General features: G+C 41.4%; 47 protein-coding genes, 1 tRNA gene and 3 pseudogenes (2 of these 51 running past the window's edge). 17 read left to right on the top strand and 34 right to left on the bottom strand.

The window, feature by feature from the left end:
• The 4 genes from V7L12_RS03490 to V7L12_RS03505 all read right to left on the bottom strand — a co-directional run.
• Positions 1–471: the beginning of an aspartate carbamoyltransferase catalytic subunit gene (locus V7L12_RS03490; protein ID WP_335082166.1), read on the bottom strand. It extends 588 nt beyond the left edge of the window; 471 of the gene's 1059 nt are visible here — the first part of the coding sequence; the start codon lies at positions 469–471; its stop codon lies beyond the left edge, outside the window.
• 172 nt (positions 472–643) lie between these two features.
• Entirely contained in the window at positions 644–1996 is a 1353-nt protein-coding gene (gene mgtE / locus V7L12_RS03495) for a magnesium transporter (RefSeq protein WP_334815452.1), read from the bottom strand.
• A gap of 436 nt (positions 1997–2432) precedes the next feature.
• The gene (locus tag V7L12_RS03500; RefSeq protein WP_335082167.1) at positions 2433–3554 is read right to left on the bottom strand and encodes a glycosyltransferase; all 1122 of its coding nucleotides are present in this window, start codon (positions 3552–3554) and stop codon (positions 2433–2435) included.
• Between the two features lie 1193 nt (positions 3555–4747).
• Positions 4748–6910 carry a helicase-related protein gene (locus V7L12_RS03505; protein WP_335082303.1) on the bottom strand — a complete coding sequence of 721 codons (2163 nt, stop codon included), beginning with the start codon at positions 6908–6910 and terminating at the stop codon, positions 4748–4750.
• 629 nt (positions 6911–7539) lie between these two features.
• Between V7L12_RS03505 and V7L12_RS03510 the strand changes: the two genes are divergently transcribed.
• On the top strand, positions 7540–10746 hold the full coding sequence (locus V7L12_RS03510; RefSeq protein ID WP_335082169.1) for a glycoside hydrolase family 15 protein: 3207 nt from the start codon (positions 7540–7542) through the stop codon (positions 10744–10746).
• 41 nt (positions 10747–10787) lie between these two features.
• Complete coding sequence (locus V7L12_RS03515) at positions 10788–11165, top strand: GxxExxY protein (RefSeq protein WP_334815440.1); 378 nt, start codon at positions 10788–10790, stop codon at positions 11163–11165.
• Positions 11166–11275: 110 nt separating this feature from the next.
• Here V7L12_RS03515 and V7L12_RS03520 read toward each other — a convergent pair whose 3' ends face one another.
• The 3 genes from V7L12_RS03520 to V7L12_RS03530 all read right to left on the bottom strand — a co-directional run bounded on the left by V7L12_RS03520 (position 11276) and on the right by V7L12_RS03530 (position 14726).
• On the bottom strand, positions 11276–11590 hold the full coding sequence (locus tag V7L12_RS03520) for a YkvA family protein (protein WP_335082171.1): 315 nt from the start codon (positions 11588–11590) through the stop codon (positions 11276–11278).
• Positions 11591–11921: 331 nt separating this feature from the next.
• Positions 11922–13643, bottom strand: a complete 1722-nt coding sequence (locus tag V7L12_RS03525; protein WP_335082173.1) for a serine/threonine-protein kinase — start codon at positions 13641–13643, stop codon at positions 11922–11924.
• 234 nt (positions 13644–13877) lie between these two features.
• On the bottom strand, positions 13878–14726 hold the full coding sequence (locus tag V7L12_RS03530; protein WP_335082305.1) for an alpha/beta fold hydrolase: 849 nt from the start codon (positions 14724–14726) through the stop codon (positions 13878–13880).
• A gap of 238 nt (positions 14727–14964) precedes the next feature.
• Between V7L12_RS03530 and V7L12_RS03535 the strand changes: the two genes are divergently transcribed.
• Positions 14965–16497, top strand: a complete 1533-nt coding sequence (locus tag V7L12_RS03535) for a SagB/ThcOx family dehydrogenase (protein WP_335082307.1) — start codon at positions 14965–14967, stop codon at positions 16495–16497.
• A gap of 87 nt (positions 16498–16584) precedes the next feature.
• Here V7L12_RS03535 and V7L12_RS03540 read toward each other — a convergent pair.
• The 3 genes and pseudogenes from V7L12_RS03540 to V7L12_RS03550 all read right to left on the bottom strand — a co-directional run.
• Positions 16585–16809, bottom strand: a pseudogene (locus V7L12_RS03540) (IS4 family transposase); the annotation flags it as partial.
• Positions 16810–17151: 342 nt separating this feature from the next.
• Positions 17152–17880, bottom strand: a complete 729-nt coding sequence (locus V7L12_RS03545; protein WP_335082175.1) for an ABC transporter ATP-binding protein — start codon at positions 17878–17880, stop codon at positions 17152–17154.
• Between the two features lie 77 nt (positions 17881–17957).
• Positions 17958–18182 (bottom strand): indolepyruvate ferredoxin oxidoreductase subunit alpha, encoded by a 225-nt coding sequence (locus V7L12_RS03550; protein ID WP_094353237.1) that lies wholly within the window; start codon positions 18180–18182, stop codon positions 17958–17960.
• Positions 18183–18466: 284 nt separating this feature from the next.
• Here V7L12_RS03550 and V7L12_RS03555 point away from each other — a divergent pair, with 284 nt between their 5' ends.
• The 4 genes from V7L12_RS03555 to V7L12_RS03570 all read left to right on the top strand — a co-directional run bounded on the left by V7L12_RS03555 (position 18467) and on the right by V7L12_RS03570 (position 20189).
• Positions 18467–18787: a toll/interleukin-1 receptor domain-containing protein gene (locus V7L12_RS03555; protein WP_335082177.1), complete on the top strand. Its 321-nt coding sequence runs from the start codon at positions 18467–18469 to the stop codon at positions 18785–18787.
• A gap of 30 nt (positions 18788–18817) precedes the next feature.
• Positions 18818–19306, top strand: coding sequence for a hypothetical protein (locus V7L12_RS03560; RefSeq protein WP_335082179.1), 489 nt, complete (start codon positions 18818–18820; stop codon positions 19304–19306).
• 218 nt (positions 19307–19524) lie between these two features.
• Complete coding sequence (locus V7L12_RS03565; protein ID WP_335082181.1) at positions 19525–19773, top strand: hypothetical protein; 249 nt, start codon at positions 19525–19527, stop codon at positions 19771–19773.
• Between the two features lie 2 nt (positions 19774–19775).
• Positions 19776–20189, top strand: a complete 414-nt coding sequence (locus V7L12_RS03570; RefSeq protein ID WP_335082309.1) for a type II toxin-antitoxin system VapC family toxin — start codon at positions 19776–19778, stop codon at positions 20187–20189.
• Positions 20190–20245: 56 nt separating this feature from the next.
• Here the strand turns inward: V7L12_RS03570 and V7L12_RS03575 are convergent, their stop codons facing one another.
• The 6 genes from V7L12_RS03575 to V7L12_RS03600 form a co-directional block, all read right to left on the bottom strand.
• Positions 20246–20416, bottom strand: a complete 171-nt coding sequence (locus V7L12_RS03575; protein ID WP_335082183.1) for a putative toxin-antitoxin system toxin component, PIN family — start codon at positions 20414–20416, stop codon at positions 20246–20248.
• 25 nt (positions 20417–20441) lie between these two features.
• Positions 20442–21656 carry an ATP phosphoribosyltransferase regulatory subunit gene (locus V7L12_RS03580; RefSeq protein ID WP_335082185.1) on the bottom strand — a complete coding sequence of 405 codons (1215 nt, stop codon included), beginning with the start codon at positions 21654–21656 and terminating at the stop codon, positions 20442–20444.
• Positions 21656–22612 (bottom strand): J domain-containing protein, encoded by a 957-nt coding sequence (locus V7L12_RS03585; protein ID WP_335082187.1) that lies wholly within the window; start codon positions 22610–22612, stop codon positions 21656–21658. The genes V7L12_RS03580 and V7L12_RS03585 overlap by 1 nt, the downstream gene beginning before the upstream one ends.
• Positions 22613–22686: 74 nt before the next feature.
• Complete coding sequence (locus V7L12_RS03590) at positions 22687–23499, bottom strand: inositol monophosphatase family protein (RefSeq protein ID WP_335082189.1); 813 nt, start codon at positions 23497–23499, stop codon at positions 22687–22689.
• Positions 23500–23670: 171 nt separating this feature from the next.
• The gene (locus V7L12_RS03595; protein WP_442947865.1) at positions 23671–24216 is read right to left on the bottom strand and encodes a thermonuclease family protein; all 546 of its coding nucleotides are present in this window, start codon (positions 24214–24216) and stop codon (positions 23671–23673) included.
• A gap of 25 nt (positions 24217–24241) precedes the next feature.
• Positions 24242–24610, bottom strand: a complete 369-nt coding sequence (locus tag V7L12_RS03600) for a 2Fe-2S iron-sulfur cluster-binding protein (protein ID WP_335082193.1) — start codon at positions 24608–24610, stop codon at positions 24242–24244.
• A gap of 106 nt (positions 24611–24716) precedes the next feature.
• On the opposite strand from V7L12_RS03600, the gene V7L12_RS03605 reads away from it, so the two are divergent.
• A tRNA-Ser gene (locus V7L12_RS03605) sits at positions 24717–24801 on the top strand.
• 463 nt (positions 24802–25264) lie between these two features.
• Here V7L12_RS03605 and V7L12_RS03610 read toward each other — a convergent pair.
• From V7L12_RS03610 to V7L12_RS03635, 6 genes are all read right to left on the bottom strand, one after another.
• Positions 25265–26743 (bottom strand): alpha-amylase, encoded by a 1479-nt coding sequence (locus tag V7L12_RS03610; RefSeq protein ID WP_335082195.1) that lies wholly within the window; start codon positions 26741–26743, stop codon positions 25265–25267.
• Positions 26744–26856: 113 nt separating this feature from the next.
• Positions 26857–27483 (bottom strand): DUF1003 domain-containing protein, encoded by a 627-nt coding sequence (locus tag V7L12_RS03615; protein WP_335082197.1) that lies wholly within the window; start codon positions 27481–27483, stop codon positions 26857–26859.
• A 546-nt stretch (positions 27484–28029) separates the two neighbouring features.
• Positions 28030–30264 (bottom strand): glycoside hydrolase, encoded by a 2235-nt coding sequence (locus V7L12_RS03620; RefSeq protein ID WP_335082199.1) that lies wholly within the window; start codon positions 30262–30264, stop codon positions 28030–28032.
• A 78-nt stretch (positions 30265–30342) separates the two neighbouring features.
• Positions 30343–30573: a NifU family protein gene (locus V7L12_RS03625; RefSeq protein WP_012408256.1), complete on the bottom strand. Its 231-nt coding sequence runs from the start codon at positions 30571–30573 to the stop codon at positions 30343–30345.
• 587 nt (positions 30574–31160) lie between these two features.
• Positions 31161–32924: a sensor histidine kinase gene (locus V7L12_RS03630; RefSeq protein ID WP_335082201.1), complete on the bottom strand. Its 1764-nt coding sequence runs from the start codon at positions 32922–32924 to the stop codon at positions 31161–31163.
• 176 nt (positions 32925–33100) lie between these two features.
• Positions 33101–33337, bottom strand: coding sequence for a hypothetical protein (locus V7L12_RS03635; protein WP_335082203.1), 237 nt, complete (start codon positions 33335–33337; stop codon positions 33101–33103).
• Between the two features lie 544 nt (positions 33338–33881).
• On the opposite strand from V7L12_RS03635, the gene lepA reads away from it, so the two are divergent.
• The 4 genes and pseudogenes from lepA to V7L12_RS03655 all read left to right on the top strand — a co-directional run bounded on the left by lepA (position 33882) and on the right by V7L12_RS03655 (position 39244).
• Positions 33882–35693: a translation elongation factor 4 gene (lepA, locus tag V7L12_RS03640; RefSeq protein ID WP_335082205.1), complete on the top strand. Its 1812-nt coding sequence runs from the start codon at positions 33882–33884 to the stop codon at positions 35691–35693.
• A 261-nt stretch (positions 35694–35954) separates the two neighbouring features.
• Positions 35955–36473, top strand: a pseudogene (locus tag V7L12_RS03645) (diguanylate cyclase); the annotation flags it as partial.
• Positions 36474–36682: 209 nt separating this feature from the next.
• Positions 36683–37870 carry a glycosyltransferase family 4 protein gene (locus tag V7L12_RS03650; RefSeq protein ID WP_335082207.1) on the top strand — a complete coding sequence of 396 codons (1188 nt, stop codon included), beginning with the start codon at positions 36683–36685 and terminating at the stop codon, positions 37868–37870.
• A 324-nt stretch (positions 37871–38194) separates the two neighbouring features.
• On the top strand, positions 38195–39244 hold the full coding sequence (locus V7L12_RS03655) for a cyanophycinase (RefSeq protein ID WP_335082209.1): 1050 nt from the start codon (positions 38195–38197) through the stop codon (positions 39242–39244).
• A 247-nt stretch (positions 39245–39491) separates the two neighbouring features.
• On the opposite strand, the gene V7L12_RS03660 is transcribed toward V7L12_RS03655, so the two are convergent.
• Positions 39492–41621, bottom strand: a complete 2130-nt coding sequence (locus V7L12_RS03660; protein ID WP_335082211.1) for a tetratricopeptide repeat protein — start codon at positions 41619–41621, stop codon at positions 39492–39494.
• Positions 41622–41802: 181 nt separating this feature from the next.
• Between V7L12_RS03660 and V7L12_RS03665 the strand changes: the two genes are divergently transcribed.
• Positions 41803–42501 carry a rhomboid family intramembrane serine protease gene (locus V7L12_RS03665; RefSeq protein WP_335082213.1) on the top strand — a complete coding sequence of 233 codons (699 nt, stop codon included), beginning with the start codon at positions 41803–41805 and terminating at the stop codon, positions 42499–42501.
• A 295-nt stretch (positions 42502–42796) separates the two neighbouring features.
• Positions 42797–45421 (top strand): PAS domain-containing hybrid sensor histidine kinase/response regulator, encoded by a 2625-nt coding sequence (locus V7L12_RS03670; protein ID WP_335082215.1) that lies wholly within the window; start codon positions 42797–42799, stop codon positions 45419–45421.
• A 33-nt stretch (positions 45422–45454) separates the two neighbouring features.
• Here V7L12_RS03670 and V7L12_RS03675 read toward each other — a convergent pair whose 3' ends face one another.
• Positions 45455–45589, bottom strand: a complete 135-nt coding sequence (locus V7L12_RS03675) for a hypothetical protein (protein ID WP_335082217.1) — start codon at positions 45587–45589, stop codon at positions 45455–45457.
• Between the two features lie 78 nt (positions 45590–45667).
• Here V7L12_RS03675 and V7L12_RS03680 point away from each other — a divergent pair.
• The 3 genes and pseudogenes from V7L12_RS03680 to V7L12_RS03690 form a co-directional block, all read left to right on the top strand.
• Positions 45668–46063 (top strand): annotated as a pseudogene (locus V7L12_RS03680) (transposase family protein); the annotation flags it as partial.
• A 223-nt stretch (positions 46064–46286) separates the two neighbouring features.
• Complete coding sequence (locus V7L12_RS03685; RefSeq protein WP_335082219.1) at positions 46287–46454, top strand: transposase; 168 nt, start codon at positions 46287–46289, stop codon at positions 46452–46454.
• A 69-nt stretch (positions 46455–46523) separates the two neighbouring features.
• The gene (locus tag V7L12_RS03690) at positions 46524–46748 is read left to right on the top strand and encodes a hypothetical protein (protein WP_335082221.1); all 225 of its coding nucleotides are present in this window, start codon (positions 46524–46526) and stop codon (positions 46746–46748) included.
• Between the two features lie 87 nt (positions 46749–46835).
• Here V7L12_RS03690 and V7L12_RS03700 read toward each other — a convergent pair whose 3' ends face one another.
• The 10 genes from V7L12_RS03700 to V7L12_RS03740 form a co-directional block, all read right to left on the bottom strand.
• The gene (locus V7L12_RS03700) at positions 46836–47891 is read right to left on the bottom strand and encodes a methyltransferase (RefSeq protein WP_335082223.1); all 1056 of its coding nucleotides are present in this window, start codon (positions 47889–47891) and stop codon (positions 46836–46838) included.
• A 102-nt stretch (positions 47892–47993) separates the two neighbouring features.
• The gene (locus V7L12_RS03705; RefSeq protein WP_335082225.1) at positions 47994–48875 is read right to left on the bottom strand and encodes an SDR family oxidoreductase; all 882 of its coding nucleotides are present in this window, start codon (positions 48873–48875) and stop codon (positions 47994–47996) included.
• Positions 48876–48948: 73 nt separating this feature from the next.
• Positions 48949–50334: an MATE family efflux transporter gene (locus tag V7L12_RS03710; protein WP_335082227.1), complete on the bottom strand. Its 1386-nt coding sequence runs from the start codon at positions 50332–50334 to the stop codon at positions 48949–48951.
• Between the two features lie 10 nt (positions 50335–50344).
• Positions 50345–51391 (bottom strand): sucrase ferredoxin, encoded by a 1047-nt coding sequence (locus tag V7L12_RS03715; RefSeq protein ID WP_335082229.1) that lies wholly within the window; start codon positions 51389–51391, stop codon positions 50345–50347.
• Between the two features lie 31 nt (positions 51392–51422).
• The gene (locus V7L12_RS03720) at positions 51423–51545 is read right to left on the bottom strand and encodes a hypothetical protein (RefSeq protein ID WP_335082231.1); all 123 of its coding nucleotides are present in this window, start codon (positions 51543–51545) and stop codon (positions 51423–51425) included.
• A gap of 61 nt (positions 51546–51606) precedes the next feature.
• On the bottom strand, positions 51607–51804 hold the full coding sequence (locus V7L12_RS33095; RefSeq protein ID WP_442947866.1) for a TauD/TfdA family dioxygenase: 198 nt from the start codon (positions 51802–51804) through the stop codon (positions 51607–51609).
• Complete coding sequence (locus V7L12_RS03725) at positions 51805–52476, bottom strand: TauD/TfdA family dioxygenase (RefSeq protein WP_335082233.1); 672 nt, start codon at positions 52474–52476, stop codon at positions 51805–51807.
• Positions 52477–52542: 66 nt separating this feature from the next.
• Positions 52543–53925, bottom strand: coding sequence for a cytochrome P450 (locus tag V7L12_RS03730; protein WP_335082235.1), 1383 nt, complete (start codon positions 53923–53925; stop codon positions 52543–52545).
• 37 nt (positions 53926–53962) lie between these two features.
• The gene (locus V7L12_RS03735) at positions 53963–55339 is read right to left on the bottom strand and encodes a cytochrome P450 (protein WP_335082237.1); all 1377 of its coding nucleotides are present in this window, start codon (positions 55337–55339) and stop codon (positions 53963–53965) included.
• A gap of 18 nt (positions 55340–55357) precedes the next feature.
• Positions 55358–57671 carry the 3' portion of a non-ribosomal peptide synthetase gene (locus V7L12_RS03740; RefSeq protein ID WP_335082239.1) on the bottom strand. It continues 1784 nt past the right edge of the window, so 2314 of the gene's 4098 nt are visible here — the last part of the coding sequence; its start codon lies beyond the right edge, outside the window; its stop codon occupies positions 55358–55360.

Consider the following 57671-nt stretch of genomic DNA (forward strand, 5'->3'; position numbering starts at 1 on the left):
AGTAGTTATGGTAAATAAATCTAGCAGTGCTTGAGAAGGATGCTCATGTTGACCATCACCAGCATTGAGGACGCTAACTCGTACACCTAGACGATCCATTTCAGCCGCGATCGCATTTGGTACTCCTGCCTCTCGATGGCGGACTACCATAATATCAGTTCCCATAGCCAAATAAGTTTTCGCCGTGTCGAGAATTGTTTCTCCCTTAGTCATAGAAGATGTGGCGGCGGCGAAGTTCAGCGTATCCGCACTTAAGCGTTTGGCTGCGAGTTCAAAACTGCTGCGAGTCCGGGTAGACGATTCAAAAAATAAATTCGCCACCACCTGTCCCTGCAAAGTTGGCACTTTCTTTGTCCGTCGTGATAGCACCTCTTGAAAAGAGGCAGCAGTTTGCAAAACTGTATCGTATTCAGTAGTAGTAAAGTCAGCTAGGGAGACAATGTGATGACGATTCCACGTGGTAGTAGGCATAAATAGCAATCAGTTTCCTGCATAGAGATACGAGCGATCGCCTCTCTACAGCTTTTTAATTTACAGATGCAGAGGAAATGATATCACCTGTCTTATATCAAATTACCTACTTGTTCTTTCTAGCATCAAGGATTTATATAGCGCTTGTCAATTGGATAAGGTATTACAGACATTAAGTTGGTAAATGGAAAACGTTTAAAGCTAGAGAAATTAGGCTGAGGAACGTTAAAAACCCAATTGTATCTAGCATTGTAGTCACTAACGGACCACTAACCAAAGCAGGGTCAAGCTTCAGCCGTGTCAAACCCATTGGCAGTAAAGTACCGAGTGTAACAGCCACAATTGTATTAGTTGCCATTACCATTCCGGCAATTAAAGCCACCCATCGCTCTTGGGGTCGCGCCCAAATTAAGGAAAGCAGGATCATGGTCGTGGCTAAAGCTAAGGCTGTACCTAAACCAGCTAAAAGTTCCTTGCGAAGAATTTTTAAGGTATCTTTGGGTGTTACCTCTCCCACTCCCAAGCCGCGGATTGTCACCGTTAATGATTGAATACCGACAGTACCACCAGTGTTAGAAAAAATCGGCATGATTACTGCTAGAACTGGCACTGCGGCAATTATAGATTGAAATGGCGCGATCGCACTGGCTGCACCAATATACATTGCCATGATACCCAACAGCCAAGGCAAGCGGTTACGGATCGTGAGTAAGGGAGAGGATAAAGCAGCTTCATCACCACTCACACCCGCCAGTTTTTGAATATCTTCTGTGGCTTCCTCTTCCAAAATATCCATGACATCATCAATGGTGACAATGCCAACCAATCGGTCTTCTCGATCGACAACGGGGATCGCGATTAAGTCGTAACGCTGCATAATTCGCGCCACTTCTTCTTGAGGAGTTTCAGTTCTCACCTTAATGACGCGATCGCTAGCAATATCTTTGATGAAAACATCGGGAAAGGTAAACAGCAACTGGCGCAGTGAAACTACTCTTACCAGCGTCCGGTTGTCATCTGTGACGTATGCATAGTAAATCGACTCTTTGTCTTCGTCCTGACGGCGGATTTTGCTCAAGGCTTCGCCTACAGTCAATCCTTGCCGCAACCGAACATATTCGGTTGTCATTACCCGCCCAGCAGTACCTTCTGGATAGCCGAGAATCGTTGCTGTTGCTTGCCTTTGTTCTGGACTCAGTTCTTGTAATAGCCGTTTTATTACTCCAGCAGGTAGTTCATCAAACAATTCTGCCCGTTCGTCAGGACTCATCTCTTCTACAAGGTGCACCACCTGGACATCATGCAGAGAATTAATTAGTTCTTCCTGTACCTCTGTCGGCAGATATTCAAATACGTCAATTGCCTGACCTTTGTTGAGTAAACGGAATGCGATCGCCCGTTGTTGTTCAGGTAATTGTGTAATGTATTCTCCCACATCCACAGGTTGCAAGCGATTTAAATCCCATTTCAACTGGTTTAAATCGGTAGTATCACTCAACAAATCACGAATATCTTCTGTGAGCATGATATATATCTCCTAAGTCTCCCCCGCGCTGGGAGACTTCCTCACCACAGCTCAGAGGAGGTTGATACTGCCATCTTGTGGACTATGGTCCATAAAATTTCAACAATTCAATATCGATAGCTAAATCAAAGCATTGCTAGTCATCATCCTAACCCGGAATAGCACTCTCCGCTAGATACTGAGAAGTTTTTAAGTTTTTAGTAGCTTTATGTACATTTTTTAGCTTACTACCCGGATTTTTTGGGGAATTATTCTGCGATCATAGTAAGTTTTTCCACTGATATAATCTGTGATAACTGGCGATCGCGAATAAATAACCATACGGATGGCTAAAAAAAGGAGAGTTGTCTCCAAAGCAGGGATTAGAAAACTTCTGCGTCTTAACAAATGCTTGAGGTTCAGTAATCTAAATTGAGATATTCTTATTTGAGTGTCGTTAACTGATTACTAAATCATAAATAGCTTCTAGCTTGGCAGTTTGCTTGCGAATATCAAAATTTTCGCAAATAAACTCTCGTCCTTTTTTACCCATACTTTTAGCTAAAGCCCGGTCAGACAAGAGAATATCTAATTTTTCTGCGAGAGCTTGATCGTCTTTTTCATCAACTAAAAAACCAGTTTCTCCATCTAAAATAGCATCAGGGATAGCGCTATGCCAGGTAGAAGCTATTGGTAAACCAGAAGCGGCGGCTTCCAATATTGAAAGCGGTAAACCTTCGCTATCACCGTTCTTTGCTGTTTGACTGGGTAGAGAAAATATTTCTGCATTTCTCATGGTTTTTTGAATCACTTCATAAGGTTTTGCCCCCATAAAATTGACTCTATTACTAATACCAAGCTCATCTGCTAGAGCTTTAAATTTTTCAGTCATTATGCCATTTCCAATTTGGATAAGTGACACATCTGGATGCTTACTGGCAATCCTGGCAAAGGCTTTTAATAGGGTATCAATTCCTTTTTTTTCAGTATGTCTGCCTACACATAAAATATATCTTTCACCTTTGGATTCACTCGCCGGCGCAAACTTTTCTAAATCTATACCACTATTTAGTTTAATAATTTTGTCTTCAGGATAACCATATTCAATCATTTTTTTATACAAGAAACTAGAAAAAGCAATAAATTTAGATGCTTTTTGTTTTAATTCTTCTTCATGCAAAAGAAATTGATAAAATGCCGGATTACCTGACAGCCACATAGATAAACGTGAAACTGTAATATCAAAACCGTAAAATGTAACGATGAAAGGAATATTTAACTTTTCTGCCAATCGCATTGCGTAAATACCATCTGGGCCAAAATGTCCGTGAATTAATTTTAGACTTTTTAGTTCAGCCTCTTTTCCAAACATATTTGGTGAAGCAGTAATTATATGAAATAATTGCTTAATTTTCCATTGGTCATTATTACTAATAGCAATATTGTCAAAAGGGATTTCTTCTAATAGTTTACAAGTCAAAAATAACGGTTTGTATGTTTGTAAATTATGGGCTTGCTCTCCAATAAAAGTTTCTGATACTCTCGGATAAGCTCGACGATACATCCCAACTGTTTTCATTGTGTTACTCCTATTTAAGATTAATATTTATCTTTCCAAAAAATGAACGATATATTGGGTAAAAAACTTTTAAGTTCGTGATACATTTACGCCCTTGGTTCTATCTGCTGCTATGTTGTATAAAATGGTTACTACCTGATTTATTCAGAACAGCAATAACAATACCAATTTTTAGTTGTTTCAAGCCAATACTAGTCTAAATCAAGGCTTTAATTCTTTAATTACTTATGTTAGTAAGTGAAATAATAATTTTTACTGAAACTATTATTTAGTAAATATCTTAGGGTGTAATAAAGCAAACTAGGATATTTATTATGTAAACAAACCGATTAATTTTTTATGACTTACCCATTGACAGAGAAGCCAAAATAGCAATTATGCTTTTCAAGGCTTCTAGCTAGATTTTTGCTAGCCTAGACAACTGACAAAATATGGTTTGTAAAAGGCTGAACCAAGATATTTATGTGAATGCACAAGATGATTTATTTGTACAGTGCATAAGCCCTATTTTTATCAAACTTGATTGGGTTGAGGATAGCCTCCCTTTGTTTACTGCAATTATTTGCTGAATGTTTAACACAAACACATCAATTTTAAAACATATCTACATTAAAATTATATTTATTTAATAAATATTTTTCTAAAAAAAATGATTTAGTTTATACCAGCGTAAGCATAACCTCGGAGTAGTGATTTAGTTTAGACTAGCATAAGCTCATCCTTGGGAGTTAGGCACTCTTGATTTTTTGACATCATTACGCTACGGATATTATGTCCAGCTAATTAGTTATAATTCCCGAATCTATGTAGAAAGCCCAAAAATACCTCACCTCTGCGATCCTAATGATAAGTCTTTAACCGGACACAAGATGATTTAGTACACCGAATCAATAGTGGATTCCCAAGAGCACTCTTGAGAGTTCCTCTTTCAAAGACTCAACTTACTTGGAGGGATTTTTCCACCCACGCAGAGATCGATATTTCTAGAGGGGATTAACGTTTCCGTATACCCTACGGTACGGAATCCCATCTCAATGTCCCATTCCCCATAGCCCAAGTGCAAGAAACCCACTCCTTTAAGGGGTTGAATTCTGCAAGTAGTTCTTAGCGAAATTATGAAAACATCTACCAAATTACTAGCTAGCCTGGAGTATTACTACATCTATACAAGTAGTATTTGGTATCAAGCAACTTCATGCGTAGTCACCTGGACGACGAAGAATCAGAAATGGGTTAGCAGATTTCACCTCATAGTCGTGGTAATGTGTTTGAGCTTTGGCGTAGGCGTAGCCCGCCGTAGGCATCGCTTCCGATGCGATCCACTCAGGATGGTTATCTTGCCATAGAGGATGGCGTAAAATCAGGATTGTCTGACGTTTATGATTTTGGTGTACGTAGCCAGTGAGAGTTCCGAACTGAGTAGGTAAGCCGTAACCAAGGCGTTGAAGGGTAGCGGTAATTGGTGCATTCATCCCTTGATATAGTTCACTCCAAGGATTTGGAATACTGCCGTTGGGGGAATTGAGATCGATTGTAGATGAAGCTGATAACACTAATTGCGCCATATCCAAAGCCAGTCGCCAGTCTAATAAGCCGTGATAAGCAAGGTTCTGGTAATCTCGCAAACATAAGTTGCATGATGTATCACAAGCGTTTCCATGTGGCTGATTTATCCATTTGCTGGCAATGCTATTAAGAATATTGGGATTCGCCAAATCCATCAATTTTTTAAATTCTTTTGGCTTTTCCAGAAACCGACAGTATCCTGCCCCATTTTCCAGATGATCGCATAAAAAAGCCTGCCCGATCACAGTTCCATTTTGCTCTAGCGATCGGAACCCAGCCTGCAACTCCATTGCATCTACATCTAATTGGGTGGCAGCTGCTACCCGCAACCAAAATGCAAAGGAATACCAAGCTGCACGTCCGATAACTGTAGTTGGATCGGCAAAAACACCAGTAGGCCATTCCTCAATATTTACCAACAAAATATCTGTCTTCCGGCGAGATAACAATGCCACTCGATAGGCAGAACCATAAGTAGTTACTGAGTTATTCTTATCTGAAGAAACGGCATAAGCTCCGGGTTTGGGCTTACCATAAATTAAGGCATTTTGAAAGTCAAATCCACCATTGCCACCGTTGTCATTCACAGAAATTATGTGGTCATTAAATGCAGACACGGAAGCATTAAGGATACGCTGGATATTGCCTACATCAGCATTCACACTTAAAGATGGTCTGGTTGCGTTTGGTTGCCACTCAAATTGTCCATCAAAGTCTTCTGGTTGCAAGTTAGTAAAAAATCCCTTGGGTTCTCTAGTATCTAGACAACGCAAAGCATCCACCCCGCAGACTGGACAGGTATCTTTTGGCGGTTCCTGACCTCCTGGATGTGGTTTTTTTAACAATTTGTATGGGTAGATAACCGCTTGACAGTTAGCACAAAGTCCTAAAGATTTATTCTCTTGGGTGAGGGCTGGTACAAGTCCTGGTTTAGATTCTATATTCTTACCTTGGGCATATAACTCGACTACACCACAGGCTGTATGCACAGCTTTATCTTTCACAGTTTGGGAACGAGGGGCAAATTGGCTGAGGGCAATATCTAGATTGCGATCGACTACTCCCTCTGTTGGCGGCCATTGGTTGGCGCGTGCTGGAAAACGGGTATAAAGCGATCGCACCCGCGTCGGAAAGCCAAACATCGGCAATAACCCAGCATTTGCTAGACGTTCACTCAATTTATCTTGGGTATAAGTATCGTCTTCCACAACTGTTTGAATTTCTGAGATTAAATCATCGCGCAGGAAATTCAACATCTGGGCATTGCTGGCGTTGGGTAAGGCTGTCTGCACTCGCAAGCTATCTAATATAGTGATTATGGCTGGCTCATTCTTGGGGTCGTGTAACCAATCTTGGATATCTGGTTTGTAATTCTTCCAATCAATTACACTACCAAATTCGCCGTGTACATTGTCACCTCCATTAACAGCACTCATACCTAAATCGCTAAAGGCTTGGCGTAAAACTTCCTTGATCAGAACCCGTTCAAAAATGGGAACGCTTGTCATATCAACATAGGGCGGCGGTGGCGGATCGCCTGTAATACTTTCCGGGCGTTGGAAGTAAAAATCATCGTGGCTTCTACCGCGACAGAAGGTAACAGCTAAGGCAACTCCAGCAGAACGTCTACCCGCGCGACCGACTCGCTGTTGATAGTTGAAGCGACGGGGTGGCATATTTGCCATCATCACTGCTAACAGCGCACCGATATCAACCCCAGCCTCCATTGTAGTTGTGACGCTTAAAAGATCAATACCTTGGACACGGGCAATTTCATCATTGATAAAAATGTCTTGAAACTAGCGTTGGCGCTTAGTCCGTTCATCTCGGTCAGTTTGTCCAGTTAACTCGGCGGCGTTCATGCGGAAGGGCTGACCTTCTAAGGAAAGATAGGTATAGTAATCGAAGTCGCCAAGCGCTTGTTAAATCACCATGATTGGTGATAATTTTTATAATGTAAGTAGACACTTAAAAATTTAATTGGAAATGATGTTTTATAACACAGGCAATCATTGATGAGGGCTTGCTGTTTGGTTCGCCACTCAATCAAATATTTTATTTCCAACTTAAAAAGTATTATAAAGCTATAATAGTTACCAATGCATACGTAATTTGACTGAAACTACTAGTCGTCTATGTAAGTTAAATTATCAACAAAAAGAATTCGTTATGCCTTAAAAAGCTGAAAGTAAAAGTATAAAACTTTACTCATATTCATGAAGATTTGAACAAATATCATATTTTCGTTTGCGATCGCAAAAATTCAGTACCCAGAGGCGTATTAACACGAGATAATAATAAGCTCACACCACCCTTACCTGTTCTCCCATCAACCATTACAGAGCTTATTCTGGCTTGGTTTAGATAATTCACTTCACAGTCACAGGGTTGAATTCTGCAAGTAGTTCTGAACCAAACCATGAAAACATCTACCAAATTGCGAGCTAGCCTAGACTATTACTACCAGCAAATTAAAACGATCATCCTGACTCGACAGAATCCAATTACTGGTTTACTACCTGCGAGTACAGCGATTACAGCCCACGGCGATTATACAGATGCCTGGGTGCGAGACAATGTTTACAGCATTTTGGCAGTTTGGGGTTTAGGACTTGCATACCGCAAGATTGACGACGACAAAGGACGCACCTATGAACTAGAACACAGTGTCATTAAACTAATGCGCGGGTTACTCTTTGCAATGATGCGACAGGCTCATAAAGTAGAGACATTTAAACATACTCAGTCGCTACTAGATGGACTGCACGCCAAATATAATACCGCGACTGGCGACATTGTTGTTGGTGATAATGAATGGGGACATTTGCAACTTGATGCCACATCTATATTTTTGTTGATATTGGCGCAAATGACAGCAGCAGGATTACAAATAATTTATACGATTGATGAAGTGAATTTCGTCCAAAATTTAGTTTACTATATTGGACGAGCTTACCGCACACCAGATTACGGCATTTGGGAACGTGGTAATAAAATTAATCGTGGTAGTGCTGAGTTAAATGCCAGTTCTGTAGGCATGGCAAAAGCTGCTTTAGAAGCTATCAATGGACTGGATTTGTTTGGTGTGCGTGGTAGTCAAGCATCGGTAATTCATGTGCTACCAGATGAAATCGCCCGTGCCCGGATTACTTTAGAATCACTATTACCGAGAGAATCTGGTTCTAAAGAAATTGATGCGGCGCTGTTAAGTATTATTAGTTATCCTGCCTTTGCGGTAGAAGATTTGGAGTTACGCGATCGCACTTTAAACGATATTATCAATAAACTTGCTGGTAAATACGGCTGCAAACGTTTTCTGCGCGATGGACACCAAACCGTTTTAGAAGATCATCAGCGCTTGCACTATGAACCGTGGGAACTCAAGCAATTTGAGCATATTGAATGCGAATGGCCGTTATTTTTCACTTATTTAGTTCTAGATGGATTATTTCGTGGCGAACAAGAACAAGTTAAAAAATACCAAGAGCTTTTAGAATCATTACTCATAGAACAAGATGGTTTGCGTTTATTGCCAGAACTTTATTATGTTCTGGCAGAAAACATCGAAGCAGAAAAGTTATCACCCCAAACGCAACCACGTTTGCCCAATGAAAATATTCCCTTAGTATGGGCGCAGAGTTTATATTTTCTCAGTGAAATGTTGAGTGAAGGTTTAATAGCGGTTGGTGATATTGACCCTTTGGGAAGACATTTGTGTGTGGGCAAACAGCGCGAAGCATTGGTACAAATTGCCTTGTTAGCAGAAGATGAAGATTTACAAACGAAACTAGAAGTTCATGGAATTGAAGCACAAACACCCGTCCAAGTAGAGCCGATTCAAGTGAGAAAAGCTGGAGAGTTTTCTGCTATTTATACCCAAATCGGACGTAACAATAAACTTGGTTTAACTGGGCGGCCAGTACGGCGGCTGCGGAGTTTGACAACATCTAGAATCTTTCGGATTAGCGGTGAAACAATTGTATTTTTGCCTTCATTTTCTGACTCTCAACAGTTTTATTTAACCCTTGATTACCATTTTTTGCTGGATCAAATTAGAGGCGAACTAGCTTACATTCAAAAATATTGGAGCGATTTAGGACGTCCTACTCTGACTTTAATGTTAACGCACACCATGTTAGAAGCAGGTTCAAAAGCATTACTAGAACTGATGCAAGAACTGAAAGATGGTGTTTGTAACGGTGTGCGGGTGAAATTAGGGCGGCTAAATCAGCTAATGCTAACAGCAGGAATCCAAAGAATTGATTTTTTGCCAAATGCAGAATTCTCGCGATCGCCAGTCAGAAATGCTAGCCCACGTTGCTATTATTTAGCATATCATCCTGATAAAAACTGGCGCTTAGGACATACCCAAGAATTTCAAATGGAGTACGAAACTAACTTGGGATTATTACTTTCTTATTTGCGTTCATCAGAGAATATCTACGAACAAATTGAGTTATTGCAAACTTTAACTCGCTTGCAGGGAATGAAATTTGATACGGGATATGGCGGCCCAGGATATCCTGTTACTGTAGGCGATTTACTGGACGAAGTTTACACCAAAGCCGGAGATTTAGGCATTTGGGCAGTAGTGCGTCGGGCTGCGGGGTTACGGCAAATGGTTGATATCAGCCTATCAGATGCAGTCACGAGTATTTTGGTGCGAGGTAAGCAAATTGCTGTGGGTAAAGCTTACAGTGAAGCGTCCTTGATTACCGTACCCATGTCTCACGATGAAATTGCCGATAAAATTAATCATTTTTGTCGTGAGGATATACGCGATCGCGTCCTTACTCAAGAGATTTTAATCTATATTGGAATTTTAATTCGCTCAGAACCCAAACTATTCCAAGGACTATTAACGCTGAGAGTCGGCTATCTCATCTTATTGATCGCCAGCGAACTAGCGCGGGAATTGCACCTCACTCAAGATGAAGCTTATGATCGCTTAATGCAACTTTCACCCTTTGAAGTTAAAGTGCGCTTGCGTCAGGTATTAACTGGATATACTGGCATGAGTAACCTGTTACGCCAGCAAGAATCACTCCATGTCAAACAAAAAGAAAGTGATATAGCTTGGGTGGTGCTACCAGGAATCGCCGAAGGGATAGAAGTTCCGCCGGGTGGTTGGCGGCGGTTTCGCCAAGCCGAGGGTGCGACGGGGCGCGTACCAAAAGAATTTTTTAAGCAAGTTTGGCTATTAATGCAACATTGCAAAGGTCTAGTGATTGGCGATAAATTAGAGCGCCGCAATCGTTTAGATAGTGAGATAATGCTGTCGGAAATGACAGCAGGGGAAAGAAATTTTGCTCTGTTAGTTGAGCATTTGCTAAATAAAATCGAAGCTCCAGAATATCGCCAAGTTAATATTGAAGCATTAATCGAATTAGGAGCGATCGCTGCCAATAATCCAAAGTTGCAAATTGAAGAATATATCGTGTTGGATGTGTTAATTGGCCATGCAGTGCGATTGGCATGGTTAGAGAATCATAGTCAACGCAGCGATCGCTATGATGAGGATAAAGCGAGTGCGTGGCGATCGTTTTACAATACTTCTCCTAGAGATTGTGCTAGTTATATTTTGAAGGCATTCAGGTTCTTGACGGAATTTGTGAAAGATTTTTAAACGCAGAGGGGCGCAGAGGGAAACGCAGAGGAGCGCAGAGGATGAGAGAGAATGAGTTGAGTGGGGTGATTATTGGTTGTGCTATGAGGGTGCATAGTGCTTTGGGACCTGGTTTGTTGGAATCGGCTTATGAGGAGTGCTTGGATTATGAGTTGAAGAAAGCTGGATTGAATGTTGGTAAGCAAATTCCATTGCCTTTGGTTTATCAAGATGTGCAATTGGAATGTGTTTATCGATTAGATTTGATTGTCGAAAACCAAGTAATTGTAGAGATTAAATCTGTAGAATCCTTCCACCCAATTCATTCCGTTCAACTCCTAACCTATCTCAAACTAGCAAACTGCAAATTAGGTCTTCTCCTCAACTTTAACGTCCTCCACCTCAAAGAAGGCATTAAACGCGTAGCCAACAACCTCTAACTCTCACTCTAACTCGCCCTCTGCGAACCTCTGCGCTTCCCTCCGCGTTCCTTTGCGTTGAAAAAAAATATCCCCCACCTCAGATTCCAAAAGCAGGGGTTTTATTAAAACTACTTAACAGAAACAGCATCAACATCAACAGTGCTTCCAGTGGAGGTAGAACCCTCTGGAGTATTAGGTACTTCAGTACCCACCTCACCCTTACGAGTTTTCCAGCCTTCAATTACTAGCCCAGATACCTCACTAACTAGCAGAGTCAAGAGGAAAACATCATCAATCTGTCCCACAACGGGTATAAAATCTGGGAGAACATCAAATGGGCTAACCAAATAAACCAACGTTCCTAAAATTACCCACCAACGGTATTTGGGGTTACGAAGTACATTGCGATACCAGGTGTAAAGTGATTGGATTGAAAATTTCATATTTTGAACCTCCAGTTATCTTTTATTTTGACAAACTATTCTAAAAACTCACGGTGCGAATAACCGTCCTAGTTAGTCTGGAAGACGCTACTAGTAATTTGTCAACAAAGATAAATAAGTAGGTAGCGGGTTCATCCTAAACAGATATGAGTCCAATATAGACCGAATAAGAACAACCCCTTTCCTACTAGCGTTGGCAAGTAACATTCTAAGCCTTTCTCCTTTTTTACCCAATTTTCGGGTGCAAGGCTGATTAATCGCTTGCTGCTGATATCTGCTGCTCTAGCCATAAGAGATATGCCTATATACTGATTTTACTTTGCTAGAGATTTTATAAATTACTCGGTATAGTCTTGAACTTCTGTGCAGATCCCAAAGAATAATCTTCTAATTTAAAATCAGCAAAAGGCTTCTTTTCTAACCTATTCCGTAGCGCCTCGTCAAGAATGACACCTGATGATTCTCTTTTAACACCAATAATTATTACACTTGTCTGATATGTAGTTAAATCCTGATTTGCCTGACAATCACTCCGTTGGAATTGACCCAAATTCAATAAGTGATAACTTTTGACACTTGGTGTATTAATAAATAATTTTTTAACCAAAAGTTGTATTTGTTTAGAACGTTCTAAAGCTAGACGTTCTTGAACTGATCTATCACCTTTACAAGAAGCTGTGCCGACAGAGATAATCTCATTGGGAGCTTCCATTATCTTCTCTATACCTTCTTGTTCTAAGTTCAACTTCAAAAGGTCAACACTAATAATTTCATCATTGGATTTAATTTGAAAGTTGCTACCTAAAAGCCATTTATATTTTAGTGATAAAACCGCTATATTAAACTCAGCTATCCTTCCCTGGCTATCCCTACCTTCTTGATCAGAAAAGTAATCGATGTTACCTTTTTTTTCTGGATATTGTCTGTAATAAGATGTTTCAGAAAAATCTGATTTTCGCGTTGCTAAAGCCACGATACTAAGTAATCCTAATACTACTAATAGAACTGCAAAAAATGCCAATAGCGGCACTTTTTCCGGCTGCTTATTTGGAGGTAATGAATTGTGATTAATATCTACAGGTAAATGTTCCAGGTTAGAAAATTCTAATATATTACTATTTGTCGGAGTAGTGTCTGTTAATTGAGTTTCGATTTCTTCTAGGGAATGCAAAATTTCTTGAGTACTGGCAGGACGTTTTTCTATATCTGACGCTGTTAGCCAATCAATTAAATTCAATAGTAAGGGTGAAATCTGGGTAGCATGATTTTGCCAGTGCAACAAATTTTGCTGGACATCATACATCTCCAAAGGATGATATCCTGTCAGCAAAAATACAAAAGTGCGTCCCAAAGCAAACAAATCTGACTGCGGTACTGCTTGACCATTCATTTGTTCTGGGGCGCTGTAGCCAGATGACATAAGTGCTGTCATCTTGTCGCCGTTGCTTAATTGGTCTTGGTAGGTTTTATTAATTTCACTGGCGGTGCCATAATCAATCAGTACTAGATTCCCCCAATCCTTCTCAAAGGGGGATCTAATCATGATGTTAAATGGCTTAATATCTCGATGTAGGTACTGTTTGCTATGTACTACATCTAAAATTTCTATCAACTGTCTTAACCAGTCTATGGCTTGTTCTTGGGATATGGGGCTATTTTGCTGCTGTAGCCACTGTTCTAAGTTGTAGCCATCGATTTTTTCCATTGCAATGCAATGCAACACTAAACCATTTCGGGTTTGATACTGGAAGTAACTATCTTCTTTGGGAATTCCGGGATGCTTGAATTGTCCCAACACGGTTACTTCTTGCTGAAATAGTTCTACTGCTTTGGCGTCGCCTGATAAATCCTCTTTGAGTATCTTGAGAATTTTGGGGGTATCTTGCTCGTATGCCTCATAAACTTTACTAAAACCTGTTTTGTCACTCATCAGGCACGTCACCCGATAACGCCCTAGTAATTCTAGATGGGAACCACAACTTTGACAAAAGCGGTTTTGATGATTATTCGGGTGATTTGGTTTAGGGCAAACAGGGTTGATACAAAGGCTCATGACAGGAGAGTAGGGAGTAGGGAGTGGGGGAGATGAGGGAGTGGAAAAGCAGGGGAGTAGGGGAGCAGGGGAGCAGAGGAGAAGTTGCAGTAAGTTTTTCCCCTCTGCCCCTCTGCACCTTTGCACCTCTGCCTCTTATGCCCAATGCCCAATCCCCCATGCCCAATGCCCAATCCCCCTAGACATCGCTCCTATTAATTCTTCTGTTGCTGTATGACTAATCCCGTCCAATAATCATGAGATTTTTGATCTGTGTTCTGCCAAGAAAGCTGCCACAGTTTGGTTAAATGCCTCTGGTTGTGTCAAAAACGCCCAGTGATTACCGGCAACTTGACAGATACGTAAGTTTTGAAGATAGGTTTTATAGGGTTGAATTTGCCAATTTTGGCGGTTCAGTCCTTGTTTTGGCTGGACGAATAGGGCTGGGGTATCAAGGGGAATTGTAAAACCAGGCACTTGCATGACTGCCTCAAAAATTCCGTCGCGGGCGGCTATGGTAAATTTGCTGCCCCAACTCCCATCAGGTTTTTGTTCTATTCCTGTTCGGAAAACTTGCTCTTGTAAGGAAGTCCATCCTTGATATTGCTTTAATTGCCGTGCTTGTTGTTCGGCTTCTTCCTGACTGGCAAAGGGCCCCATGCTTTTAAGAAAAGGCAAGAAGCGATATAACATTGGGAAAGTTACCCTGAGAAGACTGGGCATTTTCCAGATAAAAATCGGATCGACGAGAATTATACTCCGTAAACGCTTTGGGTTTTGTCTTGCCCAGATGGCGGCTAATTTGCCTGTCCACGAGTGACTTACAATATGGGCAAAAGTCCATCCAAGACTATCCATGAGTGCTTCAAGGTCTGCGATCGCACTTTCAAAGCTATAATCTATCTCTGGTTTACTACTTTGGCCATGTCCGCGCATATCTGGCGCAACTATGTGGTAATCTGCCGCCAAGTAATCTCCTAAACTAGACCACACCAGAGCATGATCGCCTAAGCCATGTAACAGCAGTAAAGGTTCTTGACCTTGATTCCATTCTAAATAAGAAAGTTGGATATCAGGCTTTGATAAAGTTTGACGTACAGGCATCATTGCACATCCAGGCTTAGATAGTTTTGCGTTTATATGGTACTGCGAAAGAAGATGGGGAGCAGGGGGACAAGGAGAATAACCATACCTAATGCCCAATGCCCAATGCCCAATCCCCAATTCAATTGTTACCGTTTACCACTTTATGACTCTGAGGATTGTACCAATTGACACGAAATAATGAGGCTAATGAATGCCAAGATCAAGAAAAGAATGCCCCAAGGATATTAAAAGTAGTATGCCAGAATTACACCAATCGATTGCGCAGCATTATCACGAACGGACTAAATACAACCCTGAGACTCTCGCTTCCAAAAGTCAGCAGTTAGACTGGACTAAACAGCCAGTGCCCTTCAAAGAGTACAAAATTGGCTCTACTTTTGATCTCAAACCCTATATCCAAGAAAAAGCAGAGGCTTATGCTAATAACCCAGATGCTCAATGGTGGCAAAGACTTTCACGGCTATTGTTTCGCAGTTATGGATTGACGGCGAAAATGCCTTCTATGGGTAGTGCAGTGTATTTACGCGCTGCTCCCAGTGCAGGCGGACTATACCCTGCCGAGGTGTATGTGGTTTCCCGTGGTACGTCGTTATTGCCGCCTGGTCTATATAACTACCAGTGTCGAACTCATTCTCTCATGCATTATTGGGAAAGTGATGTTTGGCAAACTCTCCAAGCAGCTTGTTTCTGGCATCCTTCTTTAGAAAATACCCAATTAGCAATTATTGTGACTGCGGTTTTCTACCGTTCTGCGTGGCGCTATGAAGATCGGGCTTATCGTCGGATTTTTCTGGATACGGGACATCTGTTGGGCAATATCGAGTTAGCTGGTGCGGTTACTGATTATCGCCCCCATTTAATCGGCGGCTTTGTAGATGAATCGGTCAACGATCTGCTTTATGTCGATCCGCAACAAGAAGGTGCGATCGCTGTCTTACCTCTGGCAGACTTGTTAGATGTTAATCAAAATTTACCATTAGGATGTACTGCTTTACCTTCGGCTACTGAAACCAGTTATCCTCAAATCCCCGATGGCGAACTCCTAACATATTTCCATCGACACACCCAGATCCAATCAGGTGTAACTGGTAATCTTAATCTACCAACTATTAAACAAGAAAAATCTTTGGAGGATAAATACAATTTTCCTTTCTGTTTAAAAATTCCCACCACTACCGTACCTATAAACTGGGGACAAAAACTATCAAAACTGGAAAGCACTATGTATAAGCGACGCTCTACCCGCGCTTACAATGGTGATGATTTAAGCTTCGATGAATTGAAAAGTTTACTCGATTTCACTTACCAACCGCAAAATTACATCGACCAAAGCTTAGATATTTCTCCAGACTACTTCGATCTAAATTTAATCGAAACATTCATTGCTGTTTGCGGAGTCAAAGGACTGGAAGCGGGTTGTTACTATTACGCGCCCAAAGCCCAAGAATTACGCCAAATTCGGTTTAAAAACTTTCGGCGAGAGTTACATTTTCTCTGTTTAGGACAAGAATTAGGGCGGGATGCCGCAGCGGTGTTATTTCACACAGCCGATTTGAAAGCTGCGATCGCACAATATGGCGATCGCGTTTACCGTTACTTGCACATGGATGCCGGTCATTTGGGACAACGCGTGAATTTAGCTGCAATGCACCTGAATGTAGGCGTCAGTGGTATCGGTGGATTCTTTGACGATCAAGTAAATGAAGTTTTGGGTATTCCTGCTGATGAAGCTGTTTTATATATCACTACATTGGGACACCCAAGATAAAAATAATCCCAGAGGCGCAAAGAATCCAGAGAGTTTCTTTCTGTGTCCTTTACGTCTCTGTGCAAGCTTACGGGGCTACAAAAAGGGCTAGAACGGAGATAAAATAAGCCTCATCGCCCTTTCCCCTTGTTGGTAGTACTTGCGCTTGTTAGGACTTAATGTCAATAATTCGACAACTAACTCGCTTGTTTCTTCCATAAAATTGACCCAATTAGATCCATATAATCCAATATAAAAACTGCTATGACGGCGAATAGTCCGTCCAGATTCTTTAATTCGACCGACATATTTTTGGATACCCATACATTTAATTTATGGTTGGGGTCTAAATACCCATCCATGACCTAATTCAGAATTGCGAATTGCGAATGGGGATTTTGGTAAATCCGGGTAATTTACGTTTTTGTCAGTTTTTCCTGAATGAATGTCCTGTTTTGCATCTCGACTAGCTGTAGATGTGATTAGAAACGGATTATTAGGGAGAATTCTTTGAGCATCGAAAACGACGGTCGCGGCAGTGGCAGGTAGTGTTATGGCTTTTGTATTAGTTATAGATAGCGTCGGCGCAGCCCAACCTAGTCATCGCTATAGACTGGTGAAGCTCCGATATTAAGCTGGTGTTATGTTGAATGGGGCAAGAGTGATTAAAAAGGGTTAATGTCTCTTACCTGCTCCCAGATATAGCTCACCCACTTTCGGGTCATTCAACAATTCTTCACCAGGGCCGGAGATCGCATCACGTCCCGACTCTAATACATATCCACGATTAGCCATCTCTAAAGCTTTACGGGCATTTTGTTCTACTAATACGATCGCAGTACCTGCCTGATTAATTTGTTTAATCTGCTCAAATACTTGTGTCACCAAAATCGGCGACAAGGCAGCAGATGGTTCATCTAAAATCAGCAAACCAGGTTCCAACATCAAAGCTTTGCCCATCGCTAGCATCTGGCGTTCTCCTCCAGAGAGAGTACCAGCACGTTGACGACGGCGATCGCTTAATCTGGGAAACATAGTAAATATTTTATCTTTAATTGGTTTCAGGGGAACGTTAAGCACAAAAGCACCCATCTCCAAATTCTCTTCAACACTCAGAGAAGGGAAAACATTGGTGATTTGCGGTACGTAGCACATTCCTCGTTGGACAATTTGATTGGACTTTAGCCCCACGATATTTTCACCTTTGAAGGTAATTGTGCCTGTGTGGGGGAGTAAAAGCCCAAAAATTGCTTTTGCCAAAGTAGATTTACCTGCACCGTTGGGGCCAATCACTGTCACCAATTCCCCTGGTGCAACCTGAAAATTCACACCTTGCAGGATATCTACATCTTTGATATATCCAGCGTGAACATTTTGAACTTCTAATAAATAATCATTTGTCATTGGTCATTGGTCATTGGTCATTGGTCAACAGTCAAGTCAAACATAACTATTGACTATTGACTGTTGACTATGGACTATTACGGAGTTTTTTGCAACTCTGGTCGTTCTTCTGCAAGAATCGCCCCTTCTACAGGGCAAACTTGGAGACAGATGCCACAGTCGATGCAAGTGGCAAAGTCAATCCAGTACCAATCAGTTCCCTTGGTATTTTTGCCTGGACCATCATGAATACAAGCTACTGGGCAGGCATCTACGCAGTCAGCAACGCCTTCACAGACTTCTGTAACAATTGTATGTGGCATGTTCTCGATTCCCTCTCTTCTGTATCGGCTATTTCTAGCCTAGCAGGGGAGTGGGGACTGGGGATTGAACATACTGGTGTCAAGGTGAGTCTGCATAAGACTGCAATTTCTATTCATTACTAGCTCAGAACTTGGAATTTTCAAATTTACCCTTAGTAGTAACAAAATCAAGGTTTTTGGCGTAAGTAAGCCCTCTTGGCTATTGCCGTTAGGTTCTATGGAAATTCAGGCAAAAATACTATAATTTGTTACAACTGTAATTTATCCTACTCCTGAAACGCAAAATGCCAGAGGTATCGCTACAGCTTTTCTTCTCCTACTCTCACAAAGACGAAGCTTTACGGGATGAACTAGCTAATCACCTAAGTACTTTGACACGGCAGGGTGTGATATCAAACTGGCACGATCGCAAAATACTACCAGGAGAGGAGTGGGATCACCAGATTAATGAGAATTTAAACACAGCCGATATTATTTTGTTACTCGTCAGTTCAGACTTTATTGCTTCCAGTTATTGCTGGGATGTTGAAGTTACGACAGCAATAGAACGTCACAATACAGGAAAAGCTCGTGTCATCCCAGTTATTCTGCGAAGGGTTGATTGAAGTGATACACCGTTTGCTAAACTGCAATTTTTGCCCAAGAACGCCGAACCTGTTACCTCTTGGACTAATCGAGATGAGGCATTTACAAATGTAGCTCAGGGAATTAGGGCTGCTGCTCAACAACTCAAGGGAGAACGTCAGCAAAAACTGATACTGGCAAGAAAGGAAGCTGCTATAGCTGAGTATCACCAGTTGGTTGAGGAATTTGCGGCTGATGGCGAGATTTCTTTTGTGGAATCCGAAATATTGAAGGACTTACAGGAAAGACTCGGATTAACTGATGAAGAAGCTCGTACAGTGCGAGATAAAGCATTAGAACCTTATGGTAAATATAAAGAAAATCTGGACAAATACAAGCAAATTTTTACCAAATTAGTAGATGAACAAGGATATCCGTTAGGGGAAAAATCTAAAGCAGATTTGAAGAAATTGCAGCAATATCTGAAGCTTAAAGATGAGGATGTAGCTCTAATAGATAATGAAGCTGAAGTACAAAAGCAAGAAGCAGAAATACTCTAGCAACAACAGGAAGCAAACAGACTGCAACAACAGCAATCTCCTTCCAATGACCTGTCCTCTGAGAAGGATGTAGACTACACGTGGTTGCGCGATTTACTCAAAGCTGTTCATCCCAAGGTAGTTTCATTTGTCCTAGAAAGGATTTCTTCGGCTTTGTTTTAGCCTTCAATCATACTAATAACTTGTTTTACCAGCAGTTACGAACTAGAATAAAAATTATGAAAATTAAAGGCATAAAGCGCAAAAACACTATAGAAATATTTGAGGAAATAAACATTCCTGACAGGCAAGAAATAGTCATTGAGATTTTATACGAAGACTCGACAACAAGCGTCAGCAGTGAATCGCAATTCTGGAAATCCCTAGAAAAATTTCGCCAAAAACAAGAATTAGAAGCCGCAGGTATTCATCCAGAAGTGTTTGCAGATGTACGAGATTCTTCACCAGGACGTGAGGTAACTTGGTAAACTTGCGCTTTTTATTAGACACCAATATTCTTTCCGAGCCATTGCGCCCAATTCTCAATCCCAATGTTATCGAAATGCTGAGGCGACATGAAAATGAAATAGCAACAGCAACTGTTGTCTATCATGAACTTCTTTTTGGGTGCTACCGTCTTCCAGAGTCGAAAAAACGTCAAACTATAGAAAAATATCTCCAAGAAGTAGTTCAGCCTAATATACCCTTACTGCCATACGATACTAACGCCTCTAAATGGCACGCTATAGAAAGAGCGCGTCTAGTAACTATTGGCAAAACACCATCATTTGCAGATGGTCAAATTACTGCAATTTCTAAAGTTAACGATTTGATTATTGTTACTAATAATCTCTCAGACTACGGTGATTTTATCGAACTACAAGTCGAGAACTGGTTTATATGAACTTTTTTAAAATTAGAGGATCTCAAGAAAATACTGATAGAGAAAATCTTGCGGTGTCAAATAGAAATTGCGTTAAATTCTGTCAGCACCAATAAATCTAAATCGCCAGCTACAATAACTTCGGCATTAGCTGCTACAGCAGTTTTTAAAATTACAGTATCATCTAGGTCGCGTAGCTGGGGAGTGGAGAGTGGGGGGAGATTAGGGGAGATAAAGCAATGCCCCATACCCCATGTTCAATCCCCAACTCACTTAACGCAATGATTCAATGGTTGGTGAACCATCAGCTTTGATCCAGGCAATTTGGGCAATGCCGCGATCGCGTGCATATTGGCGAATCGCCTCTGCATCTCTTCCCCCCAAGTCAATTTCTACTCGCACCAAATCAATAGAATCTCTGAGTTTTTGCGCGTAGACAAAGGCGATGGCGTTAGCACTAGGCGTCTCTGGTGCTACCAACCAGTCACTTGCTGGAGTTTCGTGTGGTAATTGCTGAGTAGATAACAGAACTTGGTATAAATCTTCGATATTTAGTCCAAAACCAACTCCGGGAATATTTTCACCTTGAGGATGATATAGCCCCAAAAGCTGGTCATAGCGACCACCGCGCCCTAAAACTCTGGCTTGGGATTCAGTATCGTTGACAACCTCAAATACAATACCAGTGTAGTAATCTATGGTTTGGATCAGGCTGAGGTCGAGGATTAACGGAATTTTTTTCTCTGATTCTAGTAATTCTACTAGGGATTTGAGGTTATTCACTGCCTCTCGCTGTTCTTCATCTAGATCCAAACTACTGACTTTTTGTAATACATCTGCACTTGTCCCGCGTAAATCCAGGATGATTTGGGCGCGATCGCGCAGTTTTTCACTCAGGGGTAAATTATCTATGGTGATGCGGTCAAGATGAGCGATCGCACTGCGAACTTGATCTTGTAAATTAGCAGGAAAGGCACTCAGGAGCGATCGGGTAATTCCCGCCTCACCTAAAATTAAATGCCATTCCTGCAAACCCAATGCTGCTAAACAATCTGCTACTAACAGCAGTACTTCGGCATTGGCCAGCAATCCGCCAGTACCTAACAACTCCACCCCAGCTTGATAAAACTCTTGCTGGCGATTATGCCTACTTTCCCAAGTGCGGCGAAACACATTGGCGTTGTAATACAACCGTTGTGGATAAGTGACACCAGCCATCCGAGTCACAACAGTACGAGCAATAGATGCTGTTAATTCTGGACGTAGCCCTAATTCATCATCTTCGCCATTTTGTTGTAGTTGAATCACCATTTGACGCTGGATTGCTTCCCCCGCCATTAAGGTATCCATCCGCTCTAAAGTCGAGGTGATAATCTTGTGATATCCCCAGCGATGAAACACCTGCTGTAACCGATCTTCAATCCAGCGTTTTTTCTCCACATCCAAGGGCAATAAATCCCTGGCTCCCGCTGCTGGTTGATACACCATTATTTTTTCTTCCCACCAAACAAACCACCGAACAAACCACTACCAGATTTATCTGGTTGCTTATCTCCATTATTGGGGGATGAAGTCACCTTCTGATCGCTAGGTTGTTGTCCTAAAGCCTTATCTATTTTAGGTTTCCATTGCAGAGCCGTTTCGTCACTGGGGTCTAATTTTAAAGCGTTGTCAAAGTGTATTTTGGCCATTTTTAGCTGATTTTGCCTCAAATACACCATTGCAATTAAGCTATGACAGCGACTATTTTTTGGTTCTAGCTTCAGAGCATCCTGCAACTCTACTTTGGCTGGAGCAAATTGATTTTTGTCAATCAAAGATTGAGCGCGACGAATATACTGTTCTACAATCAAGTCTTCTTTTGGTGGTGCTGGTGCTGGTGCTGGTGGTGGATTTTTTGGTGTATTTGGCTGAGGCGTACCTGATTGGGCTTTGGGTTGAGCAGGCGGCGGCGCTGCGGATGCTTTACCCGCGCTCCGCATTAAATACACTAAATTCAACTCACTAGCTTGGGCAATGACTTGCAGCGCTTGTTCTAAAGAATCATATTGGGTTTGGGCTAGTTTCGCGATCGCAGTTTTATAGAAATGATCGATATTAGCTGCCTCAACTAACTGTCTAGCCAAGCCAGTGTTTAGAGTTACCGAACTAGACTCTTGTACCAGACGCTTGCCAATTTGCGACAAAATTAGAATATATTCAGTGCGAGTGCGATCGCCAGAGAGTTTTTCGTAAGCCGGGTTAACCAACTTTGATAACAATTCGTTACCGAGATGTTTTTGAGCAGCAGTTTCAGTAATACTACTGTCTGGGTGCAAACGGCGGGCGACTTGGAGATAGCGTTTGCGAATCTCTTTAACATCGGCATCAACTGGAACGCACAACACTGCGTGATGATCTATGAAATCATATTTAAATAGTCCACGATCTATTTTGAAAGACATATAGAGTTTTTGCACCAAGGGAGCAGTTAGATTGCTTTTAGTTTACCCAAAGTCGGGGGGAAAGCCCCCATCTGCTACACCCAGGCTGACAGTGGGGGAACCTGTAAAAGTTCGCTACTGAGGGAGTCGTGAATATAACTATTTGTGGCAAGAATTCTACCTGACTCAATTTTGACAGTAGTGCCATTGTAGGCGGTGACTTTGCCCCCGGCTTCTTTGATCAAAATTATCCCAGCGGCAATATCCCAAGGAGAAAGTCCCCGTTCCCAGTAACCATCGACACGTCCACAGGCAACATAAGCCAAATCTAGCGATGCCGAACCGCTACGTCTGACTCCTTGGGTAAGATGGGTAAGGTGACTAAATTCTGCGTAGTTGTTATCAGAGGTTTCACGGCGATCGTAGGCAAATCCTGTTACTAGTAGGCTTTTATTCAGTTCAGATGTTGCCGAAACCTTGATGGGCTGACGGTTACGCGTTGCTCCTAAGCCAGCAGCAGCACGGAATAGCTCATTGTGAAATGGGTCATAAATTACACCAACTTGGGGAACGCCATTAATTAACAGCCCGATGGAAACGGCAAAAAATGGGTATTGATGAGCGTAGTTGGTTGTGCCATCTAAAGGATCTATTGCCCAGAGGTATTCATTTTCTTGATTACCTAATTTCCCTGATTCTTCAGCGAGGATCGAGTGCTGAGGAAAGTGACGACGCAAAATTTCTAAAATCAACTCTTCTGAGGCTTTATCAGCAGCAGTGACTAAATCACCAGGGCGTCCTTTTTCAATAATTGCGTCTTCTAACTTACCCAAGTAACCTTGCAAAATCGCACCAGCAGCCAAGGCCGCTTCTGTCGCAATATCTAGAAAAATTTGTAGATTTGTCATTTGTCATTTGTCATTTATTGGGCATTGGGCATTGGGCATTGGGTATTGCGCATGGGGCATTGGGCATTGGTTATTAATTCTTCTCCTTCACTTCCTCACTCTCCCACTCTCCCCCTTAGCACTCAGCACTGGCTCAACGCCCCGCTATTTATGTACAGCACTCAGCACTAATTAAAGATTTTGGCGGCGAAACTCGGCAGGAGTGAGGCGCATAGGTTTTTCTGGGTTCCAGATTCCTTGCCCCATGAGTCTAGCCCATTGTTGGGCACGTTCTAAACGCTGGTCATACTTATGGTTAGGCGATCGCCCCACAAATATTGCATTCCCTTGTTTGACTAATTCTTCATTCAATAACACCTTATTTTTCCACACATAAGCTAGAGTTCGCCCAATTTTGTCTTTTGCTTCTAAATCAAACTCCAGCGTTACCGATTGTTCTACACCACCAATTAGATTCTCTAACTGTTCTTTTGCTGCTTCCCCCCAAGGGCGCTGTCGCAAATCTGGTGCATCAATACCCACTAACCGCACTTGAGAAATCAAATTTGGTTGTTCAGCCATACCTAACACTTCCAAGCTTTGCCCACTAACTACCCGTGCTACTTTTACCTGGGCTTCATTGTTTGGCAGCTGGTTTTTACCTTGGCAACTCACCAAGAATAATAAGCAAGCCAAAATAGCTATTTTTTGCACCCACTCACCAAGACGCATAGGCATCAGAAATTTGGTGATTTTGAATTGTTTATTCCTCATCTAAGGGTAGACCGGCTTTAATTCTCCCCCTAGCAAAATAGCGTCCAAACTGGAGTTCGTAGACTTCATCTTCGTCTTGCGTCTCCACTTCCAAGTCAGAACGGGGGTAACTCACACACAACAAGGCATAACCTTGCCGACGTAAATCTGGCGACAAGCCGATCGCCTCTGGTTGGTAAATTTCTCCTGATAACACTCTCACTGCACAAGCGGTGCAAGCCCCGTTGCGGCAGGAAAACGGTAGTTCCACCCCTTGTTTTTCGCCAGTCTGTAGGATGTAGCGGTCTTCTGGCACTTGTAGGGTGTATGTTTTGCCAGTGGCGCGATCGCGAACTTTAATTGTGTATGTACGGGACATCTGGATTTGCGTTTTAGGATTAGGACTATCAAATTCAATCTAGAATATCTCTCTTTATCTTTGCATTTTCTGGGATTGTATAGTATGATCGGAACTTGTGGCACCTGGAGAGGTGGCCGAGCGGTTTAAGGCGCAGACCTGGAAAGTCTGTTTAGGGAAACTTAACGAGGGTTCGAATCCCTCCCTCTCCGTTCTCAAACCTAAGTCTAAATATATAGTTTGAACCATAGGTCTACAAATAGTCAGGTTCAGTAAGAAGCAGAACTGAAATTTAGACTAAATAACCGCCTTCAAAGAACAGAATCAGGGATGCAATTAAACACAGTCCCCTATTTACAGAAGCACTAAAGAATCACATACTCTCACCTCCCATCTTTAGGGAAGCCAAGCGGGCGAGCACGTCATCGTTCCCAGTGGTCTGTTTCTTTGAGAGTGGCCATCATAGAAACGCTAAAAAACGTCGTTCAAAACCTTGATGATTGTGAAGAGTAGTTACTAAACATTGCCTAAAGTGAATCTTTTTAGGCAATGTTCAATTGCTTTGTAACGGAATAATAAGGGTTGTGGCTTATCCACAAAATACTGCTTAAGTTCTCTTTTAAGCAAAGTTTGTCAAGTGCGTAACTTTCTGGATAAGTATTACTAAAACCTCGACTAAGACTGTGGAACCCACACAGAAACAGAACCAGCATTGCATTGAAAATCAGCCCAGCCCTGATCATTCGTTGTGACAGGTTCGCTGATATGTTCAGTGATGTCAATGTAAGTGGTGTTGGGTTGCCCAACTTCCATCCACTTAGTCCCCTCTCCTCCATTACTCAGAACAACTGCCATACCGCCAGGGTGTTCTTCATCTCCTAAGCGTGTCCAGGCGATTGTATTAGCGTGGTCGAAATAATCGTATTGGTCGCCATAGGCATAGGTTTGACGAGCGTGCAAAAATTTATCAATTATCCATTGATGACTATCGAGCCAAATCTCATACTCATTGCCATCTGGGCCCTTATCCTTGTAATTAGCACCATAGTAATCGGCATAGAAGATACAGGGATAACCCTCACTTCGCAGTAGGATCAACGCATAAGCCAACGGTTTAAACCAGCTTTCTACTACAGACTCCAACGACTGCAAGGGTTGAGAATCATGATTGTCTACTAAGGTGACGGCTAAAGTAGGTTGTTGTTGCACCAAGGTGTTATCAAATATCTGCCGCATGTCGTAGTCACTGCCTTGTGTACTGGCAGCGCTAAAGTTATAGTGCAATGGCGCATCAAACAACATCACATCGCCACCGGTGATGTTAAGGAAATGGTGGAGCGCTTCAACTTCATAAGACCAATATTCACCAACGGCAAACAGATCGCGACCTGCCTTTTGGCGACAGTGAATCAGCCATTCTGGGAAAAAGCCAGCTCTCACGTGTTTAACGGCATCAAAACGAAAGCCATCTATACCAGTGGTTTCTACAAACCACTCACCCCAGCGATTCAACTCCTCGCGAACTTCTGGACTCTCCATATCCAGATCGCATCCCATGAGATAGTCGAAAGCGCCTTTTTCCAGGTCAACGTTGTCGTCAAAATGTTTATCTTTAAACAGATAAACTGCGTTCTCACCTTCGTTGTAAACGTTGTAATCAACTGCGTCGAAGTGCCACCAGTGCCATTCCATATCGGAGTATTTGCCTTGGCGACCTGGGAAGGTAAAGTGAGTCCACACTTTAATTTTTTGCATTTCACCGATCGCGTGGTTGCGATCGTCTGGACTATAGGGCGTTGCTTCCACCTCTTCTTCTACGTCTGCACCTAACTTGTGGTTGAGGACAACATCAGCATACACTCGAATGCCAGCAGCTTTTGCCGCCTTGACAGCAGCGATATACTCGTCTTTTGTGCCGTACTTTGTCCGAACTGAGCCTTTCTGGTCAAACTCGCCTAGATCGTACATATCATAGACCCCGTAGCCGACCTCGTAGCTACCCCCTATTCCTTTGTAAGCTGGGGGTAGCCAAACAGATGTAACACCTGCATCAGCTAAGTCTTTGACTTTCTCTTTAAACTCATTCCAAAGATTTCCATCGGGAGGGATATACCAATGGAAGTACTGCATCATTACACCATTCAGTTGAGCCATGTGTATCCCTCTAGTAAAATTTCCGATAAATTGTGATTTCCAACACAAAGACTATACTTGAAGTTTTCTTTTTTGTCTTTCAATAGAAACAAAAATCCACTAAAAAACTGCGATCAACTTATATTGTTTTCTTCTGTGGATGACAGCTCTTCAGCTAGGTTTTTCTGGAGTGCTTCCAATACTGCGATCGGGTCAGCAGCTTGCCGCATCAATTCAGCTTCCGAATCATGCCGATTTATCACATCAGGCAAATCGTTACGGAGTTCTTCTAATAGAGCAATAATCTTGGCTATTTTTTGCTCGGAGAGCAGGTTAAGCTGTAGCATCAATTGCGCCCGTTGTTCGGCAAAGTTTTCTTGGCGAGTTTGTCGCACCAGCACTCCGGTTGAAATCACCAATGCAGCTGCGTCTAAGCCTTGACCTGACCAGCTAAACGGGGGCAGGTTGAATGGCAAAAAGCCATCAAAAAAACTGCCAAAAATCCACAGAGCCAGTATGACTAGCAAACTATACATAAATGTCGATCGCCCAAAGAATGTCGCGATCGCTTCTAGTATCCGCTGGTGGGCGGGAATATCTCGAACTTCCTGGCTATGAAGTAAACTAATCGCTTCAATATTTTTTGCAATCGGGTCTGGTAATGGAACCGTGATCACTTGATTTCGAGAAGCTTTCTCTTTGTGTTCGTTAACACTTGAACTAAAGTATCCGTTGGCTGTGTCGTCTGCGTTATGGGTCATGCACCAACTCCTAAATCTCGATGTTATTCGATTATTGCTTATCTTCCACTGAGGATAGCGTTATACCCCACCGCAGGCGATCGCATCCCAATACTGCTCGATTAAGAATATTCATAGGTTTGGTTGAGCAACCAAACCCAACAAACCCCGCAAAATGTTGGGTTTCGTTACTTCAAACGCCACTTGCTTTAAGCCGATAAACCCGTCCAACGCAGTGGCTCTCCAACCTACACATTTTTATTTTTTAGGCAAAACCTACGCAGTATTGGATCGCATCCTTGATTCCCCTAGAGGATTTTTAGTTCAAGAGTACTATAAATATTCTGCCCAAGTTTTGCGTGAATGCGCTTATATTTGATGTACATTAATTGTCGTAAAGGTTTGGAGTTTCGCATCGGCAACTAGTCTAAACTCCAGGCAGAATATTGCCAAATATATTTAGATTTAGAACTAGAAAAATTAAATATGATTTCCAAATAAATCGACTTTAGGGGCGTACATCTGTATGCCCCTAATGGTATTTCGTAAAACCAAGGGTATTGAGTCCTAAGGCACCTCAATGGGAATCAAAGCATTTTCAGGCAAGTAGTTGGAAAAACGCCCTTCATCTGCAAGCACCAAAATCAGACGTAGAGGATAATCTGGCGGAACTTGCAAGTCTGCCCACGGCACTGCCAACTCTAAACAACTATTTAAAGCTACTTGAGCGCGACTGAAACGGGGATACCATTGAGAATTGTCTCCAGCTTCTCGAAACTGAATCGATTGCGTCAGCAAGTTAACTTCTAAAAGATGGTGAAAAAGGTAATTAAGTGGGGCTGCATCTGGTACATCTGCCAAGGGTACTGGACTATTGACCATTGTTTTTTCTGGATAGAACCATAGCAAATTCAACTCTGTTGGCAAATCTTGCCCTGGTGCAGCGCCACTTTTAAAGTCCAACCGTAAATAGAAATTCAGGTGATCCACCCCATACCAAAGTCGCTGGATGACGCTGCTATTGTGCATTGTTCCCCGCGCCCCGCCGATTTCTATGCGTCCAGCTTTGTCCCAGTCTTGTTCGTCACCCCTACCATCAATCACGGGATGAATAAACCCTTGTGGGGTGTGGTTTCCCTGTGCTTGGTGGTTTTCCACTGGTTGCTTGAGATAGGGCGGTACAGGTTCATTTAATGCCTTGTAAATACCAAATAAGTGTTCTCGAAACAATCGATCAAAGATGGCATCCTGATTTGAGGAGTGTCCTGCACCAAACCACCAGAACCAGTCGGAACCCTCTGCGGCATACAATGCTTCCCATGCTTCTGGATTGTTTTCTTCCGTCGCTTCGGGATGACTTGCGAGCATAATTCTTGCTTCTGTCAAATAATCCCAAGCACGATTTTTGGCGGGATCGCCAATCCAAGTGGTGAAACTGCCATCCACCCAAGAACCACTATGTAGTTGTCCTCCGGGAATAGTGGCTGTGGCTGGAAATTCTTCGAGAAATTCGGAGACGGTGACAAGTTTGAGGTGGGGTTCATCGCTCAAACTTTGATACAAAGCTTCTAAGAAGGGTTTACCATCTTGGGGATAAAATTCCCAGCAATTCTCCCCATCCAAGGCAATGGTAACTAGCCAAGGTTGTTCGCTTTGACTATCTCTTTGCATTTTAGCGATCGCTTGCAAATGTCCCACTAAATCTGCTGCTGCCTTTTTTGCAGGCATTGCACTATAAGTAAAACCAATCAAATCTGATAATCTATGGTCACGAAACACAATTGATAAATCACCCTCGGCAGTTTGCAGGCGATAGGGTTGGTACAGCAGTTCTGGTTGCTCCACATTTCCCGCCCCATCCCGATGAAAAAGGTGTTTCAGCGTCCATCCTAAGACGGCTTCATCTGAGCATATCCACTTAAACCCTTGGTTAATAATGTCTGGAAGTATCTGTGGACTTACTGACTGTTCCGAAGGCCACAAACCACGAGGTATCTGTCCAAAGCGCTCTTTATAAAAGTCCCAAGCTTTCCGTAAGTGGCGGGGAATATCTTCTGCCCACTGAAAGCGTTGCTTAGGTAGTGTCATATTGGGCACAGCTACCCGACCGGAGTTAGTATCAGCTAGCAAAGGCAAAATCGGGTGGGTGTAAGGCGTAGTGGTAACTTCTAGCTGCCCCGCCTCCTGCATTTTCCGATGTTGGGGAATAATCCGGCTCAAGATTTCTCGTTGTTTGGAATAAATGCGCTGGCGATCGCTTAAAGTAAAATTCCGTCCCTGTTTTAACCAAGCAGCAATTTCCGGGTCATCCCAAAACAACGGATCGATCCAAGCCAAATTGTGCCAAGCTAGCAAATCACCATAATCTGGCAATTCCCAATTTGCTAAACACCAAGCTTGCCCTTTTTCCTGCCTTTGCTGGTACAACTCGGCATAGCGGGGATGCGGGTCAATCAGGGTATGGTGATTGGCATCGAAAAAGTGTTGGATAATAAATTCCCGCTGTTGGTAGGTAAGTTGCTCATCCGGTGTCAAGCTGGCTGTGAGATAAGGGTCAAAAGCAGTGCCAGCAATATAATCTTCGAGTTGCAATATCAACGATGGAACTAAATTCACCGTTTGGTGTAACTTAGGATATCGCTCTAAGAGCAATACCAAATCCAAATAATCTTTAGTGCCATGTAAACGTACCCAAGGGAGACGGTACTGCTGAGTCGGAGATAGCGAAACGCCGCTGCCAGGGGATTTGTACAGCGGCTGATGTTGATGCCAGATAAAAGCAATGTAGAGAGGATGGGACATAGAAATAGTTAGGAGTTAAGAATAAGGAGTTAGGAGTTGATTCAAAACTCATAACTCCTAACTCCTAACTCCTAACTTTTACACCACTTGCTCAATTTCTGCAATTTCGGGAATCATTTCCTTCAGGCGGCGCTCAATACCCATTCTCAGGGTCATTGCAGAACTGGGACAAGAACCACAAGCACCTTGCAGCCGCAGTTTTACAACAGGCCCGTCAAGTTCTACGAGTTCCACATTGCCGCCATCAGACATGAGATAAGGGCGCATTTCATCCAAGACTGTTTCAACGTTGTCAATTGTGAGTTCCATAGTTTAGACCTGCTAAGTTAGGGATGGGCATGGGGAATGGAAAATGGGGAATGGGGCATAGGGGCATTGAATAATAACGATCCCTGTCACCAATGCACCCTTACTCATTAACCATTATCCAAAGTTTTATTTTCCAGCTTTGTTAAATCGATCCTAAATCTAATTGCCGCTAGATTGTCAGGTGTCAATTTTTAATGACTTTTGACTAAACCACTCCTGGTTTTAGCAATTTGATATTAGATTTAGCTGAAACATTATTTTCCTGTAAGCCTCCTACTTTACTCTAGCCTTTCGGTTCTGTTTTGCAGTCCAACAGAAGGCAGGATTTAACCCTCCTAAGTACACTCACCGTAAAAAGGGGTCAAAAATCTATTTTCGTAGGTTGAGTAGAGCGGAGCAAAAGCCAACATTTAGACGTTTGTTTTGTTTTGTTCTTCAACCCAATCTATAATTATACAACTATAATGGCTAGGAACAGAATTCTTCCCAATTTCAAATTTAGTTATTAAATAATAATTGCTCAAAAAATTTAAATTTAAAATCTCAAAACCCAGCATTAGTAATGTTCCAGATCACCAATGACTAACTCAACACTCAGCACTGTTTGTTGAGTCGCTATCATTAGACGAAACCATGACTGGTTGTTGATATAGTGGCACGGTGAATGTGACTGTTGAGCCAAGTCCTTCGCCCAAACTATAAAAATGTACCTCGCCGCCCATAGCCTCCACTAACTTCTGCGATATTACCAGTCCTAAACCTGTGCCACCATACTGGCGAGTGCGGGAGCCATCCACCTGAGAGAATAATTGAAAAAGCTTATCTTGCTTGTCTAAAGAAACACCGATACCGGTGTCTGCTACACGTACTCTCACCATGCCAGGAAATTGCTGATCTTGAAAGTTCGCCTTTTTGAGTACTAAATCGGCGCTGACAGTAACGCCGCCTTCATGGGTGAACTTGATGGCATTGTTCACCAAATTAAGCATCACTTGTAGCAACCGTTGATAGTTACTTTGGACAATGATTTCATCAGAGGTAGCAGGCATTTGCATCCGAAAGCTGAGGTTTCTCATTTCTGCTTGGGGACGCATAAAACCTTCTACATGACTGAATAGCTCATCTAGCTTGACTGGAGCGTAAGCTAGCTCCATTTTACCAGCTTCGATTTTGGCAATGTCCAAAATATCGTTGATGATATTCAGGAGATGTATCGATAAGTGATGAGCTTCTGTCAAAAACTGATTTTGTTCTTCTGGGTCATCTGCCATCCCTTCCAAAATCAGCTTCAAAAAGCCAATCATACCGTTGAGGGGGGTACGAATTTCGTGGGATACATTAGCCAGAAACTCGCTTTTGAGGCGGGAAGCTTCTTCGGCTTTCTGACGCGCTACTTCTAATTCTTCATATAAAGTAGCATGAGCGATCGCAGTTCCCAATTGATCTGCTGCTTCTTTTGCCAGTTCTAATTCCGATTCTGTTAATGTATAGCATTCATCCTGCCAATTCAAGGCAACCAATCCATTAGCTTGGTCTTGATAGCAAGTCGCAACTACCAAAGTTTTCTGCCGCCCAGACTCTTTGTATCCAGCCACTTCCATCATGACTGGTTCTAGGGTTGCCAAGGCTTGAGCAAAGGCAGGCTCAGAAGCTATATCTATATCCGAGCCAAGCATTGATTTGAGTTCTGGCTGGCGATACTCAGCCTTCACCTGCACTTTTGAGCTTGAGGGCTGATAAGGACAAATAATGCAGCGTTCTAGCCGCAGTGCTTTCCCCAAACTATCAACTGTTTGCTGCCAAATAATATCTAAATCCAATGTCCGGCGAATATTTCTGGTAATGCGATTTACCAATTTTTGGTGTTGCTGTGATCGTAAAGCCAACTCTATTTGTGTAGGCGTTTTTGATGCCACGCGCGCTTGTTTTTTGTTGAGTGTCGCTTGTACTAAGCGTCCCATCACTAAAACGGTAGTGACAGTAGTTCCCAAACTTGGCATAATCGGACTAATCACTAAGTCCAACTCAAATAATTCCTTCTGATAGCTAAACCAACATTGAAACCTTTCTGGCACCAAACTTGTCAAAATTCGGTGCAATCGTTCCAAATAAGTAACCTTATCCACCGGGGCAAAGGTTTGGGTCTGGTTCAGCTCGTCAACTATTTTTTCAGTATTTAACCCCAGGAGTCCGCTGTACTGCCAACAAAAGGTCAGATAGCACCCTGCCCCATCTTGCGTATAAACCAACTCAGCTCCTAGAGTTGGTAATGAGCCATCAGTCTTACTGGTAATAGATTCCAGATTTTGGGAAAATACATTCGACAATTGGGAATTGGCAGTAATAGTCATTAATTGAGTTGGATAGACAAAGGGTATCCGACCGTAATTTTACTAAAGCCGCTGAAATTTATACATAAATTTTTACAGCTTTTTTGTGTTTTATTGGGTATTTTTTGGTGTTTTGGAAACCAGATTGGAAAATTTTACTTTTTTTACTTGCATTGACGGCTACCTGACTAATGGCGTCAATCGTTCCATTCACCGCGAGGAGGAATAGGGGTACGCACAGGTGTACGCGTTAGTTCGTCATCTCTGAGGATTTCACCTCGTAACCACTGGCGAATCGCCACCTCAATTACTTTACTTGGGTCATTGGTGAGATGCTGAATTTGCTCTAGTAACTCGGAGTCTAGGCGGACAGCAATTTCTACCTTATCGGCTTGTGTATTATCCGCTTTGGTAGTTTTCTCTCTCATATTCATAGGTTTATATACTCTGAATTCTTTGAATTGGTTTTGTCTTAAGCTTTGTAAAGTAGTTATATTCATTATTTGGGCTAATTCGCTGAAAAATTTTCAAGGGCACAGTTAAATACTTCCCTGAAATAGCACCAAAGTAACAGCTTTAAGTTTTAAATCGCATTTTTCATATAACTGACTAGACAATGGCTCTAGAAGTTTTGCTGATAAATCAGCGCTCATAGGCAATTACTGGTCGCAATTGCCCACGATCCCTACATGATCCCTACATGTACTTATTTACATTTATTGTACGCTCCTAGCTGTTGAATACTAGCAGCGACAAATAGACTTTCATAATATTCTTAAAAGTCCACCTATTTAGATCGAAAGTTAAAGATGGGGTGAAGGGAGTGCTGAGTTAGGAGTTAAGAGTTATTTTCCCCTCTGCCCCACTCAGCACTTGGAACTCAGCACTAAAAGCGGAGCGTCTTGGCTAAGAAAGCATTAAAATACATTAAGTAAATTGCCCTTTTAACTTTGGTTGCTGCTAAGGCAAAGATAGTATATGACTGACGTTCCCGCAGTTCGCATTCGCAATTTTTGTATTATTGCTCACATCGACCACGGGAAATCAACCCTCGCCGATCGCTTGCTACAAGCTACTGGTACTGTTGAAGACCGACAGATGAAGGAACAGTTTCTCGACAATATGGATTTGGAACGGGAGCGCGGCATTACGATTAAGCTGCAAGCTGCCCGGATGAACTACACAGCCAAAGATGGTCAGCAGTATGTGCTGAACTTGATTGACACTCCGGGACACGTGGATTTCTCTTATGAAGTCTCCCGCTCTCTTGTTGCTTGCGAAGGAGCGCTATTGGTAGTAGATGCTTCCCAAGGTGTGGAAGCGCAAACTTTGGCGAATGTATATTTAGCGTTAGAGAGTAACCTGGAAATTATTCCGGTTTTGAATAAAATCGATTTGCCGGGGGCTGAACCAGAACGGGTAATTAGCGAAATTGAAGAAATTATCGGTCTAGATTGTAGTGGGGCGATTCTGGCTTCTGCTAAAGAAGGAATTGGTATTGATGAAATTTTAGAAGCAGTTGTTGAGCGGATACCGCCACCACCAAATACCATAAATGAACGCTTACGAGCGTTAATTTTTGATAGCTATTACGACAGTTACCGGGGAGTAATTGTGTATTTCCGGGTGATGGATGGCACACTTAAAAAAGGCGATCGCATCCATCTAATGGCATCCGGTAAAGAATTTGAAATTGATGAGCTAGGTGTCCTTTCTCCGACTCAAAAGCAAGTTGAAGAATTGCACGCTGGGGAAGTAGGCTATTTGGGAGCGGCAATTAAAGCTGTAGCTGATGCACGGGTAGGAGACACAATTACCCTCAGTAAAGCGAAAGCGGAGTCACCCTTACCAGGCTACGCAGAAGCGAACCCAATGGTTTTTTGTGGGATGTTCCCCATTGATGCCGATCAATTTGAAGATTTGCGGGAAGCTTTAGAAAAGCTGGAACTCAACGACGCAGCGCTACATTACGAACCCGAAACTTCGAGCGCAATGGGGTTTGGCTTCCGTTGCGGGTTCTTGGGTTTGCTGCACATGGAAATTGTCCAAGAACGTCTAGAGCGAGAGTATAACCTAGATTTAATCATTACAGCCCCCTCGGTGGTTTATAAGGTGATTACCCTCAAAGGTGAGGAATTGTACATCGATAATCCTAGCCGCTTACCTTCTCCCAATGATCGCGAAAAAATTGAAGAACCCTACGTGCAAGTAGAGATGATTACGCCGGAAACTTATGTTGGCAGCTTGATGGAGTTGTCACAAAATCGCCGTGGCATCTTTAAGGATATGAAATATCTCGCCCAAGGACGAACCACACTTACTTACGAACTACCCTTGGCGGAAGTTGTAACTGACTTTTTCGATCAGATGAAGTCGCGATCGCGCGGTTACGCCAGTATGGAATATCACATCATCGGCTACCGTGAAAATCCTTTGGTGAAGCTGGATATCATGATTAACGGCGATCCTGTGGATTCCTTGGCGATGATTGTGCATCGAGATAAAGCTTACAACGTCGGGCGGGCAATGGCAGAAAAACTCAAGGAACTTATTCCCCGCCATCAATTCAAAGTGCCAATTCAGGCATCTATTGGCAGTAAAGTTATTGCCAGCGAACACATTCCCGCTTTGCGCAAAGATGTGCTAGCAAAATGTTACGGTGGTGACATTAGTCGGAAGAAAAAACTTTTGCAGAAGCAAGCAAAAGGTAAAAAGCGGATGAAATCTGTAGGTACTGTAGATGTACCCCAGGAAGCCTTTATGGCAGTACTGCGCTTGGATCAAAGCTAATAGAATTCAAGAGTCAGAAGTCAGAATTCTGAATGAATTGGAGTCCCAGTGGTGGATAGTGCAGCGATAGCAAGTCCACGAGCATCTGAGAAAGAGGCAAGGGAGCAGGGGAGAATTGGGGACAAGGAGAACTTGCAACAAGTCTTTCCCCTGCCTCTTCGTTGAATTCGATCTTTTTAGTCCCCCACCACAGTTTTCTTGTTCTGAATTCTGTATTCTGTATTCTTTTTCAACATCCGTTAATTTTAATTACAAAGATTAGCTACCCTAGATGGCTTGACTCAAATAGCCAATCGCCGCCGATTTGATGAGTATCTTGAAGCTGAGTGGCAGCGACTCAAACGCGAGCAACTGTCACTGTCTTTAATTTTGTTCGATGTCGATTTTTTTAAACTCTACAATGATACTTATGGTCATTTAGGAGGGGATGATTGTTTGCGGCAATTAGCAAGTGCCCTCAAAAATATTATTAAGCGTCCAGCCAATTTAGTCGCTCATTATGGTGGGGAAGAATTTGCTATCATTCTGCCTAATACAGAGATTCAAGGAGCAATCTATGTAGCTCAAACTATTCGACAAGCAGTGCGCGACTTAGCCATTCCCCATGCTCAGTCTCGCGTATGCGATCGCGTCACCGTTAGTCTAGGCATTGTTAGCATTGTACCAAATTCTGAAATTTCGCCACCAGACTTGATTAATGCAGCAGACAAAGCACTTTATGTAGCCAAACAGCAAGGACGCGATCAAGTTCATGCCGTTTGCGTCGTTATCCCTTCTTGATACCTGAGTTGCGAAACGGGCGCTCAACCTAATTACGAATATTACTATACCTTGCTTCCTATCCTTAGCCTACTGTTGATAAGCTTTAACAAAATCACTGTTAAAAAATCTAAAAATTTTAGTAAAAGTACTCACTGCATTGGCCAGACTTGTATTTTTAGGTAAATGTAGTTTGTTAGATATTTATAAAGTTTCGGGGAGTCTAGTAGATGAAGATACTGGTACTGAGTTGGGAGTTTCCACCAAGGATTATTGGGGGAATTGCGCGGCATGTAGCGGAGTTGTACCCGGAACTGGTAAAGCTAGGACATGAAATTCACCTGATTACAGCGGAGTTTGGTCACGCGTCGATGTATGAGGTCGTTGAGGGAGTAAAGATACATCGAGTGCCAGTGGCACATAGTAACGACTTTTTCCACTGGGTAGTCAATCTCAACTTGAGTATGGGAGATCACGGTGGTAAGTTGATTTTAGAAGAAGGGCCCTTTGATTTAATTCATGCCCATGATTGGTTAGTCGGAGATGCTGCGATCGCTCTCAAGCATAGTCTCAAAATACCACTAGTTGCTACAATTCACGCTACAGAATACGGACGCTATAACGGTATTCACACAGACATCCAAGGCTATATAAATGGCAAAGAAAACTTGCTGGCTTTCAACGCTTGGCGGATTATCGTTTGTAGCGATTATATGCGCCAAGAAATAGAACGAGCATTACACAGTCCTTGGGATAAAATCGATGTCATTTATAACGGTATCCGAGCCGAAAAGAAACAGCATCACGTAGATTTTCATGCACTGGATTTTCGCCGCCAATTTGCCACAGACAATGAGAAAATCGTTTATTACCTTGGTCGCATGACCTACGAAAAGGGTGTACCTATATTGCTCAATGCTGCACCCAAGATCCTTTACCAAATGGGAGGTAATGTTAAATTTGTCATCGTTGGTGGTGGTAATACTGACCATCTCAAGCGCCAAGCCTGGAATTTGGGAATTTGGCATCATTGCTATTTTACCGGTTTTCTCTCCGATGAATATTTAGATAAATTTCAAACTGTCGCAGACTGCGCAGTTTTTCCGAGTCTTTACGAACCCTTTGGAATTGTAGCTTTAGAAAGCTTTGCCTCGCGTGTACCTGTAGTAGTTTCTGATACTGGTGGTTTTCCAGAAGTAGTGCAACATAGCAAAACAGGCATTGTAACTTGGGTAAACAATCCCGATTCTTTAGCTTGGGGAATTTTGGAAGTGTTGAAAAATCCAGGTTATCGCCAATGGCTGGTGGATAACGCTTATGAGGATTTAGAGCGACGCTTTAGCTGGCCGAAATTAGCCAAGCAAACCGAGCAAGTATATCAGCAAGTTGTACAAGAGCGATCGCAAATAGCGTGGTAATATAGATCCCCGATTTCTTCAAGAAGTCGGGGATCTAAAAAGCAATGTAGAGATTTTCGCACAGTAGCGCAGAGAATTAATAATCACTCTGCGTTATTTTGCGTTAACAAACAGTACAAGACCTGTACGCTGGAAATTCTACCCTATCTAGTGCCACAGTTAAGCTAGTGCGCGTCTAAATTGCACATTTTTCGTCAAGACTGTCATTTGTCATTGATTATTCACAACAACTGATAAATGACAAAGGACGAATTTCACGAATAAAGAAGCAATTAAAATGCGTCACAGCCTAGCAATAATTGCAGTTTGCTCCAGAAGTTTAGTATGACAAAGGCATTCCCAAGCATAGCAAGGCGCTTGAAAAGTAGAGGAATCAAGTTGTTGAATATGGGAACCTTCCTGATAACCCGTTTTATTGAAAGCTGGAAACGCTTCTTCCTGGGTGACACTGTTGATGTTCGCCCTTCCACCTCTCCCTCCTTTGATGTCCGTCCCTCCTTAGCGGGCCCAGTCCTGAGTTTGGGTGGGGGAGGCCCCGATGTCGATGATGCTATCCAGTGGATGATTAACCAAGTTAGGGGAGGTAGTAACTCCGGTACTAAAGTTAATGTTGTAGTTCTCCGCACTAATGGTAATCACGATTACAATCGGCTAATTTATGCCATGAAGGGTGTAAATTTTGTGGAAACTCTTCTGGTTAGGGATAGACAAGAGGCAAACAAAGCTGAGATTTATGAAAAAATCCGAAATGCTGATGTAGTTTTCTTTGCTGGCGGGGATCAATGTCAATACATCCGCAACTGGAAAGATACTAAGCTTGAGGCTGCTGTTAAGTCAGTTTACCTTAAGGGAGGTGGTGTTGGTGGCACTAGTGCGGGTGCAATGATCCAAAGTGATTGTGTCTATGATGCTTGCGCTTCTTCTGAAAAAGGCATTGAAACTAGAGATGCACTCGAAGATCCTTACCGAGACATTACTTTTACTTACAACTTTTTCAATTGGAGTAATTTGAAGGGAACTATTGTAGATACGCACTTCGACAGACGAGAAAGAATGGGTCGAATTATGACTTTCATTGCCCGTCAAATTAAGGATGGTGTATCTAGCAGTGTTTTAGGTATAGCGGTTAGTGAAAGTACATCGGTTCTTGTGGATAAAAATGGTTTGGTGAAAGTTATGGGTAGGGGTGCGGTATACTTTGTACTTGGCAATCATCTGCCGGAAGTATGCGAACCCCGAAAGCCTTTGACCTTTTCCAATTACAAAATTTGGAAAGTTCGTAGTGGCGACACCTTCAACTTAAAAAACAGACCAACTTCTGGGTACTATCTCAGGAGTGTCAAAAGAGGACGGATTGATTCAAATCCCTATTGAATGAGGAGCAGGGCTGTTTCATTCCCTAAGCCTTTAAGACTGTCCTTTGTCATTGGTCATTTGTCCTTTGAAATACAAATAACTAATGACATAGGCGCTTCGCCTTCTTGCAGAGTATGACTAATGACAACCCTCTCCTGAAGGAGACGCTGCGCGTAGCTTGCTTCCCCAGAGGGGCACACGAGTAAATATACAACTTAAATGCGTAACAGCTTATCAATCCTAAACCGTCAATTTGATAGGTTGCTTAGGGTGTCGTCTGCGGTGGATTGGTGGAATTAGGAAATGGAAGAGTTGGTACAATTACAGGCTTTGGTTTTTCGCCTTGCAGTTGAATTTGGGCTTGATTGCGACCATCTATTGCTTGTTGGTAATTAGGCTTGTATTTTATTGCTCGATCGTAAGAAGCGATCGCATCCTGATACCGTTTCAAATTTAATAGAGCATTGCCTCTACTAAACCAGCTTTCGGAATGGTCTGGTTTATAACGAACTGCCTTCTTATAAGACGCGATCGCATCTTCGTATTTCTGCAATATATATTGTGAATTCCCTAAATTATACCAGAGTTGATAGTCATTTTGCTTAATCGTTGCCGCTTTATTATAAGATTTTATTGCTTCTTCATAGCGTTGGTTTTGATGCAGCGACCATCCCAAATTATACCAGGCTTGATAGTTTCTGGGACTGTATTTAATTACTTGATTAAAAGATTCAATCGCTTCTGGATAACGTCGTAAATTCAGCAGTATATTACCTCTAGACAACCAAGCTTGGTAATAATCTGGCTGATATTGCACCGATTTATCATAAGCTGTAAATGCATCTTGATAGCGTTTTAAATTGACTAGCGCATTCCCCAAATTATACCAGGCTTGCTCGTAGTCTGGTTTTAAATCAACGACTTTTTGATAGGCTGCGATCGCTTCTTCATATCGTTTAGAATTCTGCAAAGCTAATCCTTTTTTATACCAAGCTTCATAATTATCTGGTTTGAGTTCAATCGCCTTTTCATAAGATTTAATTGCCTGGTCATATTGGTTTAAATTACTGAAGGCTTCACCCTTAGCATTCCAAACTTCTGAGTTGTCATTATTTAATTCTAAGGCTTTGTCAAAAGAAGCGATCGCTTCTTGATATCGCTGTAAATTTCCTAATACAGAGCCACGTCCAATCCAAGCATCTAAATAATCTGGCTGAATTTGAATTGCTTTGTCATACGCCACTAATGCTTCTTTGTATTTTCTTAATTTATTTAGCGTTTTGCCTTGACCATTCCAGCCTTGAGCATAATCTGGTCTAAGATTAACGGCTTTTTCATATACTTCTAGCGCGTCTTGATAACGCTGCAAATCAAAAAACGTATTTCCTTGTTTAGATAATTCTATGGCATTATTTGAATTAATGTAACTCCAAATAAATATTGATGCTACTATGCCAACAGTCAAGAAAAATATTGTTAGTAAAATTTTACCTAATATACCTTTTTTAGGTTGAGGTTTGCTGATATTTTTTGGTAGAGAAGGAGGAGTTAACGCTATTGTCTGAACAGGTGGTTGTTTTAACTCTTTCAGCGCTTGTAATGCCACCGTTGCCGAAGGATAGCGTTGCCGAAAGTCGTAGCAGACCATTTTATCTAAAAATTGAGCAAATTCTGGTGTTACCGTGGCTTTATCATGCCAGATAATTTCATTAGTATCAGCATCTTTTACTATTTCCTCTGGTGATAATCCAGTGAGAGCTTGAATAGCAATTATTCCCGCAGCATAGATATCACTGCTTAATTTTGGCGTACCATGAGCTTGTTCGCCAGGGATATATCCAGGCGTACCGATAGCTACTGTTGCGAGAGTTTGACCTTGAGGAGTAATAACTTGAGTAGCAATTTGTTTCACTGCACCAAAATCAATTAAAATTAATTTGCCATCTGGTTGGCGTCTGAGGATATTGTGGGGATTGACATCACGATGAATTACATTCTGTTGATGGACAAATTCTAAGATGGCCAAAAGTTCTTGTAAAAGTGAAATGACTTCCTCTTGACTTAGGATTTTACCTGATGTTAATTCTTGACTCAGATGATGACCTTCGATCAATTCCTGTACAAGATAGAATTCGGCATTTTCTTCAAAGTAAGCTAAAAGTTGGGGAATGCGATCGTGAGTTCCTAATTTATACAAAACTTGTGCTTCCGTATCAAATAAACGCCTAGCAGTCTCCAAAGTTACTGGATCGCTTGCCTGGGGTTTGAGTTTCTTAACAACACATAGAGGTGAACTGGGTAATTGGGTATCACAAGCCACAAAAGTTTCACCAAAACCTCCACCTCCCAAGTTACTAATAATTTGGTATCTTCCTACAAGTGTGTTTCCTAGCATCTTGTTTGCCTAGTTAAGTGCGATGCGATCTGATTTCAATCTTGCCACAGGTTAAGGGGAAGTGAGAGAGTGAGGGAGTAGGGAGTGGGAAGCAGAGGAGCAGATAAGAATATTTTGTGTATCTTAATTACGAATTACGAATTACGTTAGCGAAGCGGGGTGTAGCCCATTACGAATTAATATGATTCCTATTAGTGATAATATTCGTTGTCGAAACAAACCAATTATTAATTACTGGCTAATTGGCATTAATATTGCCGTATTTTTATGGGAACTTCAACTAGAGTTTAGCGGTCAACTAGGCTATTTCGTCAATAGTTGGGGTGTGATTCCAGCGCAGATTAGTGGAGCAGTTACCAATGCTCTCTTTTTAAATTCTGCTGCTTGGATAGTTGTTATTTGGCGGGTATTTACCCTATTTTTAGGAATATTTCTGCACGGCAGTTTTAGTCAAATATTAGGAAATCTCCTATTTTTGTGGGTTTTTGGGAAAACTGTAGAAAATCTTCTAGGACACGGACGCTATCTAGGATTTTATCTGGCTGCTGGTGCGATCGCAGGTGTAATACAAATTCTGGCTGAACCGAGTTTGACAGTTCCATTGATTGGGGCAAATGGTGCGATCGCAGCTATTTTAGGAGCTTATGTGATGAAGTTTCCTAAAGCTAAAATTGACACCATTTTGCCGCTAATAATCTTGTATATCCCCATCCAGCTACCAGCCTTTTTCTATATATTTTGGTGGTTTGTACAACAATTATTTTATGGTATCGGGAGTTTAAATATTCCTCCTGTTGGCGTAAATCAATCGGGTGTTGTTTTCTTAGGGCAGGTTGTGGGATTATTAATTGGTGCAGCTTTCATCAGATTGAAGAGATAAACTTTATTTAGCTATCTAGCTATTTTTGTCGGGTGAGCACTATTAACTGATGCCAAAAACCTTGATTTTGATATTTTTGGCAGTGCTTACCCTATAAGCATTGAAACTCATATATACCTTTTGGCTGAAATCTCTAAACTATTATTTTTGCTTAATAAATCAATAAGCAAATGATTACTGAAATAATTTTTATGTACCTTTTGATAGATTACATTTAATAGCTGAAAAATTCATAGATCGAACTAGGGATACCTACTCTTCAAGTCGATATTGTTAAATATTAGCGGTGTACAATATGCAAAATGTTGATAAAATTAACTTTCAACTCAATAATGAATTAGCAGTTTTGCGGCAGCGTGTAGCTGAGTTAGAGCAATCAGAGATATTTTATCAACAAAGGCAAACAGCGCTTGAGGAACAATTAACAGAACTAAAAATAAAGCTGCCAGTAAAATTAGAAAATCCCCATATTAAAGTTAAGGAAACATCTGTACATCTCAATCTGCCAACAGATGTAGCAGTAATTTTACAGCAACTTCAACAAGAAATTGCAGAGCGACAGCAGTTAGAAATATTTCTCAGAGAGAGTGAAGAACGGCTGAGGCTAGTTCTAGATGTATCCCAGATGGGCTTGTGGGATTGGAATATTGTTACCAATCAAGTCATCTGGTCAGAAAATTATCAACTACTTTTTGGTCTACTTCCAAGTAGTTCTGATAGTCCTTATGAAACGTTTCAAAAGTGCGTTCATCCTGAAGATAGCCAATCTGTAATGCAAGCGATCGCTCACGCTTTGGCACAAAAGACTGACTACAATGATGAATTTCGCATAGTTCGTTCAGACCAAAGTACACATTGGATTTCTGCCAAGGGAAAATTTATCTATAACGCTCAAGGGCAAGCGGTGCGAATGATCGGCGTTTGTATGGAAACTACTGTATGTAAGCAGGCAAAAGAAAGTACTCGCGAACTCACGACACAAGTCCAAGAACAAGCAAATATTTTAAATGCTATCCTTACCGCCTCAGTCGATCATATTTATATATTTAATCGCAAAGGTTGTTATCAGTATGTCAGCCGTGATGGAGCAACTTTACTAGGTTTAAAGCCCCAAGATATTGTCGGCAAAAGTTTGTCAGAAATGGATTTACCCGCAGACCTAATAACGCAAGTAGATAATCAACTACTTGCTGTCATGAAAACTGGGCAGCCGATAAAAGATGAGTGTAAATATGTTAGCGCCGATGGGTTGCATTATTATGAATACATCCTTACACCATTACGGAATTTAAACCAAACTATTGAAGGCGTAATTACTGTTGCTCGTGATATTACCGAACACAAACGGGCAGAAAAAATTTTACGTGAAAGTGAAGCGCGATTTCGGCGTTTGTTTGAATCTAATCTGATTGGGGTTGCTTTTTGGACTGTGGATGGTTTCATCCTTGATGCCAATGATGCTTTTCTGCAACTAGCTGGCTACACTCGTGATGAGTTTGCTACTTTAAGTAGATTTAATTGGAGAGAACTTACTCCTGTTGAGTATAAGGATTTAGACGATCGCGCCCTTTTGGAGATGCAAACCACTGGAGTTTCCAAAATTTACGAGAAAGAGTACATCCATCGCAACGGTAAGCGAGTACCGATTGTTTTGGGAATGGCTTTGCTGAATGACTCCCAAGAACATGGTGTTGCTTTTGTACTGGATATTACTGAGCGCAAATTGGCTGAACAAGAATGCGATCGCCTACTCGAACGCGAAACAACAGCACGGCAACAAGCAGAAATCGCCAACAAAGTTAAAGATGAATTTCTGGCGGTTCTCTCCCATGAACTACGAACCCCACTCAACTCTGTTCTGGGATGGTCGAAAATGCTGCGGACTCGCAAGTTTGATGAAAAAACTACTCACCACGCCTTAGAAACCATTGAACGCAACGCTAAGTTACAAACCCAGCTAATTGAAGATTTGTTGGATGTGTCTCGCATCCTCCAAGGAAAATTAAACTTGAATATCTGTCCAGTCAGCTTGGTAATGGTAGTTGAAGCAACACTACAAACGGTACAACTAGCAGCACAAGCCAAGTCAATTCAAATTCAGACCGTATTTGATGCCAGTTTGGGACAAGTGATGGGCGACCCAAATCGGCTGCAACAAGTTGTGTGGAACTTGCTTTCTAATGCGGTAAAATTTACACCAACAGGCGGACGGGTAGAAATTCGACTCATGGAAGCTGGTAATCAGGCTCAAATTCAGGTCAGTGATACAGGTAAGGGAATTAGCCTAGACTTTTTGCCTTATGTGTTCGATTACTTTCGTCAAGCTGATGGCACAACTACACGCACATTTGGTGGACTAGGTTTAGGACTAGCGATCGTGCGTAAGGTTGTAGAAATGCATGGGGGAAATGTTCAAGCCGAAAGTCTTGGAGAAGAATTGGGTGCAACCTTCACTGTTGAGTTACCGCTTTTGGTTAGAAGCGAACAGGTTCGGGGTGAAGAGAATCAGTCTTCATATTCGGAGCCGGAATCCTCGCTGCTTGCGGACACTCAAGTTTTGGTAGTGGACGATGAACCAGATATCCGCGATTTAATTACCTTTATTTTGCAAGACTACGGTGTGCAAGTAACCGCCGTATCATCAGCACAGGAAGCACTACAAGCACTATGTGAGTCGAGACCAGATGTTTTAATTAGCGATATTGGAATGCCAAAAACAGACGGTTATATGCTGATGCGTGAAGTGCGATCGCGATCGCCCCAACAAGGAGGAAACGTACCAGCGATCGCTCTGACGGCTTATGCAGGGGAAATGAATCAGCAGCAAGCATTAGCCGCAGGATTTCAAATGCATATTTCCAAACCAGTAGATCCAGATGCATTGGTGAAAGCGATCGCTGATTTGATTGAGCCAGGCTGATATAGGTAAGCGTCTGAGAGGCTTTCCATGATTTTAGTTTTGTATCAACATTGCAAACCGAAACAATCGCATTGTTAGCCGATGCAAGAATTTGCCGTTGCTACCTTCTTCTACAGCGACGGTTCGTCTAAAAGTGTGAGCCACCGCTACTCCAGAACGCGATCGCACTTCCTATCTGCAACGAGGGCGTTCGCCCTGGTACTGTTCTAACTCTTGTGATAAAACTTTGATTCCTTATTTACACTTTCTTTAAAAACACAGATAGTCATCCACCAAAAAAGTAGTCAAATCATCTGTTTAAGGCATGCTTTGGGGAGAATTCATGATTTTAGGCTATTTAAAAACAGTGGGGTAAAATTTGAAGAATTACTCCAAGTCGTAGCCGACAAAGGTTATCAAGGAATTACTAAAATTCATCAATTAAGTGAAACCCCGATAAAAGAAACAAAAAATAAGAAGTTGACTAAAGAACAGAAGAAATATAATCGAGAGCTTAATCGATTAAGAATTGTTGTCGAACACGTTAATCGTCGTCTAAAAATCTTTAAAATTTTGTGTTACAGATATCGAAATCGTCACCAACGGTTTGGACTAAGGTCGAATTTAATTGCCGTAATTTATAATTACGAACTAGCCCTATAAATCAGATTAAAAATAAAAGTAATCAAATATTTTCAGTAATTAAATAATAATTGAAAGGATGTTTACTGCTATTTTTTAGTTAGCGATCGCTAGATAATCCTTACTCGAAAGAATTGATAAACTCTTACTATTTTAATTGCAAAAACTTGAAATTAAAACAACCCCCAATCATACCACAAAATATTTATGCAAGAGTTCTTTTGAATCCTGAACAACGGAAAGCTTGTTATGGGTTGCAGTCACACCACTAGTGACATTTTTTGAAATTGCCCTCACCCGTTGTACCCAAAGAGCAAAGAATTTATTGGGTGAAAACTTCAATGGAATTTTAAACTCTGACCGACATGGTGCTTATAACTGGGTAGATTTAGAAAGGCGGCAATTGTGTTAGGCGCATCTGAGACGAGAATTTATTAAAATATCCGAACGTCCTGGAGTCTCGACAGAATTGGGAACTGCATTGGTTAAACAGCAAGAAAAATTATTTGAGTTATGGCATCGAGTCCGAGATGGTACTTTATCTCGTGGTGATTTTAGTGAGTTGGTTGAGGAGATTCGCTCATCCATCAACGCAACTTTAACTGAAGCTGACGAATACGAGATTACAACCAGGGAAAAAACACCCCTAGCAAAAACAGTTCGCACTTGTCGTCAACTGCTTAAAGTTGAGTCGGCAATGTGGTGATTTGTGACCACTGTTGGTGTCGAACCCACTAATAATGCTGCAGAAAGAGCTATTCGTCCTGCTGTTATCTGGCGACGGACTCGCTATTCATGCAACAACGCCATTGTTAACTATTTTAACTCCTTCAATGATGCTGAAATCCCATTTTGTTGGGAAAATGTTGCTGAGTTTAAACCCGGCAGATTCAAACAAGTCTTTGTATTCGGCTTCAGTACGCTCCCGTCCACCAGGACACATCGCCAACATATTCACATCTCCAAACTTAGTCCAAGAAAACTCGTTTCCCGGAGATACTATGGTCTCGATGACTAGCAATCGCCCTTGTTCTTTCATGGCTTGATAACAGCACTTAAGAATGGCGATCGCCTGCTCATCATCCCAATTATGAATAACATGCTTAAGTAAATAAGCATCTCCACTTGACGGAATAGCCTCAAAAAAGCTGCCCCCTATCAGTTGACAGCGATCATTAACAGATGCTGTTTCGGGTGAATTTTTGGTCTCATCAATCACTTCTGGGAGATCGAATAACACCCCTGTCATGGCGGGGTTAGCTTCGAGAATAGCAGCAAGAAAGCTACCTGTGCCACCACCAACGTCAACCAGCTTGCTAATTGACGAAAAATCATAAGCCGACAATTGTGGAATATGTGCCTTTTTAGCCATCGAAGCGACACCCTGATGGAAGATTTCTGCTGCAACAGGATTTTGCTTGTTGTACTCAAACAAATCCATGCCATACAAATCTTTAAAGGCACTTTCCCCTGTTTGTACGCTATACATCAAATTTCCCCAGGATTTGTAGTAATGCTCTTCGCCCCGCATGATTGCCTGGTTATGTATAGAGTTAGGGACATTGCTCTGTAAACAATCTGCTAGTGGAGTAAGCTCAAAACATCGCGGTTGTCTCTCAGCAAAAATTCCGAGACTAGCAAGAGCTCGTAACACCCGATAAAGAGAATCACTGTGGGTATTTGTTGCAGCAGCTAAAGCATCGCAGTGTTGGGAACCGTCTTTCAGCAAATCAGCAATACCAAGTTTAGCAACAACGTAAATACATCGTGAAACCCAGTAGGCATATACCCATTGTTGCACAGTCAAGGGAGACTGAAACGTACTAGGTTTGTGGTCTGATAAAACCATAATTTTTATTTAAATTTCTTGAGTGCTGGTATTTTGAAAACATGGCAATTGAATTTCCTTTGGCTTCAAGTATTCAGTTGGATATAATCCAAGGTAATAGCTTCAATTCTGATTTTTTAACTTCAAACCTTTTAGTATCATTGCATCAAAATTCCGATCGGGAATCAATTTTTTCAGCATCAAATTAAGCACTAGAGATATCTGTCCCTTAGACAAGAAATAACGTGTTTTGGGTTTACTAGCTTCTAGAGCTTCTAGAATTGCACCTGCAACTTTTTCAGGTGGCATTCCTGTTCGATTTGATTTAATCAAACCCTCAACAAAAAATTTGTAAGTATCACCATACATAGCTTTAGCTTCAGGTGACATATTGGCAAAATTTTTCTGAAAGCTTTCTTCAACTTTATCCGGCGCTGCTGAAGCAATTGAGCCTGGTTCAACTAAAATAACTTCAATTCCCCAAGGTTCCAACTCCATTCTGAGAGCGTCTGTAAATGCCCCCAATGCAAACTTGGAAGCACACAAGGCAGAGATAAATGGTGCAGAAATCTGACTGCCGACTGAGCCAATGTTGACTATCCGACCTTTAGCTTTTCGGATTAATGGTAAAAATGCCTGAGTCACTGCTATTTGCCCAAAAACATTAACTTCAAATTGCCATCTCAGGTCGTCAATTGAAACATACTCAACAGGCCCATCTACCAATAAACCTGCATTGTTCACTAATCCAACCAATCCTCGATCGCTAACAGATTTTGAAACAATGTCAGCGGCAAATTTAATTTCTTCTGCTTTAGTAACGTCCATCAAGATTGGTGTCAAACTTCCAGATTTATACTCCTGTCTCAGTGATTCAGCATCCTTCTCCTGACGAACTGTAGCAAAGACCTGATATCCTTGTTTCTCAAGTAGGATCGCTGCTGCTCTACCTACTCCTGTGGATGTTCCTGTAATCAAAACAGCACCTTTTTCTCTCTGAACCATTTTTGTGATCCTCATAATCGGTAGGACATTTATTTATCTGTAAGATAAAAGTTAAAAAAATATAATTATTGTTTTATATAATTGTATTGATAGTATTTTTCATTTGCATTTTACTAAAGTAATTAAACTCTTTTGCTGTTAATTTAAGTGCAATTAATATAATTACAGCGTCTGTGAAGATGATTCCATAATATATACCACTTAAACCCATCAACATTGATAATATTATCACAGATGGAATAAATAAAATTAAACTTCTTAAAATAACTATTACAGCAACTATTTTCCCTTTACCTATAGATTGAAAGAGAACTACACCATAGGAAATTAATGGCATTAATGGTATCAATAAATTAAAAATACGAAAGTTAAGTAAATCATCATTAGTAAAAATAAGGTTTGGCAACAGCCAGCCTAGAAACGTTTGTGGAAATAATTGTAGAGGCAGCCAAAATAATGTTAACAAAGCAATAACACCAATTATAAAAGTTAAATAAGCTTTTTTAAGCCTATCGTAATTTATAGCTCCATAATTTATGCCTATCACAGGTTGTAAGGCTTGCGTAAAACCATTTAAGGGAATGAATGCTAATAAAGTTAATGTCTGTGTAGCTCCGAACAAGGCTATATCATTCTGTGTTCCATAATGAGAGATAGATTGAAAAACTACAAAACTTTGAATTAAGCTCATAAATGGAGTCAGTAGCTCTGAGATTCCTACTGATAAAATATCGGGGAGTAAATCTCTTGCTAGAAGAAATTTTATTGGATGAACTGGGATAGAACTTTTTCCCGAAAGAAAATAGTTTAATATGACAATAAAGTAAACAAACATTGCAATAACTGTAGCTAGGGCTAATCCCCGAATTCCCCAGTGAAAGATCCTAATAAATATGGTATTTAAGATAATATTAACAATGATAAAAATAGCAGCAAATATCATACATAATTTGAGTTTCCCTTCAGATTTGATGAGATGGTTAGCAGAAACCGCTATGATACAAAACACTGAACCAAGCATATAAATCTTAAAATATTCTGCTCCAGCCGAGGCAACTTCACCACTTCCTCCCATGAATACAACTAATTTTTCACCAAAACTGTAGCCAATGATTGTCAGCGCAAAGGAGATAATAACACCCATTACTATTAAGTTGCCAAATATTTTTGACTGAGTTTTGATATCTCCAGAACCAATAGCTCGACTAAGAACAGAAGCAGAACCTACTCCAACTAAATAAGCAGAACCACCCATAAGAGAAGTTAGTGGTAAAGCAAGAGATATACCAGCGACAGCAGTTTCACCAATCAGTCGTCCTGCAAATAAAGCATCAACAAAAGTGCTTGAGCTTAGTAGCACCGTTCCTAAAATACCAGGAGTTGATAACTTGAACATCAGTTTAATGAGATTGCCTTGGAGGATCTCATTTGTCACTTGAGATTGTTTTTGGGAAGTCATTTTTAGGTTCTTAGCTTGATGCTGTTGACTCAACTTTGACCAAACGGCTAACGCAATACTGCTTCACCGCTTTCAACTCCATTTCTTTTCCAGAGTTAAGTGTGCTGATGACCTCACCACTGGCTTCAACTCTGGCTTCATAGGCACCAGATACGCTGCCATCTGGGGCAGTAAAATCAATACGAACTTCTGCCCAATCGACCTCTTGTCCTTGAGCAACTTCTTCAATAGCAAGCACTTTGCCAGTTTTCAAGTAGTCGAGCCAAGTCCAACCCAATTGTGTCCAGATTTCGCGCTCGGCAATTTGCTCAAACTTGGTTAAACCCGTCCATCCTCGGTAAAATTTATGCAAGTCTGCAACTGAACCATTTCTATTTACCAGTAAATCAAGGGTTTCAGGTTCTAAATGTCCCCACAAGCATCCTTGGGGCAAATCAACTAAGGTGGGGGCGAATTGATGACCGCCAAAGTGAGTTGTTTGCCATACTCTTAAATTTCCGTTGGCAGCAGGAGCATATTCCTTGCGTAACCGACGATATAGGGGAGTCCCAAATCTGCCACAAGCAAGATCAACTTGAGCATGTGTGCAAACCATCAGCTCGCGAATGTGACTGGTTTGTTGCTGATACTGCTGAAATTCTGATAAATTGTTGGGCTGTTGTATCAACTGTTTCAATATTGCCGTTACTAAAGTAATTGCTTGTTCCTCTGGGAGAACAAACTCCTGTTTCTCAAACTGAGAAAAGAGTTTGGCAGGACGATAGTAGTACAGCACGCGGGTAAAGCCTGGCTGAGAGTACTCGCCATCGGGAGCAATTAGCATTGGTCTGATGTTAATTCTATGCTTGACGATGACCTCTTCAAAAAAATTTATGAATGCCTTGATTGTTGAATTTTTCTCAAAGATATCTTGCGGCCAAGGTTGGGGAATTTCCATAATCAACCAGTGGTCACAAGTACCTGCTGTACCAATGGGGTCTTCTCCGTTAACTTTGGAAACCTGTGAACAAAAACGACAATCTTTGATGGGTAGTTGATCGGTCTGTTGAGTTTGCAATTTAATCGCTCCTGAAAAAAAGCTGATTTAATCATGATGTCTTTTGTACTATTACTTGATCGCCTTGATGAATTATCTTGAGTTGCTTGGAGAATACCTTGACAAAAGCATCTATACGAGTTTTTGGCTTAATTTTGACTTCTTTCTGGTCCATTTTATCTAATACTCCTGTTTATTAATAAATAAAAACCATTTTTTGCTTTTCTTGCCATCCATTAGTCTAAAATCTTAGCTATGGTAGTGAATACCCGCCGTCGATTATCTTTGAATTTGCGGCGACCGTGCATAAATCTCGAATTATCGATCATAGCTAGATCGCCTGCTTGCCACGATATTTCTTGCGTAAACTTGTCGTATAGTTTCTGAAGTTCATCGGCTACTTCGTTAGAAAGCTTTGAACCATCTTCAAAAATCTACCATCCGCGAGTGTGAGATGCCCAAAGAAAGTTGGCAAATGCATCTTGATTCCCATACTTGGTTTTGACTACTGCTGAACGAATATATTTTAAAGAAAATGTTGAATCTTCATTTATCTGATAACTAAAATCCTCAAAATTATCCAATACTTGCTTGCAATCATCAATGGTTTCACCACCGTTAATCCATTGATTTAACATATCTAATGGCACATTTTCAAAAGCAAACTTTAGTTTTTTCTCAACAAATAACTGTTTCAGATGTTTGCTCATTTCCTTCCATAGTTGCACACCGTCCCAAAATAGAGTTTCGCCTCCTTCTTGTGCAGGCATTTGACAGCAAAACCAAATAACATCTGGTTGATAAGGATTAGCACCATGCTCAGTATGAGGAGGACTAGCATCCATTCCGTTATCTACTGAGTTAACAAAATCAACCGATTCAATACTTGTTTTCGTAGGATCTTTAAGGTAGCTACAACTGAATTTTTCGGAAAATTGTTTCATCAGTATGGGAGTTACGCCAAAACCTCGAAAAAGAACAACTCCAGATGACTTGAATAGCTCAAGAATTTCTTCTTGAGAAACACGTAAAATATCTTCACAATCGTTAGTACTAGATACTATTTTTCCTGTTCCTGTTCCTAATGACTCGATTTTACTAATCATGGGTTTTATTTAGTATTTTTTGGTTGGGATTAACATTGTAATTGCTTACCGCAAGACAAACGCCTTTTACGCTGAATTAGCAACGAACTGCTGTGGCTTGGTTGAGCGTGGACGTTCACCAAGCAAAATCATTTTTAAGCCACTAGCAGGGGGATAGTTAACACCTATAGCCTTGGGTTTTTCTACTCTTTCTTCATGGGCTAGTGCTAGTTGATAGCGACAGAGAATTGTTGCTAAGACTAGTTTCATCTCAAAAAGTGCTAACACCTCACCCGGACAGCGGCGAGCACCACCCCCAAATGGGAGAAATTCATAGGGAGAGTATTGTCGCTCCAGAAACCGTTCTGGTTTGAATTCCTTCGGTTGTGGATATAAGTCCTCACGCTGATGTGTCAGATAGATACAGCCTCTGGTGACTGTATCTGGACTCAATTCGTAGCCCATCACCTCAATTGGTGCTTCTACCAGGCGTGGAAATGTGACTACCTGAGTTGGGTAAATTCGTAGTGCTTCATTACAGACAGCACTAAGATAGGGTAGCGCAGCAATAGCCATAGGATCTGGGGATTCACCAAGAGTATCAAGTTCTGCTAGCAATCGTTCCCGAACATCTTTTGAACGGTGAATCCAGTACAATGACCAAGTTATGGCAGTGGCTGATGCATCCTGACCACCCAGTAGCAATGATGGGAACAAATCTCGTATATCCTCATCGGTCATTGGTTGACCCGTTTCATCACGGGCAAAGAGTAGTTCCGAGAGGACATCGGTGCGAGTAGGATCTACTTGCGATCGCCTTTCTGCAATTTCAGCATAGAGTAGTTTATCAAACTGTTGTTGGAGATGAAGCCAATATCCCCAAGGAGTCCAACGACCGAAATCTTTTTGCAGAAAGGGATAGGAGAGAGATAACCCCAGCCAGCGAGACCGGGCAAAACTTAATAAATTGGAAAGTAGTTGCCGAAATTGTTCATAATGCTCTCCCTCAGATAAACCAAACAAAGCTTGCAGTATTACCTCTAAAGTAATTTTTTGCACAATCGGGTAGGCAACAAAAGTTTGGCCTCGCGCCAGATCATTGATGATTTTCTCTGTCACTTGACAGATACGCTGCCCATATAGCTGTACCCGAGTCCCATGCATGGGAGGCATCAACAACTGACGGCGATGCTTGTGGCGCAAGCCATCAAGCATAAGTAACCCATTGTTTCCCACTAGAGCCGCACCGCCTTGGTTCAACTTTCCAGAAGCTTTAATCTCTTTGGCGCTGGTAAAAATCTGTTTTATCCCCTGTGGGTTACTGACGATAACTAAAGGTGTAGAACCAGTCATAATAGTGAAAATATCACCATAGCGATCGCTCATAGCATCCATGAAGCCAAGGGGATCGGTCTTAAATTGATGACTCACCAACCGGGGAGAAGTTTTTGGTCCATCTGGTAGTTTCATTAGTATTTTTAGGTAAATGTTAAAATATTGATCGCTGTTAAACTGAACCGACAACAAATGTCTGCGACTGTCCTTGATGTTGACGCCGACCGCACATAACCATCTTCACGCCACTAGCTGGGTAACAAATCAGACCTCCAAATTTGGGACGTTCTGGACGCTTACTAACTAGATCCAATTGATAACGTGAAAGAATAGTTGCTAATACAAGTTTCATTTCAAATAAGGCAAAAGTTCCGCCAATACAGACACGAGAACCACCGCCAAAAGGTAAAAATTCGTAGGAGGAAAATTGTTTTTCTAAAAAGCGCTCTGGCTGAAATTCTTTTGGAGCAGGGTATATATCTTCACGTTGATGTGTCGAATAAATATTAGCAATAAGTACTGTACCGGGATTCAACTCGTAACCCATGACCTCAACGGTCGATTCTACCAACCTGGGAAATGCAAACAACTGAGTTGGATAAATTCGCAAAGCTTCGTTACAAACGGCACTTAGGTAGGGTAGTGCGACAATATTCATAGGGTCTGGATTTTCACCAAGGCTGTCGAGTTCTGATAAAAGGCAAGAGCGAACATTAGGTAAACGGTGAATCCAATATAAAGACCAAGCGATCGCAGTTCCTGAAGCATCACCAGCCGCAAATATAGGCGATAATAAGAGGTCGCGCACTTCTTCATTGCTCAATAGTTGACCTGTCTCATCTTTAGCAAATATCATATCTGAAAGCATATCAGGGCGTGAAAAATTTGCTTGCGATCGTCGTTCTTCAACCTCAGCCAATAGCAATTGAAAAAGTTTTTCCCTCAGGTGAAGGCGATACCCTTGTGGACTCCATCGACCTAAATCCCGTTGTCCAAAAATATTCCCAAGAATCTTATCTAGAGGAGACTGTCCGATTCTGAGCGTAGACACAAATAAATCTTTAATTTTCTCACAGCGCTCTCCTTTATCCAAACCCATTACAACTTCTATACCCACTCGTAAGGTGATATCTTCAATTGTCGGGTATGCAACAAAAGGTTTTCCAATCACCTGTTTACTCATAATCTTTTCTGTGAGTTCACAAATACGTTGCCCACAGGCTTGCATTCGCGCTCCGTGAAAAGATTGCATTAAGAGCTTGCGTCGATTTTTGTGAACTAAGCCATCTAGTTGAAGAACTCCTTGATTTCCTGTTCCTAAGGCGAAATTTTGGTTTAATGCACCTCTAGCTGCAATTTCTTTAGTATTTGTGAAAATATCCTTTATTCCTAAGGGATTGCTCACATAAACAATTGGTGTAGAACCAGACATTAGAGTGACAATATCACCATAACGTTTGCCCTGAGCATCCATGTAACCAAAGGGGTCAGCCTCAAATTGCAGATTTAGCAACCATAACGGTGTTTTCGGTCCTGGGGGTAGTTTCATGAGTCTCTTTTACTCCCATTATTGATTGATATCGTATACAGAATTATCGATACAAATTCTCAGATGTTTAGTTAATTCTTGAATATGAGGTTCAACGAAAATCGAGAAATGATCGCCAGGAACTTCAATTACTTGAATAGGTTGACTAGAATATTTCCCCCAGCCTAATAAGGGGTCATCAGTACTCCATTCTCGATTGTCAAAGTCATGAATAATCTCCTCTTTAGCTCGAAATAGAGTTATGGATTGAGGATAAACCTGGGGAACATAATCTCGCATAGCTTGGACATGCGCTCGGAAAAGTTTGTAATAATGGAGAAAATCTTCAACCTCTGTATCGCTAAAGATAAAGTTTGCTTTTTTATTTACTAAATGAAATTGCTCATTTAGTGGCAAAACTCGAAGTTCCTCAAAAGGAATTGAAAAATCTATATTATTATTGGTTTTTATCGATTCTGCCATGCGGAGTAAGAATTTTGCATCGTCATCTTTTGTAGATTCAATACGTGTTTCTGGTTGTATAGTATCGATAAGAACTAATAAACTTACTGTTTGACCTTGCCTTTGCAATTGCTGCGCCATTTCAAAAGCAATTACACCGCCGTAACAATGACCGCCTAAAAAATAAGGGCCATTTGGTTGTACTTGACGAATTTCTTGGAGGTAGCGAGTTGCTGTCTCCTCAACTGAAATAATTTCAGGTAGGTCTTGCTCTAGAGTATGTTCCAAGGCATAAAATGGATAGTCCTCACCAAGCCTTCTGGACAATTTAAAGTAGTTATTAATACCTCCGCCAGCGCCATGCATACAGAAGAAAGGTATCTTGTCACCAGAAGAGTTAATTGCTACTAAAGGAGAATTAGAACTATCACGGGATGGCTGACTAACAATAATCGCTAATTTTTCAATTGTTGGGTTTTCAAAAAGAGTAGATAGGGTAAGATTATGCCCAAATTTGTCCTGAATTTGAGCCATTAAGCGTACAGCTAAAAATGAGTGACCACCCAAGTCAAAGAAGTTATCTTTTACCCCGAGAGGGTTAGTATTTAGGAGATTTTCCCAAAGTTTTACTAATGATAATTCTGTAAAATTACGAGGAGCAAGGAAGGATTGAGTAGTATTTGGTCGAATAACTTCATCAGTTGTCAAAGAACGCTTATCTACTTTGCCATTAGGTGTCAGTGGGAGCGCATCCAGTACAACAAAACTAGATGGTAGCATATAATTGGGCAATTTCTGTTGCAAATCTGGGAATATTTCTACAGCTAGATCCTGTTTATCTGTGACAATATATGCAATCAAACGCTGATTTTCTTGAGCATCATCACTAGCAATTACAACAGATTCTTGCACTTCTGGATGTTGGGCAATAACAGTTGCAATCTCACCCAATTCTACTCGGAATCCTCGGATTTTCACTTGTTCATCATAACGACCCAAATATTCAAGATTACCATCTTTGAGATATCGGACTAAATCGCCTGTTTTGTAAAGTTTAGTTCTGGGTATAAAGGGATTATCAATAAATCTTTCTTGAGTTAATTCTGAACGATGCAAATATCCCATCGCTAATCCGTCACCACCAACATAAAGTTCACCGATAACTCCTAGAGGTGTTGGTTGTAAATTGCGATTCAAAACATAAACCTGAGTATTATCGATAGGACGACCGATGGAGACACTGCTTGCCTGTTCTGGCAATAAACTCGTATCATAATAAGTGGCATTAGCGGAAACTTCCGATGAGCCGTAAAGGTTAATTAGTTTGGCAAATGGTATCAATTCTTGAAAAGTTTGAGCTAACTTAACAGATAGTGCTTCCCCGCTAGTTATCCAAAGTTTCAGTTCTGATAATTTCTTAATCAGATGACTATAATTATCTAGAAGTAAGCGCAGTAGTGAAGGTACAAGTATAATACGGGTAACTTTGTGATGTGCTAAAGCTTCTATAAATAGCTGCGAGTCTAGTAAAGTTTCACTCTTGATAATTACTGTCGGAATTCCTCTAAGTAAAGGAGCAAAAATTTCCCACACAGAATCTACAAAGCTAATAGCTGTTTTCTGACAACAAACTTCTCCTTGGGTAAAAGGATAGGTTTTCCATAACCAGTGTAGGCCGTTTACTGTACCGCGATGTGTGCCAAGAACACCTTTAGGACTTCCAGTTGAGCCAGAAGTATAGATAACATAGGCGAGATTATCAGATGAAGAGATGTTAATGGGATTTTCAGAACTTTCTTGAGCAATTTCGTTTTTGTGGATATCCAAGCAAACAGTTTTAGCTGAAGATAATGAGAGTTTTTCTAATATCTCCTGTTGACTAATTAACACC

Origin of the sequence: Nostoc sp. (assembly GCF_036918245.1) — a bacterium.
GTDB lineage: Bacteria > Cyanobacteriota > Cyanobacteriia > Cyanobacteriales > Nostocaceae > Nostoc.

What these genes read in the sequence shown, in the direction of transcription:
- mgtE (WP_334815452.1), bottom strand. Translation starts at nt 1,996, where the DNA reads ATGCTCACAGAAGATATTCGTGATTTGTTGAGTGATACTACCGATTTA.
- V7L12_RS03500 (WP_335082167.1), bottom strand. Translation starts at nt 3,554, where the DNA reads ATGAAAACAGTTGGGATGTATCGTCGAGCTTATCCGAGAGTATCAGAA.
- V7L12_RS03510 (WP_335082169.1), top strand. Translation starts at nt 7,540, where the DNA reads ATGAAAACATCTACCAAATTGCGAGCTAGCCTAGACTATTACTACCAG.
- V7L12_RS03515 (WP_334815440.1), top strand. Translation starts at nt 10,788, where the DNA reads ATGAGAGAGAATGAGTTGAGTGGGGTGATTATTGGTTGTGCTATGAGG.
- V7L12_RS03520 (WP_335082171.1), bottom strand. Translation starts at nt 11,590, where the DNA reads ATGAAATTTTCAATCCAATCACTTTACACCTGGTATCGCAATGTACTT.
- V7L12_RS03525 (WP_335082173.1), bottom strand. Translation starts at nt 13,643, where the DNA reads ATGAGCCTTTGTATCAACCCTGTTTGCCCTAAACCAAATCACCCGAAT.
- V7L12_RS03530 (WP_335082305.1), bottom strand. Translation starts at nt 14,726, where the DNA reads ATGCCTGTACGTCAAACTTTATCAAAGCCTGATATCCAACTTTCTTAT.
- V7L12_RS03535 (WP_335082307.1), top strand. Translation starts at nt 14,965, where the DNA reads ATGCCAGAATTACACCAATCGATTGCGCAGCATTATCACGAACGGACT.
- V7L12_RS03545 (WP_335082175.1), bottom strand. Translation starts at nt 17,880, where the DNA reads ATGACAAATGATTATTTATTAGAAGTTCAAAATGTTCACGCTGGATAT.
- V7L12_RS03550 (WP_094353237.1), bottom strand. Translation starts at nt 18,182, where the DNA reads ATGCCACATACAATTGTTACAGAAGTCTGTGAAGGCGTTGCTGACTGC.
- V7L12_RS03555 (WP_335082177.1), top strand. Translation starts at nt 18,467, where the DNA reads ATGCCAGAGGTATCGCTACAGCTTTTCTTCTCCTACTCTCACAAAGAC.
- V7L12_RS03565 (WP_335082181.1), top strand. Translation starts at nt 19,525, where the DNA reads ATGAAAATTAAAGGCATAAAGCGCAAAAACACTATAGAAATATTTGAG.
- V7L12_RS03575 (WP_335082183.1), bottom strand. Translation starts at nt 20,416, where the DNA reads ATGGGGCATTGCTTTATCTCCCCTAATCTCCCCCCACTCTCCACTCCC.
- V7L12_RS03580 (WP_335082185.1), bottom strand. Translation starts at nt 21,656, where the DNA reads ATGGTGTATCAACCAGCAGCGGGAGCCAGGGATTTATTGCCCTTGGAT.
- V7L12_RS03585 (WP_335082187.1), bottom strand. Translation starts at nt 22,612, where the DNA reads ATGTCTTTCAAAATAGATCGTGGACTATTTAAATATGATTTCATAGAT.
- V7L12_RS03590 (WP_335082189.1), bottom strand. Translation starts at nt 23,499, where the DNA reads ATGACAAATCTACAAATTTTTCTAGATATTGCGACAGAAGCGGCCTTG.
- V7L12_RS03595 (WP_442947865.1), bottom strand. Translation starts at nt 24,216, where the DNA reads ATGCCTATGCGTCTTGGTGAGTGGGTGCAAAAAATAGCTATTTTGGCT.
- V7L12_RS03600 (WP_335082193.1), bottom strand. Translation starts at nt 24,610, where the DNA reads ATGTCCCGTACATACACAATTAAAGTTCGCGATCGCGCCACTGGCAAA.
- V7L12_RS03610 (WP_335082195.1), bottom strand. Translation starts at nt 26,743, where the DNA reads ATGGCTCAACTGAATGGTGTAATGATGCAGTACTTCCATTGGTATATC.
- V7L12_RS03615 (WP_335082197.1), bottom strand. Translation starts at nt 27,483, where the DNA reads ATGACCCATAACGCAGACGACACAGCCAACGGATACTTTAGTTCAAGT.
- V7L12_RS03620 (WP_335082199.1), bottom strand. Translation starts at nt 30,264, where the DNA reads ATGTCCCATCCTCTCTACATTGCTTTTATCTGGCATCAACATCAGCCG.
- V7L12_RS03625 (WP_012408256.1), bottom strand. Translation starts at nt 30,573, where the DNA reads ATGGAACTCACAATTGACAACGTTGAAACAGTCTTGGATGAAATGCGC.
- V7L12_RS03630 (WP_335082201.1), bottom strand. Translation starts at nt 32,924, where the DNA reads ATGACTATTACTGCCAATTCCCAATTGTCGAATGTATTTTCCCAAAAT.
- V7L12_RS03635 (WP_335082203.1), bottom strand. Translation starts at nt 33,337, where the DNA reads ATGAATATGAGAGAGAAAACTACCAAAGCGGATAATACACAAGCCGAT.
- lepA (WP_335082205.1), top strand. Translation starts at nt 33,882, where the DNA reads ATGACTGACGTTCCCGCAGTTCGCATTCGCAATTTTTGTATTATTGCT.
- V7L12_RS03650 (WP_335082207.1), top strand. Translation starts at nt 36,683, where the DNA reads ATGAAGATACTGGTACTGAGTTGGGAGTTTCCACCAAGGATTATTGGG.
- V7L12_RS03655 (WP_335082209.1), top strand. Translation starts at nt 38,195, where the DNA reads ATGACAAAGGCATTCCCAAGCATAGCAAGGCGCTTGAAAAGTAGAGGA.
- V7L12_RS03660 (WP_335082211.1), bottom strand. Translation starts at nt 41,621, where the DNA reads ATGCTAGGAAACACACTTGTAGGAAGATACCAAATTATTAGTAACTTG.
- V7L12_RS03665 (WP_335082213.1), top strand. Translation starts at nt 41,803, where the DNA reads ATGATTCCTATTAGTGATAATATTCGTTGTCGAAACAAACCAATTATT.
- V7L12_RS03670 (WP_335082215.1), top strand. Translation starts at nt 42,797, where the DNA reads ATGCAAAATGTTGATAAAATTAACTTTCAACTCAATAATGAATTAGCA.
- V7L12_RS03700 (WP_335082223.1), bottom strand. Translation starts at nt 47,891, where the DNA reads ATGGTTTTATCAGACCACAAACCTAGTACGTTTCAGTCTCCCTTGACT.
- V7L12_RS03705 (WP_335082225.1), bottom strand. Translation starts at nt 48,875, where the DNA reads ATGGTTCAGAGAGAAAAAGGTGCTGTTTTGATTACAGGAACATCCACA.
- V7L12_RS03710 (WP_335082227.1), bottom strand. Translation starts at nt 50,334, where the DNA reads ATGACTTCCCAAAAACAATCTCAAGTGACAAATGAGATCCTCCAAGGC.
- V7L12_RS03720 (WP_335082231.1), bottom strand. Translation starts at nt 51,545, where the DNA reads ATGGACCAGAAAGAAGTCAAAATTAAGCCAAAAACTCGTATAGATGCT.
- V7L12_RS03725 (WP_335082233.1), bottom strand. Translation starts at nt 52,476, where the DNA reads ATGATTAGTAAAATCGAGTCATTAGGAACAGGAACAGGAAAAATAGTA.
- V7L12_RS03730 (WP_335082235.1), bottom strand. Translation starts at nt 53,925, where the DNA reads ATGAAACTACCAGATGGACCAAAAACTTCTCCCCGGTTGGTGAGTCAT.
- V7L12_RS03735 (WP_335082237.1), bottom strand. Translation starts at nt 55,339, where the DNA reads ATGAAACTACCCCCAGGACCGAAAACACCGTTATGGTTGCTAAATCTG.